Origin of the sequence: Siminovitchia terrae (assembly GCF_003605405.2) — a bacterium.
Classification (GTDB): Bacteria; Bacillota; Bacilli; order Bacillales; family Bacillaceae_C; genus Siminovitchia; species Siminovitchia terrae.
The window spans coordinates 1-57,671 of the sequence record NZ_QYTW02000026.1 but is presented as its reverse complement, the minus strand read 5'-3'; the positions used below and the strand labels follow the sequence as shown (position 1 = coordinate 57,671).

The window sequence follows — 57,671 nt, the reverse complement described above, 5'->3', positions numbered from 1 at the left end:
CTAACTCTGTTCGGTTTAGGTTTAGCAGCCGGGGTTCCCCTTGCTGTGGCACAGACATCAGCTTTCGCTGCATTAGTTGCAGGTCAGCTCATGCAGACTTTCTCCTGGAGACAGGAAGGATCAGAAGAAACTGTTCATGATTGGGCGAAAGACCGGTTTTTCGTCTCAGCATTAGGAGTTTCCTGGCTAGCCTTATTATCAGCTATATATTTTCCCCCATTAGCTCGGGTATTCCATACCGTTCCATTAACATTTACACAATGGATACCTGTCATATTTATAGCAGGAATTGTGTCTAGACTTTCAAAGTCTGTAATTCAATTATTTTCACATAAGACCGTCGATTCAGTACATCCAGTAATTAATGAATATGAACTATTAAAAACAGCATAAAGGAGTATGAATAAAATGATTCGTAGACTCATTATAGGCTCTGCTGTAGCAGCAGCTTCCGTCACTTTATTGCCCGTAGTTACTCATACACTACGTCCCCTCATTAAGAAAGGGGTAAGATGCGGTATATCTGCCATGGAAACAATCAAGGAGGAAGCGGAAGATATCATTGCTGAGGCTAAACTGGAAAGAATGCAGCAAGAAATGGAGAAAGAACTAATCGAAAACGATGAAGAGTTGGACGAAGGGGGAGGAAAGAGTTCAACTTTCTCATTCATTCCAGCAGCAAAAGATACATTTCTTCCAATTGTTGAGTCAGGTGTAAAAAGTGTTAAAACAACCATCGGAACAATTAAAGAAGAGATCGAAGACCTTATTGTTGAAGCGAAACTGGAAAGAGCGAAACAAGGAGCTGACAGCGAACTTTTCAATGAAATAAACAGTCAGGAGTTTTCCGATGAATTGGAAACAACGCTTGAAAAGGAGATTAACACCAAGGAGTAAAGGAGTGAGTCCCAAGATGGGTGAAAACAATACTGAAAAAAATATCGACTATCATTTGATAAAAGCCCTGGAACATTTCGAGCAGGCATTGGATCACAGCATCATAATGGTTTCAGAAGAACATATGACTCAAAAGGAAGTGTCCAAAAAGTGGGGCGTTTTCACGAGTGAGTTATTTAGTTTGATTCGAAATAAGGGAAGGGCCAATCGAATGAATGTAATGAAATGGTTTTCTCTAAGTAAATAAAACAAGAAAAGCGCTGGCCGCCTCAGGGCGCCACTTCCTGTGGCTTCGGCAGGCTCAGAACGCGACATCCTGTCGCTTCGCTTGCACTAGTACTTCCTGTACGTCGGTGGCATTAGGCCATCCTGGCCGTCGGAGCTAGACAGGGAAAAATTATCCACAGTTATAGAATTTTATATTACGCTCAATATAAAATATGTAAACTAGGGAGTGATTAAGAGTGTGGACTGCATGGATGATGATCATAGCACTTACAATTTCTTCAAGTATTGATAATCTCGGTGTAGGTATTTCATATGGGATACGCGGTATCCGCATAAGTCACTTATCCAATTTACTCATATCGGTCATTTGTTTTCTATTTAGTGTGGTAGGAGTTTACTTCGGCCTAATCCTAGCTAAGATTCTGCCAGGGGTACTGCCTATTGTGATTGGATCATTTTTATTGGTCGTCATTGGTCTTCGAATCATTTTATTGGCGGTTCCTCGGAAAAATCAAGCTTCCGTAGAAGGTGCCGAAATGGAAGTTGCTGCATCAGATGTAAAGGGCAAAATCAAAAATCCAATGGCTCTTGCAACATCTGGAAGAATTGGATTTGTTGAATCCATATTATTAGGTATTGGCCTTTCCGCAAATGCACTTACAAATGGAATCGGGGCAGGCTTGCTTGGCTTGAATCCCATCATAATATGTATAGCGGCTTCTGTCGGTAGTTTCGTAACAGTTTGGGGAGGAGTAGCTTTAGGAGCTAAAGTGGCAAATGTTCGAATAGGCAAGTTTACTGTAGGGCAGTTCGGTACACTGATAAGTGGTGCTTTACTATTAATCATCGCATTTGCCGCATTTCTGGATTAAGTTTCCTTTTTCAAACACATAAGTATTGATGTGTAAATAGAAAAATCCAATCAAACAAATTTTTGGTATATTTATTTACCAACTTTCGTACCTGAAAAATAAGTACTAATCGTTGGCTAGACTGAATCTTGAAGCTATCAATGTTGCTTGAAACCCTTGGTAAAGAAAATAAAAAAATACCCTCGTTCTTTGGTATAATAAGAGTGGTGGCATTTGGAAAATAGATAAAGAAAATTGCCGTTAGGTGTTACTTCGATGATTATGGAGAAGTATAACAATAAACCAAAGGTCCAAAAAGCATGTCAAACAATTGCAAGGCAGTTGTTTGACATGCTTTTTTTGTTGGGAATAAAGCGGCTTTCGAGGATCTTTCAGTTTTAGAGAATATCATACGATTGTGTTGCAACTTACTCAACACTTTTTAAAGGTTGAAATCCTAAGATTATACACTCCCATTTAACTTCATTCAGCAGAAGTCTCCCACTTCTGTAAGTGGTGAGATGAATGCGTATTGGTATTCCATTCAGTGGGGGTTCAAACCCCGGCTGAATAAAGTTAAGCCTCCGGCGGATGCCACAGATTTTCAGAGGAAATTTATCGAGCTTAAGCTCGATAAAATCTGGGCACAAATACGCCAAGGCGCATTTGATAGTTTATTCATTTTCTTCTTTTATAAAAATAATTCAAATGTTGTCTTTTTAAGTCTTTTATTATTCGGGGTGTATTTGAATCATATAAAGGATATATCTCCAACCTTTATACAGGAACAGACAAAACCTGTTTCATTTCCCTTATCTCCTTCCTGTGTTCCTCTTGGTTGTATTTCTTGCAGGTTTCTACGGTGCGCCTAATAAAATCGTTGACAAATTGACAACACGTTTGTATATTTCATATTAACATCTAATTCTAATAAATAGTTCTAGCTCAGGAAAGTGGAAAGGGCAGATTGTGCTCTCCAAACGTGGAAGATCCAGATTAAGACGCTTTCTTTACTTAGCCACAATGAGCCTAGTAATGAATAATCCTGAGTTTAAAGCCATCCATTCCCATAATGTGAAGGTAAAGAAGATGAAGAAAATGAAATCAATCATGAAACTGATAGGGAAGCTAGCAAGGATATTTGTAGGAATAGCACGACGAAACGAATCATACTGTCCAAGTAAAGTTCAAAAATCCATTCCCTTAACTGCATAAACCGAAGGTTCAAAGTTGAAGGTGTATCTTATAAACTAGTTAACTTTATTTTGAATGTTGTCATATTCGTAGGATTTCAAATATGTACGGAGTACCAGGTTTATTGAACAAAAGGGCATGATGACCCATCGTTTTAGCATAACTGGCCTTCACCCCTTGGATAGGCATGACGAAGGAATGAGAGGGCAATGGACCCGTTGAGACATGGGAGGGAAAGCCTCCAGGGGCTGCGTGGAGATGTACATAATATGGTAAAATATGGAGTGGTAGCTGACTCCTTTATTTCACTATGCCTTCACGGTTCCAAACAATCTGATCTCACATCCATTGCCCCAAAATCTTATTACTAGGGGTATGAAATCCTGCGAATAAGTGAGCATTTGAGAGATATTCGTATCAAACTGAGGGAGTTCAATAGTATTGCTAAAGTTATTATTAGATTATATGCAGGGAATATTTAGTATATTTTGAAAGGAAAATAAACATATGAAAAAAATATTATACACCAGTATTGCAGTTTCCGTAATGTTATTACTTATAACAGTTGGATATTTTTACAATCAATACAAGCTTGTTGAGAAAACAGTAGGTGAAATGCAGATTTCTTTTGATAAAGATAACAATAGTATTCGAGAAAAGGTCAAGAAGAGCGAATCTGTATTATTTTTATTATTAGGTATTGGTGATCGTCCTGGTGACCCTGGGAGAGCAGATTCTATTATGTGCATTTCGGTTAATCAAACTGATAAATCAATTTTAATGTTTAATATTCCGCGAGATACTAGAACAGAGATAATCGGGAAAGGGATTCAAGATAAAATAAACCATTCTTACGCATATGGCAGAACAGAAATGACGAAAAATACAGTCGAACATTTTTTAGGCCAATCGATTGATTATGTAGTTCAAATCAATATGCAAGGCATGAGGCAACTAGTCGATACATTTGACGGTATTGAAGTAGAAAATGCATTTGCTTTTAGTCAAGGAGATGAACTTGGACAACAAACATATCATTTTGATAAAGGATTAATTCAGTTAGATGGAGAAAGAGCACTACATTACAGTAGGATGAGGAAAAAAGATCCAAGAGGAGACCTAGGACGAAATGAGCGACAAAGACAAGTTTTGCAAGCACTTGTACAAAAAGCAACAGCCTTCTCATCTGTCTTAAAAATAAAAGAAGTAGTTGGTGTTTTGGGGGAAAATATAAAAACGAATATATCGTTTGAAGAGATGAAATTTTTTTATTCCCAGTTCGCTAAGGAATGGAAAAATTACGATATAGAAACGATGGAGATTAAAGGAAATGATAAAACAATAGATGGAATATATTATTACACCGTCTCAGACGAAGAGAGGGAAAATATAGCCGACAGACTTGAAGAACATTTGAATTCTGGATTTGTCAAAAAATAAGTCCGTCATTTTGTATTTTGCCTTTCATTATAATAGCTGAAATTTACATTATTTTAACCAATGAAGGAGAATCTTCTAACCGGATTGCGTTTCCTTTGTCGGCTTCTTTCCACAGGCGGACAGGAATAGGATCGTGTTGTTTTTGCGGCGTTAGAGTTGAAAGTGCCTGAATGTGTAACCGACGTATTGTAGTTTTTTAACTTCATTCAGCAGAAATCTCCCACTTCTATAAGTAGTGAGATGAATGCCTATTGGTATTCTATTTAGTGGGGTTAAAACCCCGGCTGAATAAAGTTAAAGTCTCTGGCGGATGCCATAGATTTTCAGAGGAGATTTATCGAGCGGAGCTCGGTAAAATCTGGGCGCAAATACGCCAAGGCGCAAATACGCCAAGGCGCATTTGATATTATAATATTTTTCTTAGTGGACCTCAAAAAGCGGTGATGATGGGCAAACGAGAATTAAATGTGTTGAATTTTTCACAACGTTTTTTTGATTAAACAAACAATTCTTTCAACACTTCTGCATAAGATACTCCAACAACAGTCCTCAAGTATGAGAATGAAGAAATTTTTAAAAATTAACGTATGGCATAGAAAATAATCGAAATCTTTTAGGGTGTTATTAGAACAATTAAGGAAGTGAAAGTACATGTTTTATTGTATTGTTTGTTCCAAACCTCACGATGAAATGATTGTCGAAAGTAAGGTGTTTGAGAAGGGATTTTATATAGATCCATTTTGGGGAGAAAAAATGCATTTAGGTATGTGTGGCAAGGACAATAATATGGAAATTATAAAAGATAAAATTACGCAAAATACAATACAGGAAAGTTTTCCTGAATTGGAAAAACTGGAGACACGACTCAATGTCTAACCGGTGCTAAAAAACCGAAGGGGTCTTTATTTAATGCGCCTAGAACACCTGTGACTTATAGTCGAGGGTGTTCTGGACGCACTCTGTCGCAAACGTGTGTTCACTTTATGAAAAAGAAGTGAAGAAGAAAAATAAGTCATAAAATTGAAAAAAGGGAATATCTGGCCTTAAATTATACAAGGTATCCGCTGCCTGACAAACCGGCAGGTTTGTTTGTTAAGGAGATGAAACAACGTTTTAACTTCATTCAGTTGAAATCTCCCACTTCTATAAGTGTGAGATGAATGCCTATTGGTATTCTATTTAGTGGGGTTAAAACCCCGGCTGAATAAAGTTAAAGTCTCTGGCGGATGCCATAGATTTTCAGAGGAGATTTTTTGAATAAAACCACTCACTACATTGTCAAGCGGTAAAATCGTTGTCGGCCACAACAAGGGGTGGAAAAACATTAGCAATATGGGCAAGGGCTTAAATAAGATCTTTGTGAAAATCCTTCTCTTAAAGGGAACCGAGTCTAGAGAGAGTTGTACAGCAATTTCCAATACATATTTGTTAATGCTGACCTGAATGCCGAAGTAAATACATTAAGAAAATATAACCACACACGCTCTTGAGATTGATTTTCATGCCATTGAGTAAACTTTGGAGTTGCAAACATAGACCGATCGTTAGTATCATCAAATGTTAAGGCAGGAACGTTATTCATAAAATCTGTATGATGCATTTTTATCATTTCAAGGCGGTCTATTTTTAAAATAAACAAATGAACTGCGTCTATTTATGCATTCCAATTTTCTTGAAATCAAAAAAGTCAATTTTCATGGTATGTATTAATTTTTACGTTTTATTGCTGTTTTGATTTGTCAATCTTCCAGCTAGTAACACACCTCCCACAATGAAAATTACAAGTCCCCAGTATAAGAAAAGATTGAGAAAGTAATCTTTTAAAAGTGGTTCCTTTACGATCATCCTTACCGCGGTCCAGGCAATTACGCCTCCTCCAATGTAGATAAAAATAACGATACGATCAACAAATGCTATAAACAGTCTACTTCCCCAAATCACAATAGGGATACTAATCATTAATCCTAAACACACCAATAAAAAACTTCCGTGTGAGGCGCCTGCTACGGCTAATACATTGTCAATACTTAAAACCATATCTGCCATGATAATTGATCGAATTGCTGCCCAAAAAGTATTCTTTACGATTATATTTTCTTCTTCTTGATGTTCCGTTAATGTTAAAAGTTTATAAGCAATCCAAATTAGTAATAAACCTCCAACTAGCAAAAGTCCGGGAATTTCAAGGAGCCAAACCGCTATTAAAGTAGCCAAAGTACGAATGGATACAGCCCCAATAGTCCCCCAAAAAATGGCTTTTTTCTGTTGCTTTTTTGGTAATGTCCTTGCAATTAGAGCAATTACAATGGCGTTATCTCCTGCCATAACTAAATCAATGATGACAATGGATACCAAGGCTGTAAAAAATTCAACTGAAAATAGTTCCAATGATTTCACCCCATCTTACCCTCATCTTATTTACAAAATATTTGAAACCTCCCTATATACACTCAATATAAGTCCATAATTCTGCCATCACCATAGGAAGGCCTTATAAATTAATGCTACGATATATTCTTATGCCTTGTTGACAAGCTATAACACCATAATTCTTTTGGATGTGTGTGTTAGCGCGTTATTCCTTGCCATCATTGACAAAACATCTAAAAATATTAAATATTCGAGTAATAAACAGCAACGAAACGAGGGAAGTGTTTCATTTTCCTCAACAAAATTTTAGGAGCAATACACTCTCAATATATTGGAATAAATAATTAACAACCGAGGGATTTAACTTCATTCAGCAGAAACCTCCCACTTCTGTAAATGGTGAGATGAAATGCCTATTGGTGTTCCATTCAGTGGGGGTTCAAACCCCGGCTGAATAAAGTCAAAGCCTCCAGCGGATGCCACAGATTTTCAGGGGAAATTTATCGAGCGGAGCTCGATAAAATCTGGGCGCAAATACACCAAGGCGCATTTGATTTTTTCATTGAGAAGGACATTGGATCGATGGAATCGGAGTGGATTAACAAAATTAAGAAGGAGTTTATATATGAGTCTACTTCGGAATGTGGATATCAGATTTAATACGCGGAATCCTTCCTGTTGTACTTGATGCTCTTATATTACTCTTTATTGGCCATCGATTCATTTTGTTGGCTGTTCCACATAATAATTAAACGTCAACTAAAATGAATAAATCGAAACGTGGAAGTATAATAAATGTCATGAATGATCCTACAAGTGCTGATAGATATTTCTAAAGTCTTTGGTTCTTGGCAATAAATAATGTAACGAATGGAATTGTAGCAGCCTACGATTGAAACGGCAGTTAAAAGGTTGAATTACTGCCACACTGCTTTGACCACGCTTCTCTAAAAATGCGTTTTTACAAAGGATTTTGCATGCTGATTTTGGGATGCTCTGATGGCTGCATATTTATGCTCAGCGATTTTTCATTAACGAAATCTCTTCGGAGATTGACAAACGCACCTGCGGCTACAGGCACTGGGAAAATGCCCTGAAATCAGGACCTGAACAAATCCTTGACTTTGATAAGATGTGTCTGGCTAAAACAGAAACAAAAAAATGAATGGCTTGCTATCTCAGTACCGACTGCAGCCTTATCGAGCGCTCGGATCTATGGCATGCGCTGGGATACTGAAATCTTCTTTAAGACGGTCAAATTCCTCTTGAACTCAAGAAAAGAGTTTCAAAGTCGGCATATGATGTGTTTATTAGTCATACAACCATTGTTATTGCTCGTCTTATAGTTTTCGCGTGACAAGTCAATGTACTTGATTGGGCTGTTGCTTTGCAGCAGTTAATCGAGCTTCTTCAGTTACCTTGAAACATAAGAACAAGAGAAGCAAAAATTTCATTTAAAGTCAATTTGAGCAGAGGGTCAACAGCCTTCCCAGCTATTTTAAGGCTTATTTGCCGATTTCATTTTGCGGAAGTCGAGTAAAGATGATGATGTCACTTTGATATTTTTGAATCGTAATGTTGACAAATAACCAACAAAAATGTACCTTAATAAATGTAACCTGTTCCGGATAAACAAGCTCAACCTAATAAAGCTAATAATCTGAAATAGGGTGAATTTTGATGAAAGGGTATAAACCTAAAAATAAGCGAAGAACGGTTAAGGTTATTTTTGCTTTAAATTGAAGGTAAAGGAGCATGGTCGACGGCATTTGGTATTACATTGTCTCCGAAGAAGACCAATTAAAAATTCAGACGCGATTAAAAGAACATTTGGAATGTAAGCTGGTGTTTATCTAACTTTGAACTGAAACAATAATCATAAAATAAATTGGGAAGGAGAAGGGAAATGTCCAAGGAAGGAAAAGATAATAAACTTGGTCTGTTGTTAAGGCGGTTATTGAAAGAGCGTTTATTATCGATGCGGAAATTTAGCGAAATGACCGGGATTGATACGGCGACAATATCACGGATTATTAACGGGAAACGTAAAGCAAATCTGCAACACTTGGAGAAATTTGCTGATTGCCTGGAAATTCCGATGGCTGAGCTATTTGAAGCGGCGGGTTATCCGGTCGAGCAAAAGCCAGAAGAAACCCATTCAGATATTCATAGGTCTGTTGAAGTAATTCAAGATTTTCTTAAGTCCTCTGATTTATATGATCAGAAGTTTACGATTGATCAGGTTGATCAAAAAATAACTAATTATGGTCATTACTCGCAAACAGAAGAAGGGCAGGAAACTATTCTTAATGGTTTTGAGGAGAAGCTACAAAAAGTTGGTAGCATTGGTCCTTTTATCAACCATCTGAAGGAATTATTTGAGAGATTTCGGAAAAGGCAGGGTACTCATTATGAACTCGCCTTAATTGGTGGTGCCTTGTTATATTTTATTATACCAGTGGATGTTATTCCGGATTATATCTTTCCGATCGGCTACTTAGATGACGCTATTGCTGTACAAATAGTTTTAAATTTACTTATAAAAGGATAGACAGCTTAAAAGTTAGTGGAGCTGTATGGTCAGGTGGTGCTTTTTATGAGGAGAAATAGAGAGAAAAAGAATTCTAAACGAACATGGATAAGAAATATTTTGCTGTTTTTTACATTTTTACTATTAATAGTTGGCGCATATAGTATTATTCAATATAATAAAGGGCTTTCTGTTGCAAAGGACGGCCCTTATAAAGATGATGGTTCAACCTTTGATCCTTTTAATGGACCGGAACCGCAATTTGGAGAGATTAATATTCTATTAATTGGCAGTGACACCAGAGGGGAGGACCGAGGGAATTCGGACACCCTTATGATCGCCCATTATGATCAGAAAAGCCATGATATCAAGCTTGCTTCTATTATGCGAGATACCTATGTAGATATTCCCGACCACGGAATGCAAAAAATAAATGCGGCATTCGCTTTTGGCGGTCCAGAATTATTGAGGCAAACGATTAAGCAGAATTTTGATATTGATATTCATTATTATGCAGTCGTTGGTTTTGAGGGGTTCTCGAAAATAGTAGATGTCCTTGCTCCCAACGGGATAGAAGTTGATATTCCATACGAAATGTCATATGGGATTGGCATAACCTTACAGCCGGGTAAACATATCTTGCATGGAGAGGAGCTCCTAGGCTATGTTCGCTTTCGCCATGATCGATTGAGTGATTTTGGGAGAGTGGATCGTCAGCAGGAAGTTATGTCCAAGTTGAAAGACGAAGCTGTCAGCATCCATAGTTTAGTAAATTTGCCTAAGATGCTTGGGATTGCAGATCCATATATTGATACGAATGTGGATAATAATACAATTCTATCGATTGGAAAAGGCTTAATTGCAGGAAAGTCCAAACAGATGGAGACAATAAGAATACCAGTCCAAGATTCCTTTGTGAATGAGCAGGCGGATGTTGGAGCAGTTCTTAGTATTGATTTTGATAAAAATAAACAAGCCTTAAAAGAGTTTTTAACAAGTTCCAAAAATGATAAAGTTGCAGTTGAATAATCATCATTCACATTAGAATTCCATTCAGATTGTTGCTTTAATGTCAATTAAATAATAAAGTGTTGACAATATTTGTTTTCATGCTAGTATTGGATTTGCGTTCAAAAAACAATTAAACATACCTCGTTAGGTGAGGCTCCTATATGGAGACACGCTGCTGCCCAGAAACGTCGAAAGACACCAATGGGTCAACAGAAACCATCGACATAAGGTGGTTTTTAACGTAGCTGGATGGACATTTCATCCTATGCCATATAGTGCTAAAGCTCAACGAATAGAGGCTTATTCAGGCATGTATTTTATTTCCATGTGTTTAAAACACCCTCTTTCGTTGAGGGTGTTTTTTGCGTCTTATGGAGGTGATGGGAATGGATAGTTCTCCTGAATCGGAATCGATGGAGCGAAAAACAGGAATAAAACGACATAGAGAGTTCACTTTCCTTCATCAAGGGCAGAAGTGGACTTCATAAGGAGGTCCAACAACATGGAAAAGAACCAAAATAATATGTTTAAAGGAAAAACTTGGAAAGTTAATGAGTGAAGAATTATGTACGGTCGATGAAGCCCTTTTTTATGTAAGGAAAAACGTTAGAAATAAAAGGAATACATTATTTGTATATTATTAATCAATTTTATCATTTTAAAAGGGCCCTTTCTATTCGGGAGTTGCTCAGCGCTGCCGGCAATGAACTGATTAGGGATATTAAGGTGTCAGATGTAACTTCACTTTCAACGGGGGTGGATCAGGAAAAAGCCGCAAATATATTTAGAGATTCTGACTTGGTTACTATTCCGGCTGTAAATCAACAGAATCAGCTTGTAGGCGTTGTTCACGTTGAAGACATTTTAGATGTCATGCAAAAAGAAGCAACTGAAGATTTCCATAAAATGGCGCCTGTGACTTCATTGGAAACTAGCTTAAAAGATGCGAGCATATTTACACTATATCGCAAACGGATCGCTTGGCCGGTCGTCCTTGTTTTTATGAATATTTTTTTCGGTGCAGGTATTGCACACTTTGAAGATGTTATCGAGTCTACGATCGCTTTAGTCTTCTTTCTGCCATTGTTAGTCGACAGTGGCGGTAATGCGGGTTCCAGGCGTCCACCCTCATGATCAGAGCAATGGCGGTAGGTGATATAAAATTAAAAGACTGGTTAGCTTTTTACAAAAGAAATCTCAGTATCTTTGTGTCTAGGATTGACAATTGGGATAGCTGTTTCTATAATCGGCATTTTCAGAGCGGATTTGATATCGCAGTCGTTATTTCGCTGACAATGGTTTTAATCGTTATGGTTGGCAGCCTAATTGGCATGTCATTACCGTTTATTTTTAGAAAAATGAGGCTCGACCCTGCAACTGCAAGTGCACCGCTAATTACATCCGTTGCAGATATTGTCGGGGTATTGATTTACTTCTCAATTGCATCCTGGTATTTAGATCTTTAATACTTTTTTTCTCGTGAAAGCACTGTGTAGAGTGTCTTTCTCAAAGAAGGTGACAAAAATGACACATATAGAATTAATCTTGAAACTTTCATTAGCATTATTGTTCGGACTATTGATCGGTGTTGACCGTCAACTCAAACACAAACCGCTTGGATTAAAAACTTGTATGATCATCTGCGTTGCCAGCTGCCTCGTAACGATAGTATCCATCGAGTCCTTTCATCGCTTTGCAACGCCTGTTTTTCGAAACATGGATCCGATGAGACTATCAGCTCAGATCGTCAGCGGAGTGGGCTTTTTGGGAGCTGGTGTGATATTAAGAAGGAAAAACGATGTGATTTCAGGTTTAACTAGCGCAGCGTTAATTTGGGCGGCTTCGGGTCTTGGAATTGCAGTCGGTGTGGGACTTTACATGGAAGCATTTTATGCTGTTGTTTTATTTATTCTATCCATCAACCTATTTCCGACTATAATAAAAAAAATTGGACCAAAGCGATTGAGGCTACGGGATGTCTCAGTACAAGTGGTCATGAGCCCGAATTCAAAAATGACCGAACTGTTAAAAACGATCGAAGGTAAATCAAAAGTGTTTACACAAAATAAGATACGTCAATTGATTGTACGGAATGTCAAAATTAAAGATGTCGAGAACGGAAACCAACAAATAAAGTTATTGCTGTCTGCCCCAGAGGGACAATATACAACGGAAATTTATTATCTATTAAAAAAAATTGATCATGTAATAAGTGTGGAGGTTGAACATTTATGAACACTTGTTAGCAAAGTAGGTGAAAATCATGTTAACGATAAAAAAATGGGAAGAATATACTTACTACTTATTCTTATATTTAAAAAACGGAGACAATCAGCGGTTTCGTTCCGATTTTTTTAAGTTGCACACCAATAATCAAATAGATTTTTTCAACATGCTGAATGAGCCAAATCGTCAATTGTTTTATCATTTAGTCCGTCCAGAAGAATTCGCACCTATTTTTTCAAAACTGGAAGCATCTGAACAAAAATTGATCATAGAAGAGCTGGAAGAAAAATATGCTCTGAAAACCATTGAATTTTTACCTACAGATGAAGTTGTAGATTTTCTTAGTGAGTTGCCCAAAGAAATGAGTGACTATTATCTAGAGTGCATGGATGTCAGAGAGTCAGAAAGAATCATAGTACATCTTAAATACAAACAGGGTACAGCAGGGGCGATCATGACAACCGAATATGTAACCGTAAATCCGGATGAAACGGTTGGTGAGGTTTTTAGACGGTTAAAAATACAAGGTAAAGATGCTGAAACGATTTATTATGTGTACGTTGTTGAAGGAGATAATCGACTGGTCGGAGTCATCTCGTTACGTGAACTGGTTGTGAACGATACAGACATTACAATGCAATCAGTGATGAAAGACCAGATTATTTCGGTAAGGACGTATACACAACAGGAGGTCGTGATTAAAATTATTAAGGATTACGACTTGCTAGCTTTACCGGTTGTGACCTTAGAAAATCAACTCCTTGGAATCATTACAATCGATGATATTATAGATGCTTATAATGAAGAAACAGATGAAGACTTTGGAAAAATGGCAGCCATAAGCGGAGCGATTGATTTGAATGTTTCTGCCCATTCCGTCATAAAAATTCGTCTACGGCCGTTAATCTTTCTATTCGTATTAGGATTGATTCCTGCTGTTATTATCTTGAGCATGCCAAAGTTCCTGGAACAAATCGCCTTAACAGCAATTTTCATCCCGCTTATTACGGGAATGGCCGGGAATACAGGTACGCAATCTTTAGCTGTCATTTTAAGGGGATTATCGAAAGGGAAAATAAACAAAGAAAGCTTCGTTAAGCTGCTGAAAAGGGAGTTATTAACCGCAGCTTCTGTAGCTGTAATATGCGGGGCGGTATCAGCTATCATAGGATATGCATTAGCTGAGAAAAATATCTTGATGGGAATGATTGTCGGATCGTCAACAGCTATAAGCCTCTTCATATGTACAATGGCTGGTTTGTTCATCCCTTATGCAGCATATAAAATGAAGATGAATCTGGCAATCATTTCCGGTCCGTTCATTGCGGCAATAAGCGATATTATTGCCGTCATTATTTATATTGCTTTCATATGCATTTTATTGTAATACTCATGTCTCTCTTATCACAAGACGATACTTCTTTTGATAATAGTCTTGTGTCACTCTGTCGGGCGACAAGTCATGAAATGTCTAAGACTGAAGTATTATAAACAGCTTTGATTATTATTATCAATCCCTGATATTATCCGCTAGGAGATTGCCGAAAGAGTACCGGGAAAAAATTAACACCTTAATGACTTGAGTATTCAATCAGAACTGCCAGCAGTCTTATGAGCTGCACCTCCAACTATTAGACTTGTATCTACAATTGAGGTGCAACTCATCTATAATAAAAAACTACCTGTTCCCATACCGCTTTTGCGATAGAGAACAGGCTTTTTAGTTTTTGAGCATACGCAGTCCATTCAAAATAACGATTAATGTACTGCCTTCGTGTCCAATCACACTTAGTGGCAGATTGACAATCTGCAGGAAATTTGAAGCAATCAATACCAAGATCACAGCAATCGAAAGTACGATGTTCTGTTTAATGATCCGGTTCATCTTTTGTGAGCGCGCAATCGCTTCAGGGATCCGTTTCAAATCATTCTTCATTAACACAACATCTGCCGTTTCAAGCGCTATGTCTGTTCCACCACCCATTGCAATACCGATATCAGCAGTAGCAAGAGCTGGAGCATCATTGATGCCATCTCCCGTCATTGCGACAGGACCATAAGCATCTCTTAATTTCTTGATTTCAACCAGCTTTTCTTCAGGTAGTGTATTTGCCAGGAAGAAATCCAACTCTGCCTCTTTGGCAATGGCACTCGCAGCACCTACACCATCCCCGGTAATCATGATGGTATGAAGGCCAAGCTCTTTTATTTTTTTGACAGTTTCTTTCGCTTCATCCCTTATAACATCTTTGAAAGTGATAATCCCAGCAAATTGATTATCGTACCCTGCAAAAATAATAGATTTTCCTTCTTTTTCAAGCTGGGCAGCTTTTTCTGCAAAAAAAGAATCCTGATTTCCTGTAACGAATGAAGCTTTACCAAGTTTCCATTTCTTTCCGTTAACAAAAGCAGATACTCCTTGTCCGGGGAAATCATCAAGGTTTTCAACGGGAAGTATTGAGATATTTTTATTTTCAGAATAACGGACAATGGCAGATGCAAGCGGATGGGTCGACAGCCGTTCGATGGAGGCTGCTGCTTGTAAGAAGTGTCCCTCATCCATATCTTCCCTGACGATGACATCAGCGACTTCATGTTTCCCTTTAGTGAGCGTACCCGTCTTGTCAAAAGCAATCGCTTTTAATCCTGCTAACATCTCCAGGTGGTTCCCGCCTTTAACCAATATGCCTTTTTTTGCCGATGAGGCAATGGCGGACAAGGTGGCAGGCATAATAGAAGCGACTAACGCACAAGGGGAAGCTACAACGAGTAGGACCAAGGCACGGTATAGTGTCTCTCTCCAATCCCAGCCAAATATGTAATGGGGAAGAAATAGCATCAGGACAAAAACAATTAAAACAATTCTCACGTAGGTCCCTTCAAATTTTTCAATGAACTGCTGAGTGGGGGACTTTTCATTTTTTGCGGCTTCAACTAGTTCGATGATCCTTTGGAAGAGCGTATCTTTTTGTTCCTTTGCCACTTTAACAGTCAGAGCTCCATTTACATTTACAGTTCCCGCAAAAACCATATCTCCCCTTTGTTTTCCAATTGGAACCGACTCACCTGAAATGGCCGCTTCATCAACAGATGAATGCCCTTCTTCAATCATTCCATCAACAGGTATCCTCTCCCCGGGTCGCACGGATATTATATCGCCAATCCTCAAATCTGCTACGGGTACAATTCTCTCTCCGTCATCGGTCACTAATACGGCCACATTTGGCTGCAATTTCACAAGTGAAGATAATTCCTTTTGGCTTTTGTTCATGGCATATGTCTCCAAGGCCCCGCTCAATGCAAATATAAAGATCAAAATGGCGCCTTCAGCCCAAAAGCCGATGATCACAGATCCGACAGCTGCCATAATCATTAAAATTTCCACGCTCAGTTTTTTGTTTTGAACTAGTTCCGTCAATCCTTCTTTGGCTTTATAAAATCCCCCGATCAAAAAAGCCGGTATAAAAAAGAACGTGGATAAGGATGGTATTAAAAAGCCGGCTGCTATGAGGATGCCGCTAATTACAGCAGCAATCAATTCGCCATGTTTTGCAAAAAAAGCGGTGTCTTTTTCAGTCTTTGTGTAATTTGGCATTCATTCAGCTCCTTTCTGAAAAAAGATTTTACTTATTTATATTAATTATAACTTATTTAAAGAGTAACAACACGAAAAGACCATGATTGGCTTTCATTCGAAATTATTTGATGAAATGAATAAGATGTCAGTATATAACATTTGATAATAATTATCATTAACAAATAGAGGGTAATACTAATAATCTAATTAATACAGGGATAATACCAATAATCATTCTCAATTAGATTAAAATATTCTCATTTAAGTGTTGACTTCGTGGAACTTTTTTAATATGATATCTATATAATAATTATTATAAATTGGGTGGTGTAAACTACCTTATTTCCAGGAGGTGCAAATGTATGAGTCTTGAAATTCAAACAGTCGAAAGTCAACATGATTTTCAAAAAATAGATTTTTTCGAAAAAGTGAAAGTTAATGGAGAACTGATTGCAGCCATTGTCAGTGGATTTTTCATTTTATTTGGATGGATTCTTGAAAAAAGCGGAATGGACATCGCTTCCGTTGTTTTTTATTTGCTAGCATTTGGAATCGGTGGTTTCGCTAAAGCAAAAGAAGGATTGGAAGAAACAATTAAACATAAAAAGTTGAATGTAGAATTATTGATGATTCTTGCAGCGATTGGATCAGCCATTATTGGTTATTGGACTGAGGGGGCCATCTTGATTTTTATTTTTGCATTGAGTGGAGCATTGGAAACATATACGATGAATAAAAGCCATCGGGAGATCTCTTCATTAATGGAGATTCAGCCAGAAGAGGCATGGCTTTGGACGAATGGTGAAATAGAACGAGTTCATGTTTCGGAACTGGATGTTGGGGACTTGATTCTGATCAAGCCAGGTGAAAGAGTTCCTTCAGACGGTCAAATCGTCCGAGGCAACACTAGCCTGGATGAAGCTGCTATTACAGGAGAATCTTTGCCCGTTTCAAAGGGGGCTGAGGACGAAGTCTACGCTGGAACTCTGAACATCAATGGTTCCATTACAGTTCGGGTGACAAAACATAATGAGGACACCTTATTTCAAAAAATTATCCAACTTGTTCAGTCGGCTCAAAGTGAAAAGTCTCCTTCGCAGCTTTTTATAGAGCGCTTTGAAAGTAAATATGTCAATGTTGTTTTGATTGTCGTTTTTCTCATGTTGTTTGTGCCGCACTTTGCTCTTGGGTGGAGCTGGAACGAAACGTTTTACAGAGCGATGATCTTGTTGGTGGTTGCGTCTCCCTGTGCCCTTGTAGCGTCCATTATGCCGGCAACTCTATCTGCTATTTCAAATGGGGCAAGGAAAGGCGTTCTGTATAAAGGTGGAGTCCATTTGGAGCAATTGAGTGATATCAAGGCGATTGCCTTTGATAAAACTGGCACTTTGACAAAAGGAAAACCTGAAGTTGCAAATGTTATCACACGTGAAGGCGAAAACAGTGACCAAGTCCTATTAACTGTAGCTTCCATAGAAAAACATTCCAACCATCCCCTTGCAAATGCGATTGTTAAATATGCACAAAATAAATTAACCGATCCATTTATTAATCTAGAATCGGTAGAAGATGTTGCAGGCAGGGGAGTAAAGGCTGTAATGAACAATGAAAGCTGGAGAATTGGAAAAGAAGAATTTATTAAAATCAAGGCGTCAGATCAGGTTTTAGTAAACAGTGCAAAAGAGCTAGCCAATGAAGGTAAGACCGTAGTCTATGTCCAAAAAAACGATGAATTAGTTGCAGTTATTGCATTAAAAGATATGGTGAGACAAGAATCGATGAAAGCTGTCGACGAATTGAAAAAACAAGGGCTTTTCACGGTGATGGTGACGGGCGATAATGAAAAAACCGCGCAAGTAATTGCTTCGGAAAGTCATGTACAGGATTTTATAGCGGATTGTTTGCCCGAAAACAAAGTTGCCCATCTGAAAGAATTGCAGGAGAAATATGGATCGGTTGCGATGGTGGGTGATGGAATCAACGATGCCCCTGCATTAGCGACGTCAAATGTAGGTATTTCAGTAGGAGACGGTACGGATGTCGCACTTGAAACAGCAGATATGATCCTAATGAAAAATGATTTACTGCGTATACCGGAAGCGATACGTTTATCGAGAAGAATGAATAGAATCATCAAGCAAAACATTTTCTTTTCAATAAGTATCATTGCTTTGCTGATTTTATCAAACTTCTCCCAAGTTATTGATTTGCCTCTAGGGGTGATTGGACATGAAGGAAGTACAATTCTTGTTATTTTAAATAGCTTGAGACTTTTAAAATAAGGTGTTGAGCTTGGACAAATACTAATTGATATTAATACAAATCGTGAAAATAAAACCGCATGAAATCAAGGTTAATACATTTGATTTCATGCGGATTATTATTTTTATAGGGTTTTTGCCCCAGACTTTTTTCAACTTGAGAGTGAATGATTGAAACTATTTAGGGGGCTATTCGTATACATGATAAATCATAAATGAGGATGAGTCAGATATGACCGAATATGAGAAAATTGTAATGGAAGAAATTCAAAAATGGAGGAGAAAAATAAACAAACGTTCAAGCCTTATGAACAGGATTTCTAAAAAGGCGCAAACGAAGGTAAATGAGTTCATCCCGGAAAAGTTCCATAAGATCATGACAGAAAGTATAAAAAACATGGTGAAAGCAACGCTTGTCGGTTCTGACTTTCTTACTAAAAAAAATCAGGCATCAGACATGAGGTTATTTGAACGGGACGAACTTGTTAAAAGAAAGCTGGATGGTTATCGGAAAACCGCGGTCATCGAAGGTGCGGGGACTGGAGCGGGCGGAATATTGCTTGGATTAGCGGATTTCCCATTACTCCTATCCATTGAAATGAAATTTCTATTTGAGGCGGCAGCTATTTATGGATTTGACACAAATGATTACTCTGAGAGACTGTTTATTCTTCATGTATTCCTGCTTGCTTTTTCCAGTGATGATACCCGTAAGAAAACGTTCAATATTATAGCAAATTGGGAAGAGGAAAAGGACCAGCTAGCTGATATGGATTGGCGCGAATTTCAACAAGAATATAGGGACTATATTGATTTAGTGAAAATGTTCCAACTAATACCAGGTTTTGGGGCCATTGTTGGTGCGTATGCCAATTATAACTTGCTAGATCATTTAGGTGAAACAGCCATGAATGCTTTTCGGTTTCGGTTATTAAATGAAAATTTAACTTCCTTCTGAAAGAAGTCTCCAACTTCTAAACGTGAAGGTGCAAAAGCACGAGTAAAAGTGGGAGATGAATTTAGGAGCAGCCTACTGTCTCTATTTTGTGCTATGAGTTATGATTGAGTAGCTCCATATTTGGCTTTTGTTGAAAGTGACGGTAAATAGTGTTTCGAACGCTTTCAATTGTTCAGGAGACTAGGGCTGCTCTGAAAGTCCTTCGGATCAAAGGTTGTTACACCAAAAAATAAAACGTCAGAACCGAAATAACTAACGCTTTGCGTTTTATTGGTTAAAAGGAAAGCTCTTCTAATGAAAACCTATTTTCATCGTAAAATATAGCCCCCATCGGGAAACAATGTGCTGCCCGTCGTATACGTGTTTGTCATCAAATAGATGACGGTATGGGCCGCCTCATCGGCTGTACCGACTCTGCCGGTCAGATTGACTCGAGCATATTCCTCGTAGGACTGCTCCCGCACTTCCTGCTCGGCTCCTTCCCAGTTAAACGACGTCCGAATCGTTCCTGGAGAAATCACATTAACCCGAACTGGGGCAAGCTCAACTGCCAGTGCTTTGCCGAGACTCTCGATTGCTCCGTTGCATGCAGCATAGGAGGCACCGTCCGCCGGAGGCCGCTGGCCAAACGCTCCTGACATTAAAACGATAGAACCGGTCGGTTTGATAAACGGCGCTGCATATTTCACGGAGTTATACTGCGGCCAGAATTTGGCGTCAAAACAGCTATGCGCCACTTCAGCGCTGGATGTGATCGGTCCTCTGACATACGAAGCGCCCGGTGTGAACAAATGCTCAAAGCTTCCGACCTGTTCAAAAAAATCTTGCAGTTGCTCTTCATCTCGGTTATTTAGTGGAAAGATATCGGCATGGGCCGGTCCGATTTCCCGCTTTGCATGTTCCAACTTTTCCAGTGAACGTCCAGCCAGAACAACCGAAGCCCCTAACTCAACGGCCTGCCGGGCCGTTGCCAGACCAATGCCCGAACTGCCACCGACGATGACGACGCGCTGATTTTCCAGAGAATATATAGACATATTTTCATTTACCACCTTTCTGCGAATAGATCATTTCCTTCGCTATTCTACTATTATTGGCCCAAAAAAAGCCGCTGCCAAGACGTCACTTTAATCGGACCAAGTACGAAAATTCGTACCTTTGTTTGCTGAGGGGGCTTTGCCACCACGATTCTTGGCAAAATAATCTTGGCAGGGTATGATAATAGCGAGGTGACAACATGATCAGAGATTTGAAGGAGCCGCGTCTTCAAGGGGTACTCACGACCCTAGAGATAATCGGTGGTAAATGGAAAACGCTTATTTTGTTCATTTTGTTGATCGACGGTACCCAGCGTTTCGGAGAGCTCATGCGCCTGATTCCGGATGTATCCCGGGGCACCTTGGCCAAGCAGCTTCGGGAACTGGAAGAAGCTAGGTTGATTGACCGCATCCTTTATCCTGAGGTTCCTCCGCGGGTTGAGTATCGGCTGTCCGATCATGGTCAAAGCATCGTTTCGGTGTTAGACGCAATGTGCGGCTGGGGACGACAGCACGATGCATATATTCGATCCCTGAAGAAGGTGAGTGGTCTTGCTGTATCCCCCCAAGCTGATCATATCGAGAGCTGTGATAACACAGACCGATTGCAGCCATAAATACAGGATTGGCCCATAGAAGAAGGACGACAGCTCTGTAAAGCTTCGCCCTTTTTTAGCGATGCCGAGTATTATCTCTTGAAAATTCCCACCAGAAATGGCTCGACTTTCAGATGCAGTTCCTTGTGAATTTTTCGAAAATTCCCTCCATCGTTTAAGTACCCCTCATGAAGTTCAATGCTGGTCATTTGTTAAAAATAAGGCAACTCAAATGTAAAGGGAAGTACTAATAAAAGTAAAGCAATTGGAAACCGTCGTGTCCCTTCTGACACACAGGACGTCATCGAACGGATCAAGCGCGCGGAAGCATCAAGCTGAAGTGCCTTTGCGGCACAACTAGTATAATGCTTCACTCGTCACAGAACACCTGAAGCATACAAAGAGGTACACTACATGATATGATTAAAGTCACCTTGGGGGCTGACAGCTTCCACATCAAAATTTGTTTTGGACTTGTCGCCTAGCATTGCGAGCCTTGTTCTTTTCTATAACTCTCAACTATTTGATTGACTCTTTTAAAACAGGTGCTATAATTAACTTAAGCAATAGTGATAATGATTATCATTCGCCGCTTAAATACATAGAAGATGTTTGGTGGGTGATCCGTGAAATTAAAAGTTTTGATACCAATATTATTGGTTTTATGCATTCTATCTTTATTTATAGGGGTCAGCGATATCACGCCTTTTGATCTGTTGGATCTTCAATCGGAGGAAACGCAGGTATTTCTAATCAGCCGCCTGCCAAGACTGTTGGCAATTATATTGGCAGGTGCAGGTATGAGCATTGCTGGTCTTATCATGCAGCAGTTGAGCCGCAATAAATTTGTTTCGCCGACCACAGCAGGTACGCTGGATGCCACGAGGTTGGGAATTCTTGTTTCGATGCTGTTGTTTGCCAATGCGACGATGCTGGAGAAAATGGCCGTATCCTTTGTCTTTGCGCTTGCAGGATCGCTTTTGTTCATGCAGATTCTTGACCGTATCAAATTTAAGGATGCGATCTTTATTCCACTGGTCGGTCTTATGTTTGGGAATATACTTTCATCGGTTACGACGTTTTTTGCATACCGAGCAAACGTAATACAAAATATGTCTGCCTGGTTGCAGGGGGACTTCTCCATGATTATGAAAGGACGATACGAGCTATTGTATGTAAGTATCCCCGTCCTTTTACTCGCATACCTCTATGCCAACCGGTTTACTGTTGCGGGCATGGGAGAAGATTTTGCAAAAAACCTTGGATTATCCTATAAACGCATTGTTAATATCGGATTAATCTTAGTTGCCTTAATTACAGCGACAGTTGTTTTAACAGTGGGTATGATTCCATTTCTTGGCTTGATCATTCCGAATATCGTATCGATTTTTAAAGGCGACCATCTTCAAAAAACTTTACCGCATACGGCTTTGCTTGGCTCCATATTCCTGCTCATATGTGACATATTGGGGCGTGTCCTCATTTATCCTTACGAGATATCGATTAGTTTAATGGTGGGAATTATCGGCAGCGCCATTTTCTTATATTTGCTGTTTAGGAGGAAGGCCTATGCGTAATTCAGTAAAGATGGGCATACTCTTCCTTGTCGCCTTGGGTCTTTGCCTGCTCTATTTGTTTCATGATTTGAATGGAAGCTTTGATTATGCATTACCTCGGCGGGTAATTAAAGTGCTTGCGATGGTAATAACAGGTGCAGCTATTGCATATGCAACGGTTATTTTTCAAACAATTACACATAATCGTATATTGACTCCAAGTATAATGGGTTTGGATTCTCTATATTTGCTCATTCAAACATTTTTCATTTTCTTTTTAGGCTCTGAACATATAACAGTTGTGAATAAACAGGTGAACTTTCTGTTATCAGTAGCGGCGATGATTATCTTTGCGCTACTACTTTATCGGTTTTTATTTAAAAAAGGGCAGCAGTCGATCTATTTCCTTCTTTTAATAGGAATTATCGTTGGTACATTTTTTCAAAGCATCAGTACCTTTTTGCAAGTATTGATCGATCCAAATGAATTTTTAATTGTCCAAGACCGTATGTTTGCAAGCTTTAACAATGTAAACAGCGATCTTGTATGGCTGTCGCTTCTGTTCATCGTGGGTGTTTTTGCGGTCGGATGGCGATCCGTCAGCAGCCTGGATGTAATGTCACTTGGCCGTGACACTGCTATAAATCTGGGGATTTCCTATGATAAAACAGCTAGGCAGATGCTTATACTGACTGCCATTCTGATTTCAGTTTCAACGGCGCTCGTCGGCCCGATCACTTTTTTCGGACTAATCGTCGCCAATCTGGCTTACCAGTTTTTCCACACGTACAAGCACCGCATTTTAATAAGCGGAGCCATCCTTTTGAGTGTTATCGCCCTCGTTGGAGGACAGTGGGCTGTGGAACGGGTGTTCACTTTTTCTACAACGTTAAGTGTTATTATTAATTTCGTTGGTGGCGTTTATTTTCTTTACCTATTGCTTAAGGAGAGTCGATCATCATGATTGAAGTCTTAGGATTGTCCAAATTTTACGGCAAAAATAAAGTGGTCGAAGATGTATCGGTTAAAATTCACAGTGGTCAGATTACGTCTTTTATAGGTCCAAATGGTGCAGGGAAATCAACCCTCTTATCAATGGTCAGCAGACTGCTGGATGCAGATACAGGCGATGTTCTGCTTGATCAGACTAATATGAGTAAAATGAAATCCAATGATCTATCCAAAAGGGTTTCCATTTTAAAACAATCAAACTTTGTGAATGTCAAACTGACAATTAGGGAGCTTGTGTCATTCGGGAGATACCCGTATTCAAAAGGCCGGTTGACAAAAGATGATCAACTTATGGTGGATCAGGCTCTTGAATATATGGAATTAATGGATATCCAAGATTCCTATCTGGATGAATTGTCAGGAGGCCAGCGTCAGAGAGCTTTCATTGCAATGGTTATCGCTCAGGATACAGATTACATCCTGCTGGATGAGCCACTTAACAACTTGGACATGAAACATTCAGTTCAAATTATGAAAATTTTACGGAGGCTTGTAGACGAGCTGGGTAAAACGGTTGTGATTGTCCTGCATGATATCAACTTTGCCTCTGTTTATTCCGATAGGATCGTAGCGATGAAAAACGGTAAAGTGGTAAAAGACGGTCCGACTGAAGAGATTATTCAGTCCGAAGCACTAAAAGAAATATACGATATGGATATTCCAATTAAAGACTTAAACAATTGCAGGATATGTGTGTATTTTAATTCGTAGACGAAGGAGTTTCTTGTAAAGTGAAAAAGTGGACATTATTTTTCATGCTTTTAATAGCGGCTGTTGTTTTTACAGCATGCGGAACAAAAGAAGAAAGCAAATCCGGCGAAAAAGACTCAAGTGGTGCGAAAGAACAAGCGGAAGAAATTACGATTAAACATGAATATGGCGAGGCAAATATTAAGGAAAACCCCAAAAATGTCGTTGTATTTGATTTCGGTGTACTTGACACCTTGGATGAATTAGGGGTTGAAGTGACAGGTGTGCCGCAAACTGCTATACCTTCTTATCTTGAAAAATATGCAGGAAAAGAATATACAAATGTAGGAAGCTTGAAGGAACCTGATTTTGAAGCTGTTCATGAACTAAATCCGGACGTCATCTTTATATCTGGCCGCCAGGCAGAGTTATATGATCAATTTGCCGAAATTGCACCTACAGTATATTTGGGAGTCGATTACGCCAAATACATGGAATCCTTTGAGGGTAATATGAACACCATCGGAGAAATTTTTGGTAAAGAAGACCAAGTCAAATCCGAGCTCGAAGATATTAACAAACAGATTTCTACTGTAAAAGAAAAAACGGAATCACTTGATAAAAAAGCCTTAATTGTTTTGGCAAATGAGGGTAAAGTGAGTGCTTATGGATCGAAGTCAAGATTTGGCTTGATTCACGATGTTGTTGGTTTTAAACAAGCTGATGAGAATATTGAAGTTTCCACACATGGTCAAGGTATTTCGTTTGAGTATATTTTAGAAAAAAATCCGGACATCCTTTTCGTCATTGACCGGAATGCAGCAATAGAAGAAAACGCTGAGCCTGCCAAAAAAACGATCGAAAATGATTTAGTGAAAAAGACAACCGCATATAAGGATGGAAAAATCATTTACTTGGATGCAGACTACTGGTATCTTTCCGGTGGAGGACTGAAATCCATGAAAGAAATGGTTAAAAGTGTAGAACAAGCTTACTAATGGAGAAAGCCGTTGCAATGGATGCAGCGGCTTTTAAAGTATTTGAAAGTGCAGCTAACAAGGTATTCGGCAATGTTGAGAGGTTATTTTCTTGGTAATCATAATCAGTTCAACGTACAAAAAGGCAGTCCTAAGATAAAAATCATAACCGTTTTTTTGTTTTGGCATCTCAGACTGCATTTTACAACCTCGGATTAATTCCTGCCCAGCTCAGAATATATTCTTAAATTTTGGATCAGGTAGCGTCTGGCTCAAACTGTATTTTAACAACTTAGGGCAGAAGTCCCCTTCCTCAACGCAAAGCGTAGGTGGGGGATGAATGCTTGCCTTTGTTGGAATTTCTTAGGAACATTTGTTCCTTTTTTGTGTTATAATGAGACATATGTATCCTCATTATTCACGAGTGGAGGAAACGAAATGCTCCGTTGCATGAAAACTCTGTTTCGTGCAAGCAAGGAAACCATTGACCGACTGTTCGAGTGCAACCGCGTATCAGGCGAAGTGTGGAACTTCTGTCTCTCCCTTGCCAAAGAACNATGAAAACTCTGTTTCGCGCAAGCAAGGAAACCATTGACCGACTGTTCGAGTGCAACCGCGTATCAGGCGAAGTGTGGAACTTCTGTCTCGCCCTTGCCAAAGAAACCCATTTGAAAACAGGAAAATGGATAACAAAAAGCGAGTTGCAAAAAAGGTCAAAAGGAATCTTCCCTATTCATTCTCAATCCGTGCAGGCGGTTTGTCATAAGTATTTGTTCGCACGGGATGCGGCACTAAAAGCAAAAAAAGCGGGCCATAAAACAAAATACCAGTATAAAAAGAAAACGTACTTCAATACAAAGTGGGCGAACAACGGCTTCAAAGTATTTGAGAACGGAAAAATCGAGTTATCCATGGGCATTTTTGAAGGGAGAAGGCAAAAACCTCTGAATATTTGGGTGAAAGAATTGCCAAAAGGGAAAGCAATACGACACAACCATGTCCTTGTTGTGCGAAGAAAAGTTGTACTTGCGGTTATACCAATCACCGTGATATTCACGGGGTATCGAATTTCTTCGCAAAAACGTTTACGGGGAAATCAGGGAACTTGATTTTCTCCTAAACCATACAACGTATCTACGGATTGCCTAAGGTCAGGAAGTAGTAGAAGGTCAGTTCCGACCCAGTTTATCTAAGGATAGGCTGTTGCCTAATGTCGTTGGCAAAATGAATTCCTGCGGCTTACCGCAAAAGATGGGTGTCACCCGCCTGTCTTGTTGGAAGCTTTTTGTCGATTGGTTAGGAAACCTCCACTTCAAAAATGGGTGCTTTAAATGGTGGGAGGTTCATGCCGGGCAAAATGGGAATCGGTCCGGAAGTAATCATAACTGTTTCTATATTTTGTGCAGAAACAACGGAGCAATCTCGCAATATCGCACGCAGCTCGATCATTTGGGGGATCCAAAAAGAAAAGGGTGAAGGAAAGAATGGCATCCCTTCTATTAAAGAAGCAGCAGAGGATCCATTATCAATACAAGAAAAAGAGTTAGTTGCAAAGATGGAAAAAAGAATGATCATTGGAAATCCAAAAGAAGTTAGGGAAAAAATACTTGAGTAACGGGAGAAATACAAGGCGGGAGAAGTCATGATCAATACGAATCCCTTCTCCATTGATGACAGAATTAAATCTTATCAGTTGATTTCCAAAGAACTACTCTTTCCATAAGGAATAATTTTCGCTACCTGTTACATGATAAAAGAAAAATGTCAGGAAGTGATTAAAAGTGGACTTAAATCGGGTTAAGCAAATTTTATCTTCATCAGCGGATATTGATGTGAAATATAATGGTGTCTCTGTGTGGATTGATCATATTAATGAAGATGGCAAAACAGCAACTGTCCATTTGCGGGGACCGAACAAATTTGAAGAAAGGTCTTATGCTGAAATATCGCAATTGGAAGAGGAATAATGAATTGCCGTCCGGTCGGGCGGCAAATTTTTATTCGTTGATGGATCAAAAGTTCTATATAATTATGTTAACATTTAACTTCATTCAGCAGAAGTCTCCCACTTCTGTAAGTGGTGAGATGAATGCCTATTGGTATTCCATTCAGTGGGGGTTCAAACCCCGGCTGAATAAAGTCAAAGCCTCCGACGGATGCCACAGATTTTATCGAGCGAAGCTCGATAAAATCTGGGCGCAAATACGCCAAGGCGAATTTGATAATATCTATAATTACCTCTACATTATCTGCTCCGTGAGGGCCTCTTTTCGAAAAAATCTATTGGAAAGCGGCTTCTATCATTCCCAAGAATGACGGATGACTGAGGCGCTGATAATCCTAAAAACGCTCCGGATAAAGCAATTTCCTGCAGGTTTGTTTTCTCATCAACAAAAGTGACTCTGAATAATGGACTTCATTGTCAATTTCATGTCTTGGAAGCTGAAGAAATTATTCCTTATTTTTTTAGTATCTGGCTGATGTGCTAATCATAAATAGTGGAATGGATGGGGGAATGGCCTTGGATTTTACCGTAGAACAAATTGTTTTTATATTATCAATTTTGCTGATAGTTGGCATGTTGACAGCAAGTTTTCCTCACGTCTTGGAGTACCGTCGCTGGTCTGATTTATTCTAATAGGAATGGGATTGAATCGTTTCTTTTATTTTGACAACGTCGAATTGACCATTTTGGTAGGAACGATTGCATTGGTCCTTATTTTATTTGATGGCGGGATCAATACGAAATGGAAAGACATGAAGAGGGTTATCGTTCCAGCGGGTTCGCTTGTGACTCTTGGTGTTGGTTCTTACTACCGTTATTATGGGGACTTTTGCAAAATACATTTTAGGCTTTAGTTGGCTCGAAGGCCTTCTGGTAGGAGCCATTGTAGGTTCAACTGATACCGCTGCTGCCTTTTGCGCTTTGGGTGAAAGGAACATTCGATTTAAGTTGAAGACTACATCGGAAGCGGAGTCTGCCTCCAATGACCCGATGGCAATCTTTTTGACCGTTTCTTTGATTGAATTGATTCAAACACCAGGATCTTCCTATTTTCAACTTTTGCCAAACTTCTTCTGGCAAATGGGATTAGGACTCGTTTTGGGCTTGCTCTTTGGCAAGGCTTCGGTTTGGGTCATTAATCAGATCAACCTTGATTCTTCAGGACTCTATCCTGTACTTGCATTGTCATTTGCAGCGTTGGCATACGACGTAACAAGTTTACTTCATGCCAGCGGTTTATTGGCTGGATATGTGATGGCAATCATCGTTGGAAATTCTGACTTGACCTATCGTCATTCTATTGTCCGTTTTCATGAAGGATCTGCATGGATGATGCAAATTACCATGTTCATATTGCTTGGCCTTTTTGTTTTCCCGTCAGTGCTTTTAAAAGTTACATGGCAGGGGCTGCTGCTTTCGTTCCTTTTTATGCTTGTGGCAAGGCCGTAGTGTTTTTATTACGATGTTGTTTATGAAATACACGTTTGGAGAAAAGCTGCTTATTTCATGGGCAGGGTTTCGTGGTGCTGTTCCTGTTGTTTTGGCTACCTATCATTAGTCGCCGGCATTGAAAACAGTATGCTGATGTTTAACGTTGTATTCTTTGTCGTTTTGACGTCTTTTACAGGGAGCAACAATCACGCCACTTGCAAGAGCATTGGGTTTATCGGAGGGGAACAAAGTGTCGATACCACACAGTATTGAATTGGTTTCAATCGGTAAAGCCAAAAATGAAATGATGGAAATTATTCTTGAAGATCATGCTTTATTGGCAGGAAAAAAATAAAAGAAATAGAGCTTCCGGAGGAATCGCTTATTTCCGTCATCATCAGAGGAGACAAGCTCGTTACTCCAAGAGGGGATACAACGCTGCAAGGGAACGACATATTGTATATTCATGTTGCGAAGAAAAAACGTGAAAAAATAAAAGCAATATTCCAGAAAGTCATCCCGGAATTCATGCCTGATCCTGAATCCAAGGAAGATGCCACCTAATAAGTAAGAAACGCTGCCGCAGCAGCGTTTTATTCAAGCGCCGGATTTGTTCTCGGTGCTTTTTTTTCTTTTTCTGGCTTGATGGCCATAAACGCTAGAATTGCCGAAACAGCACTTAATCCAGCCAATAGGAGGATCATACTTTTACTTCCTTGAACCATCATGATCGCAATGACAGGAGGTCCTGCTGCAACTCCCGCAAATCTCATGGAACTAAATATTGAAGTGATTGTTCCGCGCATTTCTTTTTCAATACTTTGGGTCAAAATAGCGTCAAGGCAGGGAAGAGCAGCTCCGATTCCAATTCCACACAGCGAAAAAATAGTAATTAAAAAAATGAATTTTTTCGACAACAACACAGCGATAATCATACCTCCCATTAAAACCATTCCGAAAAAAGAAGTCCATTTCATTCGTGACAGACTGTCTTTAATCCATTTGCCGGCAGTAAAAGAGGCAATACAAAGTGAGGCAAGAGGAATTGCAAGCAAAAGTCCCTTTTTGATGCCATCAAATCCATAGTCATCTTCCAAAATGGAAGATAAGTAAAAAAGCATGCCAAAAAGCACGAACATAAGAATGGCCCCAATGATGAACACGGCAGTAAGCCAACGCCAGTGTTCCTTAAAAATAATTTTTATATTCTTAAGGAATCTTCCAAATGAGAGTTTATGCTGATCTCCTTTTGGCTTCTTTACCAAGATCATGATTAATAAAACGGAAATAAGCGAAAACACAGGTATGGACAAAAATGGAAGGAACCAAAAGATTCCGGCAAGGAAAGAGCCTAGAATGGGACTCATTACTTTTCCAAAGGTGTTGGATGTTTCCACTACGCCTAGGGTAGCACTTACGTCCTTATCCCTTTTGAACATATCACCTATGAGAGGAAGTACGATAGGGAAGGCTCCTGCTGCTCCCACCCCCTGTAAAATTCTTCCGGACAGAATCATGAAATAAGGTGAATCCATTTTCCATGCTGCCCATCCTGAAATAAGTCCCCCGATTCCTGTAATGATCAAGGACGGGATGATGATGACTTTTCTGCCAAATTTATCTGATAAAAATCCAGCTATAGGAATTAAAAAGATAGCCACTATTGAATAGACAGTGATGATAAGACTAGATTGCAGCTTTGTGATATCAAGCTTTTTTTCCATTAAGGGCAATACCGGAATAAGCATGGAGTTGCCCAATGTCATAATAAGAGGAATAGATGCGATGGATACAATGGCCCACTTTTTTTCTGCCAGCTCACTATCTGAACGGCCAAATTCCAACTTGTCAAATGTTGTCATGCTTTTTCCTTTCAGAGTATGGTATCAGTATTAATATGGCTTGACTTTTACTTTTTATCACAACATTTTTCAGGAAAACGGCTCTATAATTTTTCAGAGATATCCACCTCAGTATATTGCATGTCGACGTTTTTGGGGATTTGCACTTCAAGAATAAGGTCTTTCACCAATGCTGTGGCACCTTTCCTTTTGACGAGGCATGGCAGAGTGATCGTATGTCGATCTCCCATTTCATGAAAATTTTCAATGATGGCTTGATTGGATGTATGGAAAAATTTCAGTTGTTTTTGCTGTTCTTCGCTTTGTAACTTTATTCGTATGAACACATAATCAAATGTTTCAAAAACATCCACATCTGGCTTGGCTTGTTGGCCCTGATTAGTGGTTGAGGCATTAAAGGGGTTTGCTGTTTCTGTTTCAGCTGAGTTTTCCCACTGGGAGGGGATATACTTTTTGATCATTTCATTGACATACGACTGGATATCGTTTGGCTTCATTTGCTCAGTCATCTTTTTTAAATCCTCATTAAATGGAAATTTTCCCCACGGAAACACTCAACCACCCCCCTGAATAAATCATAATAGTATATGCGTAACGCGGATGCGTGTAACAATCGAGACTAAAGGTAAAAAATTAGAGCCATTATATTTGAATTTTTCTCGAAGAGTAGTAAGATTGTATATGGAAAAATTGACACAAAAATGTAACAGGTTCATGATGAAACTTTGTTAAAAGGTGAGCATAGACCAGGCTACATGCAGAATATGACCGAATTTGTCTAAAAGATGACATTTATCTTTTACTAAATTGTTTGCAGTGATAAAATGGAATTGCACTTGAGATTTGATTAGATTGACCTACGTTTTTTTGACCGGAATTAAAAAAATAACCGGTTTAAAAATAAATTAAGAGCTTCATGATGGAGGTTTTTAACAAATGAGCAGACAAGCGTCTTATCAAGATTCGCCTTGGGCACAGTTTTCAGGACCGAATCTTGGTTATGTAATGGAGTTGTATGAACAATACCTCAAAGATCCTGACAATGTCGATCCTGAAATGAGGGCGGCTTTTGATCAATGGGGGGCGCCGGCTACAGCGAAGCAGGTTGAAACAACTGAAGGGCAGGCTGATGTCTCATTCCAAATGCCTGCGACACACAACCGATTGAGCAAACTTGTTGCCGCGGTCAAATTTGCGGATAATATTCGTACCTATGGCCACCTGATAGCGGACATCAATCCGATCCGCCGAAAGGAAAAGAATACGAGAAGGCTTGAACTTTCTGAATATAATTTGACCGAACAAGATTTAAAACAAATTCCGGCATCATTTATTTCTCCTAATGCTCCATCTAATTTAAAAGACGGGCTTGATGCAATCAATCATTTAAAAGAAGTATATACAAAAAAACTTGCGTTTGAATATAATCATGTCCATGAATTGGACGAAAGGAACTGGCTGCAGCAAAAAATCGAAGAAAGCGGTTATTATGCAGGGCTAAGTAAAGAAAGAAAAATCAATTTATTTACGCGCCTTGCTGAAGTAGAGGGTTTTGAAAAATTCATTCATCGTACATTTGTAGGTCAAAAACGATTTTCTGTGGAAGGATTGGAGACGCTGATTCCTTTAATGGATGAAGTCATCAGTCTAGCTGTGGAAACCGGTACCAGGACTGTAAATATCGGAATGGCGCACAGAGGCCGTCTAAATGTTTTGGCCCATGTACTTCAAAAACCATATAAATTGATTTTCTCTGAATTTCAACAAGCACCCAATAAAGAACTCATTCCTTCTGAAGGTTCAATTGGCATCACATATGGATGGACTGGAGACGTGAAATACCACCTTGGTGCTGACAGAAAGTTGAAGCGCGGTACGACTGCAACGACCAGAATCACGCTTGCCAATAACCCAAGTCATCTAGAAGTTATCAACCCTATCGTGGACGGGTTTACACGTGCGGCTCAGGAAGACCGCAATGTACAGGGCTATCCAAAACAAGACTTGGACAACTGTCTTGCGATCGTTGTTCACGGTGATGCAGCTTTCCCCGGTGAGGGAATCGTTCAGGAGACTCTGAATATGGGGCGCTTGAAGGGCTACAATACAGGCGGCTCCATACATATTATTGCTAATAACATGATTGGATTTACAACCGAAAGCAGCGACTCGCGCTCGACTTTGTATGCATCAGACGTCGCAAAAGGTTTTGAAATCCCGATTGTTCACGTAAATGCGGACGATCCAGAGGCAGTACTGGCTGCATCCGTCTTAGCACATGAATACCGCCAGGCTTTCCACAAGGACTTTATTATCGATTTGGTCGGCTACCGTCGCTTTGGTCATAATGAAATGGATGAGCCGATGGTTACCAATCCGCTTATGTACAATATCATTAAGAACCATCCTACCTCTAAAGAAGTCTATGCGGAAAAATTGGTCCAAGAGGGACTTCTGACAAAAGAAGAAATTGACAAGGTTGATAAGGAAGTACAATCAAACCTGCAAAAGGCATATGATAATCTTCCTAAAGTGAATGGCAATCCGGATATAGTCATGAACCCTCCAAAAAATGTTGTGAAAAAGCTTCCAAAAATCAATACTTCAGTTAATATTGATGATTTGGAAACGATCAACAGGGAACTGATTACATGGCCGGAAGATTTCAATGTTTTTCCTAGGCTTGAGCGGATATTGAAGAGAAGATCGGATGTAATTACTGAAAAAGGAAGAATAGATTGGGCGCATGCTGAGGCTCTTGCTTTCGGATCCATCCTGAAGGATGGTACCCCATTAAGAATGACAGGGCAAGATTCACAGCGGGGTACCTTCGCACAAAGGAATCTTGTGTTACATGATATAAAAACCGGCGAAGAATATATTCCAATGCATCACTTATCCGGTGCGAATTCATCATTTGCCTTATATAATAGTTCATTGACCGAAGGCGGGGTAGTTGGATTTGAATACGGCTATAATGTCTTTGCTCCAGAAACCCTGGTTATTTGGGAAGCTCAGTTCGGTGACTTCGCCAATATGGCACAAGTATATTTTGACCAATTCATCGCTTCCGGCAGGGCTAAGTGGGGACAGAAATCAGGGTTAATCATGCTCTTGCCGCACGGTTATGAAGGCCAGGGACCGGAACACTCAAGCGGTCGAGTGGAGAGATTCCTGCAGAGTGCTGCAGAAAACAACTGGATTGTTGCCAACTTATCTAATGCTGCTCAATACTTCCATATCTTAAGAAGACAAGCAGCGATCTTGAACAAAGAAGAAGTTAAGCCGCTTGTCATCATGACGCCGAAGAGCTTACTCCGTCATCCGCTGGCTTCTGTGGAAGTTAAGGAATTAACGGAAGGATCGTTCAAGTCCGTCATAGAACAGCCTGGCTTGGGAGAAAGCTATGATGCGGTTGAGAGGATTGCGCTTTGCAGTGGTAAAATAGCGATTGATTTGGAAGAGCAGTTGAAAGATGAAAAAGATGTGGATTGGCTTCATATTTTAAGGGTCGAGGAGCTCTATCCGTTCCCGAAAAAAGAAATTGCAGATATTATATCAAGATACCCGAATCTGAAGGAAATTGTTTGGGTGCAGGAGGAGCCGAAAAATATGGGCGGCTGGCTTCACGTTATTTCTTATATAAGAGAAATCAGGCCTGAAGGTGTTGATATAAAATACGAAGGACGCCGGAGACGGTCAAGCCCAGCAGAGGGTGATCCAACTGCTCATAGAAAAGCCCAGAGCCGTATTGTGCAGTCCGTGTTTACAAAATCAGAGTGATTCTTTGAAGATAGAAAAACATTAGGAAACTGGATTAATTAATGAAATAGATGGTATGTCTAGCTGCAGGCGCCATCGGCTCGAGGTCACAAGTCAAATTGCTGTGGTGGCTAAGGAACTGCCTCCTCGCAATTCGCCTTGTGCTTGTCGCCTAAGGCTGCGCGCCTTTCGCTTTTCTTATATCATCCGCAAACATTAGAGGAGGAAATAAAGTGGCCGAAATCAAAGTACCTGAACTTGCAGAATCTATTATGGAAGGGACAATCGCCCAATGGTTGAAAAAGCCAGGCGATTATGTTGAAAAAGGAGAATATATTGTAGAGCTTGAAACTGATAAGGTAAATGTTGAGATCATTTCTGAAGAAGCTGGAGTTCTTAAAGAGCTAAAAGCGGAGGAAGGCGAAACAGTTAACGTCGGAGATGTAATCGCAATTGTCGATGGAAGTGCCTCAGCGGGTGTTACTGCTTCGGAAGCTGCACCTGAGGTGCCAAAAGCTGAAAATGTTGAACCTGCTCAGCCTGCAGCTGCACAGCAAGAGGAAAAGCAGGAGACAGAATCAAAAGATCGCCCAATTGCTTCTCCGGCAGCTCGCAAATTAGCTCGAGAAAAAGGCATCGATTTAACAGAGGTCCCAACTGTCGATCCGCTTGGGAGGGTACGTAAACAAGATGTCGAAGGCTATTCAAATCAGCCTAAGCAGCCTGCTGCGGCTCCAGCTCCTCAAGCAAAGCCTGCTGCTGTTGTTCAGGAAGAGCCTGGGAAACCTGTTGAACGCGTAAAACTTTCTCGCCGCCGCCAAACAATTGCAAAGAGACTGGTTGAAGTTCAGCAAACGGCTGCAATGTTGACTACATTCAATGAAATCGATATGACAGCAGTTATGGAATTGCGTAAACGCAAGAAGGACAAGTTCTATGAAGAGCATGACGTAAAACTTGGCTTCATGTCATTTTTCACCAAAGCGGTTGTAGCAGCATTGAAAAAATATCCTGCGGTCAATGCGGAGCTGCAGGAAGACGAGCTTGTTTATAAGAAGTTTTATGATATCGGAGTAGCTGTTTCTACTGACGAAGGTCTTGTTGTACCAGTTATCCGGAACTGTGACCGCAAAAACTTCGCTGAAATTGAGGATGATATCCTTAAAGTAGCAAAAAAAGCGCGTGATAATAAATTGGCACTCAGCGATTTACAAGGTGGAACATTTACGATAACAAACGGTGGTGTGTTTGGTTCTTTATTATCTACCCCTATTTTGAACGGAAGCCAAGTGGGTATACTCGGCATGCATACTATTCAGACAAGACCTGTGGCTATTGATGCGGAAAGAATGGAAAATCGTCCGATGATGTATGTAGCGCTATCATATGACCACCGTGTCATTGATGGAAAAGAAGCGGTTGGATTCCTAGTCACAATTAAAAAGCTACTTGAAAATCCTGAAGACCTTCTTCTTGAAGGATAATCATACCAAAAAGACCACTCCGTGATGTGCACCCCAAAAGTTAGACTAATCAATTCTAACTTTTGGGGTGTTTTTGTGTTATAAAGCAATATTTCAGGATAATTCCAAGCATCAGAGGATACGGTTTTCATGTCCAAACTTTTCAATAGTGCTTCTAAGCATTTCATTCTTGGCTTCATCCCTAAAAATAATAAAATATCGGTTCTCAAAAATGAATAGTCTTATAGGGAAGAAGCAAAAAGGAGTGACAATATTGACTGTTACAGTACAGGAACTTAAGTTTGAGCATGAGTTTTGGCTGCAGGTACTTGGAGATCATTCAAGATTTATTTTGGAGTCATTAAGCTTTGTTGAAAGCAGAGATATTGATCAGGCAAAGGAGTTTAAAAGAATATTCGATGGATTGCTCCAGGAAGCGAGAAGGCAAAATGATTTGAAAGGTTTAGTGACATTGACTGAAAAAGCGGCAGGTCATGTTGCTCATTTTAAAAACTTTAAACTTTCCTTATTGAAAAGGAGCCTTGTAAAACAGATAAAGATTCATTTGTCTCCAACATTCATTAACCACATGATTAATGAATTGGAGGAGTATGAAAGGATTATCAGCTTTTTAAAAAAAGAGGAATCACCGCCGGTAGTGCATGAGATCCATCATCATTTGCTTTGGCTACAGGACGCATATGGTCATGCGGGGGCCATTAACGATAATATGGATTCTGTTGAAAAGAGGCTGAAAGAACAAAGTCAGTTATTTACCGAGCATTTCGAGGATTTTTATTTAAAAGCAGTTGAGTTAGCTGGGTATCTTCGGACAAAAATGTATGAATTTCCTGCGCTGGCGAGATTGAATAAGGATACTAAGCTGGAGATCGAAGCATTTCAAATGTTTTTAAATGAATTGCTGGAGCTTGAAATTTCTGCTAAAGCACTAGGGACCTTTCCTGCCTTAATGGCTGATCATATGTTTAGGGAAGAATGCTATTATTTATATAAACTGGCTGAATCTACTAAGGAAGGCACACCATCTTGCAATCCCGCCAAACCGCGGATTGAAAAGTGACAATCAAATGCGCCTTGGCGTATTTGCGCCCAGATTTTATCGAGCTCCGCTCGATAAATTTCCTCTGAAAATCTGTGGCATCCGCCGGAGACTTTGACTTTATTCAGCCGAGGTTTGAACTCCCACAGCATGGAATACCAATAGACATTCATCTCACCACTTACAGAAGTGGGAGACTTCTACTGAATGAAGTTAAATTTAATCCAATAACATGAAGATAATAAACTAAAAAGGCGTGCCATGTGGCACGCATCTTTTATATTCTTACGGATTTAATCCTCGTTTTTTTATTTCCATCTTCAATAAACGTATCCAATCGGCACCATGATCATTCTTTTTCGCATCTCGGTAGGCTGCAACTAACTGTTCATTGGTCATAATCTTCATGCTTGCAAAAACCTCCTCGGGAAATTGAATTTTCATTTTTTATTGTACCTGTTTTCGGGTAAATTTGAAAGCGTTTTATCGAATTTAATCTATCAAAATATGACAATTTACGAGATTTTTTTAATATAAAAAAAGGAGTCCCAGAGGGGGACCCCGTATAAGGTTTTATTTCATCGAAATCCAAACGCTTTTGACTTCAGTATAGTTATTCAGTGCATATGAACCCATTTCCCTGCCAAGTCCTGACTGCTTAAATCCGCCGAACGGAGAAGCTGCGTCAAAGGCGTTATAGCAGTTGACCCAAACAGTTCCGGCACGAAGACGGCTTGCCACGTAATGAGCATTTGCTACATCCCTTGTCCAAAGCCCGGCTGCCAGTCCATAGTCGGTTCTATTTGCACGCTCAATCAACTCGTCGAGATCTTCGAATGGCAATGCGGAAATGACTGGGCCAAAAATTTCTTCTTTGGCGATGGTCATCTCGTCATTAACATCCGCAAAAATGGTCGGCTCTACGAAATAACCTTGATCGTGCGGCTTTTGTCCGCCAGCAAGAAGTTCAGCACCTTCGCTTAGACCTTTTTCAATATAGTTCAATACCCGGTTTTGCTGCTCAGCTGAAACGAGTGGTCCCATTTCGGTATCCTGGTTTAAACCGGCACCTTGTTTAATGCTTTTCGCATGGGAGGCCATGTCGGCAACCACATTGTCAAAGTTTTTCTTTTGAATGAATACACGGGAACCAGCGGAGCATACTTGTCCTTGGTTGAACATGACACCGTTTAGCGCACCTGGAATCGCCTTGGTCAAATCCGCGTCAGGAAGGATGATATTAGGAGATTTTCCTCCAAGCTCCAAAGTAACGCGCTTAACTGTTTTGGCGCATTGTTCCATGATTTTCTTTCCAACTTCAGTGGACCCTGTAAACGCGATTTTGTTCACGTCAGGATGATTTACAAGTGTAGACCCTGCAGGCTCACCAAAGCCTGGTACAATATTAACAACACCCGGCGGGAATCCAGCTTCTTCAATGAGTTCAGCTAAGTATAAGGCGGAAAGCGGTGTTTGCTCCGCAGGCTTTAATACGACAGTGCATCCTGTGGCAAGAGCTGCCCCAAGCTTCCACATTGCCATCAACAAAGGGAAGTTCCAAGGAATGATCTGCCCAACGACACCTACAGCTTCGTGACGTGTGTAGTTAAAGAATGGCCCTGCTACAGGAATTGTTTGTCCTGTAATCTTTGTGGTCCACCCTGCATAGTAACGCAAATGTTCAATGGATAATGGAAGATCCGCATTCAGTGTTTCCCGGATCGGCTTTCCGTTATCAAGCGTCTCAAGCTGTGCGAGTTCCTCTTTGTTCTCTTCTAACAGGTCAGCAAGCTTATATATGAGTCTACCTCTTGCCGCAGCACTCATTTTGGACCATTTTCCTTCATCAAATGCTTTGCGTGCAGCTTTTACCGCACGATCTATATCTTCTGCGCCTGCTTCATATAAAGTAGCGAGTGTTTCTCCTGTCGCTGGGTTCGGAGTGTCAAAAGTTTTACCCTCCGCACTTTTAACAAACTCACCATTAATATAAAGATTCTTTGTCCCCTGTAAAAACTTTTCTACTTTCTCTTTTACATCCATTGTTACTTGGCTCATTGAATTCCTCCTTAAAGATAGTTTCCAAGGAAAAACAGGTAACCGCTTCCAATTATAAGTCTACTATGAATATATAGAATTTACAAATGAAATGGATAGAAAACTTATCTTCATAAAATGACAAGTTTCGAGAATAACAAAATTATTTGCCAATGATTATTATTTTTTTCTTACTATTTTCTTTTGAACATTCTATAATGAACATATTAAGAAAAAGATTGAAGGAGGGAATTTTATGTTTGATGAAAGAGCCGCGCTAAAGCTAAGATTGGAGCAAATGCAGGATGCGGAAGAGAGATTGCTAAGGGAGTTCCAAAAAGAAAGGGCTTTCATTTTTACGCGGTTGCGTGAACTTGATAGAGAGGAAGGTTTGGAAACATCCGCTAAGGAAGAGGAAACTCATTATCTGCCGCCCGTCAAAAACTATTTGGAAGCGCCGGATGATAATACTGAACAAAACTCCCCATCAAGAAGGGCCAGACCATCCCGGAGAAGCAAAACAACTAAAATGCGGGACACAGCTGTCTCAATTTTAAAAGTACAGTCTGCTCCCATCCGAGGCATTGAGTTAAAAAGGGCGATCGAAAAGCAGACGGGTCTTCAAATTGCCAACATGACAACATTTATGAATACGATTACAAAGGCAGATCCGAACATTATTAAAATAGGGCGTGGCCTATATACATACAGTCGGGAGCCGCAAGAATCGAAAACAATCTTTCTGGGTACTGACGAAATGAATGAAGCTACGAGCAGTGAACCATAAGCATGCTGAAACAGCACGCTTTTTTTCTTTGCCGCTTATTTGTTAAAATAGTGAAGAAGAAAATGAATTGCTAAAAAGGAAGGATTGTTCACGTTGAATCTTGTAGATCTGCCCAGTGATATTCAAAATATGATAGAAAAGAGAAAGCGGGCATTCTCTTATTACCATGAGGAATTGATTGGCGAACATAGATTTCTCTCAGAAGATCAGACGATTTTTCAGGATGCGGTCATAGCATTATCACTCGGAAAAAATATTTTATTAAAAGGTCCTACTGGGTCTGGTAAAACAAGGCTCGCGGAATCACTGTCGAGTTTCTTCGGTCAGCCTATGCATAGTGTCAATTGTTCCGTTGACACAGATATGGAAGCCCTTCTCGGCTTTAAAACAATTACGCAAAATGACGGAGCGAGCAGGATTGATTTTATTCAAGGACCTGTCATCAAAGCAATGGAGAAAGGCCACTTCCTTTATATAGATGAAATTAATATGGCAAAGCCTGAAACATTGCCTCTTTTAAACAGCATATTGGACTATAGAAGAATGCTGACGAACCCCTTGACAACCGACGTGATACAGGCAAAAGAAACATTCGGTGTGATAGCGGCAATCAATGAAGGCTATGTCGGGACTGTTCCAATGAATGAAGCGCTGAAAAATCGATTTATCGTAATCGATATCCCCTATGTGCAAGGAGAGATATTGAAGGATGTCATCAAACAAGAGAGCAAATTACATGATGAGAAAATGATTGAACAATTTGTCCGATTATCCTCTGATCTGCTGGTTCAGGTAAAGAGTGGAATCATTCCAGAGGAAGCAGCATCCATTAGAGCCCTGATTGACACTTGTGATCTTGCTGTTTATATGGATCCCCTCAGGGCCGTTCGCAGGGGAATCTCTGACAAATTGGAGGAAGAGCGGGAAAAGGCAGCTGTGGTGAATATTGCCTCAACGCTATTTAAATAGAGGTGGCAGGTATGCATCGTTTCATTGCTTTCAATGACGAAAAAGCTGATACGCTTCTGATGCTGGAGCTTACAGATTTAGCTAAGACCCTTACAAAATCTTCATTATATGAAGCTGAAATTCGTGCACATTCCTACTTAAGCAAAAGGGAGCGAAAAGTCTTTGTTAGTCATTTTTGGAATCATCGCCCTGATTGGGTAAAGAAGCCGGGAATGAAAAGTGACGTTTATTTGCGGGCGCTTGGGAACATTAATTTTACAGATTTCCAGGATGTTGATCAATTCAGAGACATCATATCTGCTTCGCCAATTCCCCGTTTTGCAGGGCATCTCTTTGTCCTTGCTGAAGATTTAAGAATTGAGGAGTTATGTAAAAAGGAAAGGCCGGGAATGGCATTTGAATTCAATGTTCGACGCAAAATATACACGGAATACTTCGAGTCCCAATTGATTGTCAATCTGGAAAAAAATCTTTTTATAGATGCTTTGTTCAACTTGGTTTATTTAATCTTGAATTCTGGAAGTCCTGTTCTAGCAATCCCCTCCTTCAATCCAGAAATTGATGAAGGCATTCCCTTGATTCGCAGTGAACTTGAAAATTTCTATGAAACACAATCTACCAGGTCTGTTGCAGATGTTTGCCTCAAAATCGTGGAAAGGGCTGCTCAAGTTGTCAAAACAGATATGATCAATGAATACTATCATCTACCTGGACAAGAGCAAAATTTGCTTGACGACATGTCATTTACAGATCTATTAAGAAAAGATCCTTTACAAAATGATGATACGGTAGAGGAAAAAACTGGCGGGGATGAAGAGCTGCATGAAGAAGAGATGGGGACATGGCACAGGGAGACAGAAAGTCCAGGAAAAAGCTTTATGCAATTCAATCTGGATCAGGGAACAAAGACAGATATTGCCGGCGGCAGTGAACGAGAGGGGGAAGAAGGGGATCAGGCGCTTGGGATTGTGCAAGGGCGGAGTAAGCCAACGGATAAAAAGGAATATAGCAGGATGGAATTGACCAGTATGGATGAACTTGAATCCCCCAATGGAAAAATTAAATATGGCACATCCAATAAAAATGCACGGTCCGTTTTTCTAAAAGCCGGAAGACCTGATAAAGAGGCAGTAGCTGAGTATGGAAAGCTGGAAAAAGAAGTAAAATTTTATCATAAAAAACTAAAAAATATCATTGAGCGCATAATGGAAAAGAAAGAGACTGACCATCGGAGCCATTTGCAAATGGGGCGCCTTGGCAAGAATCTTTTATCTTTCTTTACAGATGAAAATCCGAAACTATTCTATAAAAAATCAGAACCGGGCAAGGAAATTGATGCTTCGTTTATTCTTCTCATTGATTGCTCAGCATCTATGTTTGATAAAATAGAAGAGACAAGGCGTGGGATCATCTTATTTCATGAAGCTTTGAAATCTGTTGGTGTGCCACATGAAATCATTGGTTTTTGGGAGGATGCTAACGAATCGTCCGTGGACGAACAGCCAAATTACTTTTTTCAGGTTATTCCATTTTCCGTGTCCTTGCACCAGAAAACAGGTCCGGAAATCATGGAATTGGAAGCCATGGAGGATAATCGAGATGGATATGCCATTAGAATCGTTGCTGAAAGACTTCTTGAAAGAAAGGAAAAAGAAAAATTTTTAATTATTTTTTCCGATGGGGAGCCTGCGGCATTTGATTATAACAATGGAATAGTGGATACGCATGAAGCGGTCATGGAAGTCCGTAAAAAAGGGATAGAAATTTTTAATATTTTCCTTTCTACTTCCGGTTTGGAATTTGAACAGAAAAAAGTTTTTGAAAATATATATGGCAATCGCAGTATTATTGCTCCTTATGTGGAAGAACTGCCCGATGTACTGTTCCCTTTGCTGAAAAATATCCTGACTAAATCGATATATATGTAGGGGCTGTGTAAAAAGTACATTTTAACTTCATTCAGCAGAAGTCTCCCACTTCTGTAAGTGGTGAGATGAATGCCTATTGGTATTCCATTCAGTGGGGGTTCAATCCTCAGCTTAATAAAGCCAAAGCCTCCGGCGGATGCCACAGATTTTCGAAGGAAATTTATCGTGCGGAGCTCGATAAATTCTGGGCGCAAATACGCCAAGGCGCATTTGATTAAGATGCACAAAATTAAAAACCCAAGAATATTGATTTTACAGTATTCTTGGGTTTTACTATGATTAGTTTTCGGGCTGACTTCGCGCCTCTTCCTACAATAATTCAACAGCTCACCGTGTTGTCCAGCTGCGAGTGCCATCGCCGATAAGCAGGCACTATCCGCTTTTCTTTTCTTTTTCCTTTATCTCGTCGGAGTCACTCCAGTCTGTACGTCGATGAGCAGGTGCTTTCGCTTTTCTATTGTCTAGCTCCAGCGCTCAGCGACTAGCAGACTTCCTCATCCTTCCTATGATAAGTCAACATCGGCTCGCCTCTGGCTTCGCCGTGTTTCCTTTATCTCGTCAGGACACGTCCAGTCTGTACGTCGCTAAACGAGCGCTACCGCTTTTCTACTGTCCAGCTACAGCACCTATCGACTAGCAGACTTCGCGCCTCCTCCTACGATAAGTCAACATCGCTTCGCCTATGGCTCACCGTGTTTCCTTTATCTCGTCGGAGTCACTCCAGTCTGTACGTCGATGAGCAGGTGCTTTCGCTTTTCTAATCACCAACTCCTACTCGCTCCACCACCGCCTGATGAACCGCCACCTCCGGAACGCGGGCCTCCGAAGCCGCCTCCACCACCGCCACCTCTGTTTAAGATAGCAGCAAGCATTCTAAGAAGGGTCAGGGTAAAAGCTCCTCCGAGAAAGCGGAAATCCAGGAAGATGATTCCTGCAAATATCATGATGAATATAAGTATGGTCAATGGTGACAGACCTTCGGTTTGGTTGTATTCTACACCTTCAGCATTCGCCTGTTTGTCCAAGCTGTATTCTTTTGAAACTTCATTAAATAACTGTTTATAAGTGTTTGTGATAGCAAGATTAATCTCGTTTTCTTCCAAATAAGGTAAAGCATAGCTGTCTAGAATCCGTCCCACTTTTCCATCCGGTAAAGCGCCTTCCAGACCATAACCGACTTCTATCTTTATTTTGCGCTCTTTTAATGCCAACAAAAGCAAAACACCATTGTCCTTCTCAGCATTTCCAAGTCCATATTGCCGGAATGCCTGTAAGGCATATTCTTCAACCGATTCGTCTTCCAGTGAATTGACGGTCAATATAGCGATTTGTGCCTGTGTGTGGTCGTCTAAATATCTGCCAAGCTCTATCAACTCATTTTTCTCATTGTCTGAAAGGACATGGGCAAAGTCCTGGACATAAATATCTCCTGCTGGATCAGGGATATTGGCTGCTTCAACTTTGAAACCCGTTAAGGAAAAGAAAAAAAAGACGAGAATGGATAGGGAGAGCAGAGCCCGCCTCATCACTCTCCATTCCCTTCAAAATCAACGTCTGGAGCTTCTTCTGCCCCTGCTGCAGCTTTAAAATACTCTTTTTTCTCAAAGTCAAACACGGAAGCAACGATACGGCCAGGGAACTGTCTTACTTTTTTATTATAAATGGTTACTTGGTCATTGTAATCTTTCCTCGCAACAGCAATACGGTTCTCTGTTCCCGCTAGTTCGTCCATAAGCTGGGTGAATTGTTTGTCTGCCTTCAATTCTGGATAATTTTCGGAAATAACTAGTAATCTACTTAGAGCGTTGGACAGAGAGGCATCTGCGTCAGCCTGCTCCTGAACTGTGTTGGCGCCAATCAGCCTTGAACGGGCATCAGCGATATCTCCCAACACCTTATCTTCATGTTTCGCATAACCTTTGACGGTATTAACGAGGTTCGGAATCAGATCCGCCCTTCGCTGCAGTTGGTTTTCAATTTGGGAATATTTTTGTTCAACATCCTCTTCAGCATTTACAAAACCGTTGTAACTTCCTAACAACGGAACTAGTACAAGGGCTAGAATAACAAGTACCCCAATGATAGCTCCCAATCCTTTTCTCATTTTCTTCACTCCTCTTAAATAGTATAACGAATGTACCGAAAGAAAGTTTCAGCTTTCGCTCATTTATTTACCCAAATGATATAAAAAAATCTTCTACTTGTTATCATAAAGCATGAACGAACAAGGGAAAAGTGATACAATCTGTATAAACCTTGCATAAAGGGACGGATTGGAGCTGAGAGAAATGAGCATTATGAAAGATCGATTAAGCCGGCCTTTGCAAGACTTGAGGATTTCTATAACGGATAAGTGCAACTTTCGCTGTCAATATTGCATGCCTGCTGATATTTTTGGTCCCGATTTTAAATTTTTGCCTAAAAATGACATATTATCGTTTGAAGAAATAGAACGCCTTGCTGCTGCTTTCAGCAAATTAGGGGTTTCAAAATTAAGGATTACCGGCGGTGAGCCGCTGTTAAGAAAGGATGTCGCAAGTTTAATTAGCAGGCTACATCAGATACCTGGCATTAAAGATATTGGTCTAACAACCAACGGTGTGCTTCTGCCGAGATTGGCGATAGATCTTGTAAATGCTGGCCTTCATCGGGTAAATGTCAGCCTTGATGCATTAAACGATGACATTTTCAAGAAAATCAACGGTAGGGGTGTCAGTTCCAAAGTTGTCCTGAAGGGGATCAAGGCCGCACGGGATGCAGGCCTTGGCGTGAAAGTGAATATGGTTGTTCAAAAAGGTGTTAATGAAAGCGAAATCATACCGATGGCCCGTCATTTTAAAGATATGGGAGTAGCTCTTCGCTATATTGAATTTATGGATGTTGGCAATTCGAATGGCTGGGATTTCAGTAAAGTGGTGACAAAAAAGGAAATATTTGCCATGCTATCAGATCATTTTGATCTTGAACCTATGGATCCGAATTATTTTGGAGAAGTGGCTAAACGTTATCGATATAAAAATAAGGATACAGAAGTTGGTTTTATTACTTCAGTTTCAGAGTCGTTTTGTTCAAGCTGTACTAGGGCACGTATTTCCGCAGACGGAAAATTTTACACTTGCTTGTTTGCTTCAAAAGGCTATGATTTGCGTGGATTGGTTCGCGCCTGTAAGGAAGAAGAGCCTTTGATCAATGAAATCAGTTCCATTTGGAATCAACGAAAGGATCGCTATTCTGATGAGCGGACAGAGGAAAGTGCTAAGTCTAAAGAAAAAATAGAAATGTCCTATATTGGCGGATAATATTGGGAAGGAGCCTGATGAATCAGTGGTGGAGAGAAGAAAGCCGATTTGGATCAAGGAAGCGGTTGAAAAGGTAATGGAATATAAAAAAAGAGGAGAAGGGGAAACGGTATCTATACATGACTGCGATGCCCGCTATCTTTATGCCCCATTGATAGCAGATCATGACGTCCCGCCGTTTGACCGCTCTCCTTATGATGGCTTTGCTTTAAGAGCGAAGGATACGGAGAATGCATCCCGGGAGAATCCGTTATTGTTTGAAGTTATTGATGAAATTGGAGCGGGACAGGTCAGCTTGCAGAAGGTTGGTCAACTGGAAGCAGTCCGCATTATGACTGGGGCTCAAATTCCAGATGGGGCAGATTGTGTGATCATGCTCGAATTGGTTAAAGAACTCACTGAAGGCGGTAAAAAATACATAGAAGTAAAAAGAACTCTTCACGAAGGCGATAATGTATCCTATCAAGGAGAGGACGCTCAAAAAGGGAGTTCGCTGATAGATAAAGGGGAGCGAGTCACCCCCGGAATCAAAGCTCTACTCGCGACATTTGGATACAGTAAAGTGAAAGTGTCCCAAAAGCCAACTGTTGGAATCATCGCAACTGGAAGTGAACTGCTTCGCCCGGAAGATGATCTTGTACCGGGGAAAATAAGAGACAGCAACGGCTATATGATTGAATCCCAAGTCCTTCGAACCGGTGGCATCTATAAAAAATATGATAATTGTGCGGATGATTTGGAAGCACTGTACAAGGCGATGGTAGCAGCTCTTGAAGAATGTGATATCGTCATTACAACCGGTGGCGTATCCGTAGGGGATTTTGACTACCTGCCTGAAATCTATAATAGACTTGGAGCAAAACTTTTATTCAATAAAATAGCCATGCGTCCGGGGAGCGTGACAAGCTGTGCTGAAATAGATGGGCGTTTGCTTTTTGGGTTGTCCGGCAACCCATCGGCTTGTTTTGTTGGGTTTGAATTGTTTGTCAAGCCTTATTTACGTTATTGGATGCATTCTAACAGACCATATACTTGTTTCATTACTGGTGAGCTGTACTCTGATTTTCCGAAACCAAATCCATTTAGCAGATTTGTACGAGGCAAGCTAAGCTATAAAGATGGAAGGGTATATGCTGAACCTGTGGGATTGGATAAATCAGGGGTAGTAACATCAATTGCTTGGGCAGATTGTCTCATTGTACTGCCGGGAGGTACAAGAGGTTATCAGGCTGGAGATCAAGTGGATTTAATCCTTCTTGAAGATCAACAAGGAAGCGGAGTGCCATGGCAGGAAAGAAAATTATCCAAATTGTAGGATTTCAGAACAGCGGTAAAACGACTTTGATCGAGAGATTAATCACTGCATGCAAAGAAAAAAAACTAGCTGTGGGGACGATTAAGCATCACGGTCATGGCAATGCACCTGATCGTATCATTTTAAATAAAGACTCGGAGAAACATCAGCAAGCTGGCGCAATTGTTACGACAGTTGAAGGGGCGGGTTCGTTACATTTAGAAGCCAAGAAAGAGCATTGGGAGCTGCAGGATATCATCCGGATGTATGAGCAGCTCCCTGTTGATATTATCTTGGTTGAAGGTTATAAAAGAATGAACTACCCAAAAGTGGTTCTTGTGCGTAATCCACAAGATGAATTTCTTATAGAAGAGCTGACAAATATTATTGCAGTCATTTCAAATAAGCCTTTAACCTGTACACCGCATTCCTCCATTTTTAGAAAAGATGAGATGGATCGATTTATTAGTTGGTTTATGAATCAAATAAATGCGGCTGAGGACTAAAAACTGTCTTCAGTCGCATTTATTTTAGTGTAGTTTTTCTTCTACTTTTTGGCAAATCTCGTCCGCAGAAAGACCGTGTGCTTCAATTATAGGAACTTGGGTGCTTGTTGTTTCGATTCCCATGAAATTGGAATCCATTCCAGTGACGATACAACAGTCTATATTGTTCAAATTTGAAGAGGTAGAAAGGGAAACAACTTGGTAGCCCTTTTCCTCAAGCGCTTGTGAAACATTGGTTAAACCTTCTTCGACACCGATTTTCATTCACAACACCTCCTTGTTCTTCACTTATTTAGGATGTTCAAAAAGTTATCAAAAAATAAGCGGCAAATCTCTTCGTTGCTAGTTTTTTTGCTCCTCATGTATCAAAAAGCATACATTCCGCTGTGTAAATCAAGCTGCCTCGACCTTTCTGCTTCTCATTTTCCTTTTTGAACACGCACTTATAATTCCATTTTGAAACTTTTTTAAACGGTCATATAAGCATTTTATTTGGAAACCCTCGGATCGGAAATGTATAATATTATTCATGTTTGAAATGTTCAAGTAATTCGGGTGCAGAGTTTCTGTAACTATATAAGTTTGGAGGAAAAAACATGGTTCAACAATGGGAAGTGATCTTAATGAAAGGCGAAAGTGAACCGTGGTGGTTTTTTCCAGAGTGGAGAAACGATATCATTGAAATGTATACTTACTCAGATTCAAAGGCTGCCATCCAACAGTATGTGTCCCTTTTTCAGCACTTAAAAGAGGAATTTCAATGTGTTAAAGTAAAGAAAACATCCTTGGCTGCTTTTTGGAACAAGGAGGATATCTCATACTGCGAGCAGTGTGACGATGATCTTCAATTGTATTATGGGCTGCTAATTTTAGCAGATGGAGAGCCCTATCAATTTCCGGAAGATCTAGAAAAGCCGGACATGAAGAGAAGAGAGATAAAATGAGTGCAACTACCAAAATAAAAACCGCATCAGCGCCGGACAAAATGCCGACAGTTTACGGAATACTTTTTGCAATGAGTGCCAGTCATCTTCTAAATGATTCCATTCAGTCTGTTGTGCCTGCAATGAATCCGATTTTTGAACAGACGCTGAATCTATCGTTTGCGCAAATTGGATGGATTGCTTTCGTTCTGAATATGACGGCTTCTGTCATGCAACCGGTTTTCGGGTACTTTGCAGATAAAAGGCCTACTCCGTTTATGCTGCCGATCGGAATGTTTATGAGTATGCTTGGATTAATTGGCTTTGCCCTGTCTCCCAACTTTTATGTCATCCTTCTGTCTGTCTTTTTTATAGGCATTGGTTCGGCTGTCTTTCATCCGGAAGGCTCTCGCGTTGCTTATATGGCGGCAGGTCCAAAGCGTGGGTTAGCCCAATCCATTTACCAGGTTGGCGGAAACTTTGGGCAATCTCTTGCGCCGGTTTTTACTGCATTTATTTTTGTTTCGCTAGGTCAAAAGGGTGCGCTCCTGTTTACGCTGGTAACAGTAACTGGAATCATTATACTGTTATATGTCTCAAAATGGTATAAAGGGCAGATACAGGATGGAATGATGTTCAGTCAAAAAAACAGGGCAAAGGCCCAGCAGTCTGTTGTTCCTGTTCATAAAAAAATCAAAATTGCAATGGGGCTGCTCATATTTCTTGTATTCGCAAGGTCATTCTATGTTGCCGGTATTAATAACTTTTATCAATTTTATTTAATAGAAGATTACGGCTTGACTGTCAAGCACGCGCAATTATATGTATTTATTTTCATGTTTGCAGGAGTATTAGGAACATTTTTTGGAGGCCCGCTGGCCGACCGTTTTGGTCGCAGGAACTTGATTTTTCTATCCATGGCGGGCGCTGCTCCACTCACGATCATTTTGCCTTTTGTTCCACTTTCTTGGATCATCCCTATATTTTTTGTTATTGGTTTCATTATTTTATCCAGTTTCAGTGTGGTTGTTGTATATGCACAGGAACTGTTGCCATCAAAAGTGGGTATGGTCTCTGGTCTGATTGTCGGCCTTGCCTTTGGCATGGGCGCAGTAGGTGCCGTGTTATTGGGAACATTGGCGGATATGTATAGCATGCGCTTTGTCATGATATTATGTGGGCTACTGCCACTTGTAGGTATTCTAACATGGCTGCTGCCAAGCGATGAAAAAGTCCGCGAGTTGACATCTGCTAAGTAAACACGCAATTACATCGCCCCGGTCATCCCGGGGTTTTTTTCATGGTAGTAAAATTAGATTAAAGAGTTTATGTGGGCTCTCCATCAGGCACTGCCCTAGACCGAACTTTAGTGTTTACAATGGAGAAAGGAGGACACCGATGCTTCAGATTTTATCGTGCCTCGCTCGATAAATTTCCTTTGAAAATTGTGGCATCCGCCGGAGGCTTTGACTTTATTCAGCCGGGGTTTAAACCCCCACTGAATGGAATACCAATAGGCATTCATCTCACCACTTACAGAAGTGGGAGATTTCTGCTGAATGAAGTTAAATCCTCGCCTGAAAAGAGAGGCGCAGAAGAAGTTAATTGTTCAGTGAAGGGATATACTAATTAGCATCAAGAGTCTTTTCAAATAAAGCTGCTCAGGAATGTCAGTGTTTATAGCATATTTATCTCTATTTCCATTTTAGCAGCATGCCCTTTCGAAATAAAAAATGTAAAAACGCGTTTGCCAAGCATCATAAACGGTAGTATAATCTTATCGCAACCTACTTTTGTATCTTGCAAATATAAAATCTTAGGTGGTAGTTAAAATGACAACAAGTAAAGAGTACAGAGTGTTATTGTATTATCATTATGTAACGATTGAGGATCCGGAGGAGTTTGCGAAGCAGCATTTGAAATTTTGCAAAGAGGCCGGACTAAAAGGAAGAATTCTCGTAGCGAATGAAGGGATTAACGGAACCGTTTCGGGAACTGTTGAGCAGACAGACAAATATATTGAAATGATGAAAGCTGATCCGCGCTTTGCGGATATGGTTTTTAAAATAGACGAATCGGATGAGCATGCATTTAAAAAAATGCACGTCCGTCCACGGAAAGAATTGGTCACCCTTCGTTTGGAAGATGACATCGACCCTCGAGAAATGACAGGAAATTATTTGAGTCCGAAGGAATTTTTTGAAGCGATGCAGGAAGAGGATACAGTCATCCTTGATGCGCGCAATGATTATGAATTTGATCTCGGGCATTTCAAGGGTGCTATCCGTCCTGACATCAAGACATTTAGGGAGCTCCCTGATTGGATCCGAGAAAATAAAGACAAATTTGAAGGAAAGAAAGTTCTTACGTATTGTACGGGTGGCATCCGCTGTGAGAAGTTCTCAGGCTGGCTCGTCAGGGAAGGTTTCAAAGATGTCGGTCAGCTTCACGGAGGCATCGTCACTTATGGTAAAGACCCTGAGGTGCAAGGGGAGCTTTGGGATGGACAATGCTATGTATTTGACGGAAGGATTTCTGTTCCAGTTAATCGCAAGGAGCATGTCATTGTAGGCAAGGACTATTTTGATGGCGAGCCTTGTGAAAGATACGTGAACTGTGCAAACCCAGAGTGCAACAGGCAATTCCTTTGCTCCGAGGAAAATGAGCATAAATTTATGCGCAGTTGTACTGATGAGTGTCGAGTACATCCTCGCAATCTTTATGTGAAAGAACACAATTTGAGCGAAGATGAGATTAATGACCGTATTAAAAAAATTGAAGACGAAAAGGCATTGAATGTTTAACTTCATTCAGCTCTGTAAGTGGTGAGATGAATGCCTATTGGTATGCCATTCAATGGGGGTTCAAATCCCGGCTGAATAAAGTCAAAGCCTCCGGCGGATGCCACAGATTTTCAGAAGAAATTTATCGAGCGGGGCTCGATAAAATCTGGGGTGCAAATATGCTAAGGCGCATTTGATCAAAGGGACCCGTTCATCTATATATGATGACGGGTTCTTCTTTTCATTAGTGTTTTTTGATGGGGATATGCGATAATGTACATATCGCTACATAGAGAGAAACGAGGGAGTTTATGGTAAAAGAGAAATGGTTCAGGATTGGAATTGGCATCATAATGGCTTTTTTGATCATTTTTCTGGGCACAAAGGTGAGCTTTATCTTTACCCCGTTAGTGATCATTATACAAACTTTGTTGCCACCTATTGTCATCAGCGGCATTCTTTACTATCTGCTGCGGCCCATTGTTAACTTACTGGAAAAGAAAATGCCTCGCACCTTGGCAATTATTATTGTTTTTGTTGGAATTGCAGGTGTGATGACAGCGGCTGTTTTCATAATAGGCCCGGAACTGCAAAGACAGTATAATCTTTTTATGAAAAACCTGCCTGCTTATTCAAAATATATACAGGAGTGGGTTCTTTCCATGATGGATAAGGACTGGTTCCAGCGATTCCAAGAGAATGAATATCTGTCTGTGGAAAAAATTACGACCTATTTGCAAAATAATGCAAATAGCATGCTTCAGGACGCCGGAATGAAAATTGCTAGTACTGTTGGCTTTGTTGCCAATATTCTAATGATTCTTGTGCTGGTCCCGTTTGTTTTATTTTTTATCCTCAAGGATGGAAGGCAAGCGCCGACTTTTTTATTGAAAATCCTGCCTAAAAAACATCAAAATGAAGGGATAAATATTTTAAAGGACATGGACGAAGCTTTGAGTGCATATATACAGGGACAACTTATTGTGAGTTTCTGTGTGGGATTGACCGCTTATATTGGCTATTTGATTATCGGTCTTGACTATGCCCTTGTTCTTGGTTTTGTTGCTATGATTACGAACGTGATTCCGTTCATCGGTCCATGGATTGGAACATTTCCTGCGGTGATTGTTGGACTGTTGGATTCCCCTTTCCATGCGCTTCTCGTTGTCATAGTGGTCGTTGTTGTCCAGCAACTTGACAGCAATATCACTTCACCGCTTGTTATGGGGAAAAAGCTGAATATTCATCCGTTGACCATTATTTTTGTTCTATTGGTGGCTGGAAAATTTGGAGGACTGCTTGGTTTGATTTTTGCCGTCCCTGTATATGCGCTTTTAAAAGTCATTGTCACCCATTTGTACCGATACGTTAAACTTGATTAAACCCGCGAAATGCGGGTTTTTGTTATTTTTTTCATCTAATAAATGAGCGATTTACTCATAAAATAGAAACGTTCTTAGGAACAATGAATGATGGAGGGATCTCAAATGACGGTTATTAATAACGTGAAGCAGACTCTAACAGGGTTGAAAAGTGCTCAGGCGAGCTTGGAAGGTTTTGCGCTTCAGACAGATAATGAACAAGCTAAGCAATTGTATAAGATGACTGCACAGCAAACGCAGGCCGTCATTGATGCGCTTGAACCGAGAGTTCAGGAAATCATGCAGGAAGAGCCGCAATATAACGAATAACTTTTCTTCAAAAAAGGGACAGAACAAAGTTGCTTCTGTTCCTTTTTCAAAATAAAGGAGGTCATGATTTGACTGTCATTTCTGATGTAAAAACAACTCTTGCGACAATGAAAGGCATACAAGCTTCTTTTAGTAAATTGGCTATGACAAGTGCGGGACAGGAAGCAAAGAAGATATTTCACGAGTGCATGATGGAAACAGAGCCGATTATCTCTGATTTGCAAAAGCAGGTTGAATTTATGATGGCTGAAGAATTGCAATATAAAAATTCCTAAGAAGGAGGCTAAAATTTGGATATTCCCCAATGGCTGAATATTATTATACGATCAGTTCTTTTGGTGATGGTATTATTTTTACTTACAAAATGGCTGGGAAAGAAGCAGCTATCACAATTATCGTTCTTTGAGTATATAGCCGGCATCACAATTGGCAGTATTGCAGCAGAAATTTCAACAGGGCTGGAAACAAATTTCTTCCATGGCTTATATAGCATGCTTGTATGGACAGCAATCCCATTCTTTGCAGGTTTGCTGGCCATCAAAAGTAAAAAGGCAAGGGACTTTATTGAAGGCCGTGAGACAGTTGTGATAAAAGACGGAAAAATTCAAGAGGAAAATTTAACAAAGCAAAAGTACACTGTGGATGAATTACTTCATCTTTTAAGAAAAAAGAACGCTTTTCAAGTTTCCGATGTAGAGTTTGCAGTTCTCGAAGCAAACGGTGATTTGAATGTATTGCTTAAAAAAGAAAAACAGCCGGTGACACCTCAGGATCTGGATCTGGAGACTGCACCTGTAAAAGTCCCCGAAACAGTCATATTGGAAGGACAAGTTGTAGATTCTGGTCTCGCAGCATGCGGATTAACAAGAGAATGGCTTGATGTAGAGCTGCAAAAACTAGGGATCGTACTCGATAACGTATATATTGGACAAGTGGATTCCTATGGCGAACTAACGGCCGATTTATATGACGATAAAATCAAGCTTCCAAAGCCGCAAGAAAAGCCGATGTTGTTAAGCGCTTTAAAAAAATGTCATGCAGATCTTGAAAGTTTTGCGTTGGCTACAGAAAATGAAGCGGCTAAACAGATGTACAAAGAAAACTCGGAAAAGCTGGCGGAAATTATTAAGAATTCTGAATATCTACTTGTAAATTAAGAAGGGGTCATCCGCTATTCGGACGCCCCTTTGATTTTTAAACATACATTTTTTCAATTTGCTTTTGTAGTTGTTCGCTTTCCAAATATTCATTGTAAGTCATGTACTTATCAACAATCCCCGAAGGTGTCAACTCGATAATTCGATTGGCGATTGTTTCGATAAACTGATGATCATGTGAAGTGAATACCAGGGAACCTTTGAAATTCATCAAACCGTTATTCAACGCAGTAATGGATTCCAGATCTAGGTGGTTTGTCGGCTCATCCAGTAGAAGTACATTGGCGCCGCTCAGCATCATTTTTGACAGCATACAGCGTACTTTTTCTCCTCCAGAAAGTACCGAAGCTTTTTTCATTGCCTCTTCTCCAGAGAAGAGCATTCTTCCAAGAAAACCACGTAAGAAGCTTTCAGTTTCATCCTGTGGCGAATATTGTCTCAGCCATTCAATAAGACTTAACTCGACGCCTTCAAAGAATTCCGAGTTGTCTTTTGGGAAGTAGGATTGGGAAGTAGTGACTCCCCATTTATAACTGCCGCTGTCGGGCTGAATTTCTCCAGCAAGGATTTGCAGCAAAGTTGTTTTGGCTATCTCATTTTTTCCAATAAGTGCTACCTTATCATCTTTGTTCAAGGTAAAGCTGATATTGTCCAGAACTTTTACACCATCAACTGTTTTCGTAAGATTGCTCACAGTAAGTAAATCGTTCCCGATTTCTCTTTCTGGTGTAAATGCCACATAAGGATAGCGTCTGGAAGATGGTTTTATATCATCAAGGGTAATCTTATCCAGAAGCTTTTTCCTTGACGTCGCTTGTTTGGACTTGGAAGCATTCGCGCTGAATCGAGCAATAAATGTCTGCAACTCTTTGATTTTTTCTTCTTTCTTTTTATTGGCATCCTGAGCCATTTTTTGAGCTAACTGGCTCGACTCATACCAGAAGTCGTAGTTTCCGACATATATTTGGATATTGCTGAAATCCAGGTCCGCTATATGAGTACAAACTTTGTTAAGGAAGTGCCGGTCATGGGATACAACGATGACAGTATTCTCGAAGTTGATCAAGAACTCTTCCAGCCATTGAATAGCTTTGATATCCAGATGGTTTGTCGGCTCGTCAAGCAGTAAAATATCCGGCTTTCCAAATAGAGCCTGCGCAAGGAGAACTTTGACTTTTTCGCTCCCAGACAGTTCAGCCATCTTCTTGTTATGAAGGTCTTCACTAATTCCAAGGCCTTTTAGTAGAATGGCTGCTTCCGATTCTGCTTCCCAACCATTGAGTTCTGCAAACTCACCTTCCAGTTCTGCTGCACGCATTCCGTCTTCTTCTGTAAAATCCGCTTTCATATAGATGGCGTCTTTTTCCTGCATGATTTCATAAAGGCGAGTATGTCCCATAATAACAACCTGCAGGACTTCAATTTCTTCATATTGAAAGTGATCCTGTTTTAAGACGGCAAGCCGGTCATTGGGAGAAATGGATACAGTGCCGGTTTGCGCTTCGATTTCCCCAGCAAGAATCTTAAGAAACGTCGATTTCCCAGCTCCGTTTGCACCAATTAAGCCGTAGCAGTTACCAGGCGTGAACTTGATGTTTATATTTTCAAACAGTTTCCGGTCTCCGAAACGAAGACCAACATTATTTACGGTAATCAAATTTATCATAACCTCCACAAGAAATTCCTGTTTATTATAACACTTTTCTGCACTGCTGGGGAAATGGCTGCCACATCTTTTTTGTATATTGGCTCTTACCGCATATAATAGATGTATATATTGTTCAAAAATCGGCGGATTGTACTATTATCTTGTTGAAGTGGAACGAGATAAAGAAAAAGAGGCAACAGTTCAAATCAATGCGATTACGGGGGAGGTCCTGTCTATTACTTGGGATGATGAATCAATAATGTATTTTTTTCTCATTGTTTTCTCATTTTCCTATAAGGATGTCCTCATTAGAAGGTTAACATGATATTAAGACCAATAAGGGAGGAACAAAACAATGATGCAAAAAAACTGTTGATTGGAAGTATTGCGGGGCTACTCGTAGTAGGCGGTGCAATTGGAGCTGGAGCAGCTTCCAAAAATCAGGACGTTAGTAGTAAAGGAGAACCTACTGATTTGATTTCAACAGGGGAAGCCGAGGAAATTGCGATTAAAGAAAGCGGCGGCAAAGTGAAAAGGTATAGAGCTTGAGAAAGAAGACGGGCACTTTGTTTATGCTATTGAATTGATGCAAGTAAACAATCATGACATCGATTTGGAAATCAATGCTGCATCCGGAAAAATTATTAAGATTGACAGATATGACGATCATGATGATGACTATAGTCGCTCAAACCAAAGTAAAGAGGTAACAATCTCACTTGATGATGCTATTTCGGCAGCTACCAAAGATACACCAGGAAAAGTAAAAGAAGCAGAATTTGACGATGATGGTTACTATGAAATTGAATTAGTAGTTGGGCAAAACGATGTTGAAATGAAAATAGATGCAAATAGCGGAAAAATCATCGAAAAAGAAACCGATATTGATAATGATTAAATTCATTCAACATAAGTCTCCCACTTCTGTAAGTGGTGAGATGAATGCATGTTTGTATTCCATTGGTGGGGATTCAAACCCCGGCTGAATAAAGTTAAAGCCCCCGGCGGATGCCACAGATTTTCAGAGGAAATTTATCGAGCGGAGCTCGATAAATTCTGGGCGCAAATACGCCAAGGCGCATTTGATTCAGGATCTGATACATGTCAAAGCGAAACGACACAGGTTTCGCTTTGACTTTTTTTAAAACAAAAACGGCAATGCCATAAAGTTAAGTACCGGGTATGTCGAGACTCCCCGAACAATCACTTTCACCGTTCATTTTTTTTATTCCATAAATGGGGTATAATAGAAAGGATAACAAGAAAGGGGATCTTAATTCATGGCTTATAGAAGAGGGCCTCAGGAGCCTGTTCCTGAAGAGGAAACAATCGTTTGGTCATGTACGAATGAACAATGTTCTTGTTGGATGAGGGATGCCTTTTCTACAGAAAATAAAACAATCTGCCCGATTTGCAAATCGGAAATGGCACAGGAAACTAGAGTTTTGCCAGTTATCTCGTAATTATTCAATGCAGCCGTTCCGCGGACACGCCGGAGCGGCCTTTTTAACTGTATAGCGTACAATGTCAAATACTTTTTTCAAGTTTTTGGGTAACCCAAACACACTTACCAGGGATTTACTTTTTTTACCAGCAACAATTAACCAAGTTTTTATGAAACAGTCGCCATTTTCTTGATCCAGAAATGGTATTCAC

At 40.2% G+C, this 57,671-nt stretch carries 59 protein-coding genes, 4 pseudogenes and 1 riboswitch (1 of these 64 running past the window's edge); of the genes and pseudogenes, 50 read left to right on the top strand and 13 right to left on the bottom strand.

From position 1 onward, the window contains the following. The 9 genes and pseudogenes from D5F11_RS20195 to D5F11_RS20160 form a co-directional block, all read left to right on the top strand. Nucleotides 1–393 carry the 3' end of a cation-translocating P-type ATPase gene (locus tag D5F11_RS20195; RefSeq protein ID WP_120119248.1) on the top strand. It extends 4,314 nt beyond the left edge of the window, so only the last 393 of its 4,707 coding nucleotides appear in the window; its start codon lies off the left edge, out of view; the stop codon is at nt 391–393. Between the two features lie 15 nt (nt 394–408). After that, nucleotides 409–897: a hypothetical protein gene (locus D5F11_RS20190; protein WP_120119249.1), complete on the top strand. Its 489-nt coding sequence runs from the start codon at nt 409–411 to the stop codon at nt 895–897. Nucleotides 898–913: 16 nt separating this feature from the next. Continuing rightward, a complete protein-coding gene (locus D5F11_RS20185; RefSeq protein ID WP_120119250.1) occupies nt 914–1,144 on the top strand; it encodes a hypothetical protein in 231 nt (76 codons plus the stop codon). A 235-nt stretch (nt 1,145–1,379) separates the two neighbouring features. Further along, a complete protein-coding gene (gene ytaF / locus D5F11_RS20180; protein ID WP_120119254.1) occupies nt 1,380–1,997 on the top strand; it encodes a sporulation membrane protein YtaF in 618 nt (205 codons plus the stop codon). Nucleotides 1,998–2,497: 500 nt separating this feature from the next. Next, nucleotides 2,498–2,848: a hypothetical protein gene (locus D5F11_RS20175; RefSeq protein ID WP_120119251.1), complete on the top strand. Its 351-nt coding sequence runs from the start codon at nt 2,498–2,500 to the stop codon at nt 2,846–2,848. 67 nt (nt 2,849–2,915) lie between these two features. After that, nucleotides 2,916–3,191: pseudogene (locus tag D5F11_RS20170) on the top strand (transposase); the annotation flags it as partial. Between the two features lie 486 nt (nt 3,192–3,677). Then, entirely contained in the window at nt 3,678–4,610 is a 933-nt protein-coding gene (locus D5F11_RS20165; RefSeq protein ID WP_120119252.1) for an LCP family glycopolymer transferase, read from the top strand. A 251-nt stretch (nt 4,611–4,861) separates the two neighbouring features. Beyond that, the gene (locus D5F11_RS26800) at nt 4,862–5,014 is read left to right on the top strand and encodes a hypothetical protein (RefSeq protein WP_185830812.1); all 153 of its coding nucleotides are present in this window, start codon (nt 4,862–4,864) and stop codon (nt 5,012–5,014) included. 247 nt (nt 5,015–5,261) lie between these two features. After that, complete coding sequence (locus D5F11_RS20160; RefSeq protein ID WP_120119635.1) at nt 5,262–5,486, top strand: DUF3973 domain-containing protein; 225 nt, start codon at nt 5,262–5,264, stop codon at nt 5,484–5,486. 837 nt (nt 5,487–6,323) lie between these two features. On the opposite strand, the gene D5F11_RS20155 is transcribed toward D5F11_RS20160, so the two are convergent. Then, nucleotides 6,324–6,998 (bottom strand): TerC family protein, encoded by a 675-nt coding sequence (locus tag D5F11_RS20155; RefSeq protein WP_120118640.1) that lies wholly within the window; start codon nt 6,996–6,998, stop codon nt 6,324–6,326. Between the two features lie 890 nt (nt 6,999–7,888). Here D5F11_RS20155 and D5F11_RS28225 point away from each other — a divergent pair. The 7 genes and pseudogenes from D5F11_RS28225 to mgtE all read left to right on the top strand — a co-directional run. Next, nucleotides 7,889–8,540, top strand: a pseudogene (locus tag D5F11_RS28225) (hypothetical protein); the annotation flags it as partial. A 346-nt stretch (nt 8,541–8,886) separates the two neighbouring features. Then, on the top strand, nt 8,887–9,531 hold the full coding sequence (locus tag D5F11_RS20150) for a DUF1232 domain-containing protein (protein WP_120118639.1): 645 nt from the start codon (nt 8,887–8,889) through the stop codon (nt 9,529–9,531). Nucleotides 9,532–9,576: 45 nt separating this feature from the next. Beyond that, nucleotides 9,577–10,539 carry an LCP family protein gene (locus D5F11_RS20145; RefSeq protein WP_120118638.1) on the top strand — a complete coding sequence of 321 codons (963 nt, stop codon included), beginning with the start codon at nt 9,577–9,579 and terminating at the stop codon, nt 10,537–10,539. A 115-nt stretch (nt 10,540–10,654) separates the two neighbouring features. Beyond that, nucleotides 10,655–10,826: riboswitch (M-box (ykoK) riboswitch) on the top strand. Nucleotides 10,827–11,151: 325 nt separating this feature from the next. Next, nucleotides 11,152–11,655 (top strand): CBS domain-containing protein, encoded by a 504-nt coding sequence (locus D5F11_RS20140; RefSeq protein ID WP_120118637.1) that lies wholly within the window; start codon nt 11,152–11,154, stop codon nt 11,653–11,655. Continuing rightward, nucleotides 11,652–11,987, top strand: coding sequence for a magnesium transporter (locus tag D5F11_RS20135; RefSeq protein ID WP_120118636.1), 336 nt, complete (start codon nt 11,652–11,654; stop codon nt 11,985–11,987). The genes D5F11_RS20140 and D5F11_RS20135 overlap by 4 nt, the downstream gene beginning before the upstream one ends. Before the next feature lie 58 nt (nt 11,988–12,045). Continuing rightward, complete coding sequence (locus tag D5F11_RS20130) at nt 12,046–12,756, top strand: MgtC/SapB family protein (protein ID WP_120118635.1); 711 nt, start codon at nt 12,046–12,048, stop codon at nt 12,754–12,756. Nucleotides 12,757–12,784: 28 nt separating this feature from the next. Further along, nucleotides 12,785–14,134: a magnesium transporter gene (mgtE, locus tag D5F11_RS20125; RefSeq protein WP_120118634.1), complete on the top strand. Its 1,350-nt coding sequence runs from the start codon at nt 12,785–12,787 to the stop codon at nt 14,132–14,134. A 333-nt stretch (nt 14,135–14,467) separates the two neighbouring features. Here the strand turns inward: mgtE and D5F11_RS20120 are convergent, their stop codons facing one another. Beyond that, on the bottom strand, nt 14,468–16,342 hold the full coding sequence (locus D5F11_RS20120; protein WP_120118633.1) for a heavy metal translocating P-type ATPase: 1,875 nt from the start codon (nt 16,340–16,342) through the stop codon (nt 14,468–14,470). 344 nt (nt 16,343–16,686) lie between these two features. Here D5F11_RS20120 and D5F11_RS20115 point away from each other — a divergent pair, with 344 nt between their 5' ends. Beyond that, nucleotides 16,687–18,606, top strand: coding sequence for a heavy metal translocating P-type ATPase (locus D5F11_RS20115; protein WP_120118632.1), 1,920 nt, complete (start codon nt 16,687–16,689; stop codon nt 18,604–18,606). Nucleotides 18,607–18,817: 211 nt separating this feature from the next. Beyond that, nucleotides 18,818–19,543 (top strand): EcsC family protein, encoded by a 726-nt coding sequence (locus D5F11_RS20110; RefSeq protein WP_120118631.1) that lies wholly within the window; start codon nt 18,818–18,820, stop codon nt 19,541–19,543. Between the two features lie 308 nt (nt 19,544–19,851). Here D5F11_RS20110 and D5F11_RS20105 read toward each other — a convergent pair whose 3' ends face one another. After that, nucleotides 19,852–20,580, bottom strand: coding sequence for an SDR family oxidoreductase (locus tag D5F11_RS20105; RefSeq protein ID WP_120118630.1), 729 nt, complete (start codon nt 20,578–20,580; stop codon nt 19,852–19,854). 200 nt (nt 20,581–20,780) lie between these two features. Between D5F11_RS20105 and D5F11_RS20100 the strand changes: the two are divergent. From D5F11_RS20100 to D5F11_RS20055, 10 genes and pseudogenes are all read left to right on the top strand, one after another. Continuing rightward, a pseudogene (locus D5F11_RS20100) lies at nt 20,781–21,107 on the top strand (winged helix-turn-helix transcriptional regulator); the annotation flags it as partial. A gap of 695 nt (nt 21,108–21,802) precedes the next feature. After that, nucleotides 21,803–22,753, top strand: a complete 951-nt coding sequence (locus D5F11_RS20095; protein WP_120118628.1) for an ABC transporter permease — start codon at nt 21,803–21,805, stop codon at nt 22,751–22,753. After that, nucleotides 22,746–23,696 (top strand): iron chelate uptake ABC transporter family permease subunit, encoded by a 951-nt coding sequence (locus D5F11_RS20090; RefSeq protein WP_120118627.1) that lies wholly within the window; start codon nt 22,746–22,748, stop codon nt 23,694–23,696. Before D5F11_RS20095 ends, D5F11_RS20090 begins: the two co-directional genes overlap by 8 nt. Then, nucleotides 23,693–24,454, top strand: coding sequence for an iron ABC transporter ATP-binding protein (locus D5F11_RS20085; protein WP_120118626.1), 762 nt, complete (start codon nt 23,693–23,695; stop codon nt 24,452–24,454). Before D5F11_RS20090 ends, D5F11_RS20085 begins: the two co-directional genes overlap by 4 nt. Nucleotides 24,455–24,474: 20 nt before the next feature. Continuing rightward, the gene (locus D5F11_RS20080; protein WP_185830811.1) at nt 24,475–25,431 is read left to right on the top strand and encodes a siderophore ABC transporter substrate-binding protein; all 957 of its coding nucleotides are present in this window, start codon (nt 24,475–24,477) and stop codon (nt 25,429–25,431) included. A 536-nt stretch (nt 25,432–25,967) separates the two neighbouring features. After that, nucleotides 25,968–26,519, top strand: coding sequence for a hypothetical protein (locus D5F11_RS26795; protein WP_185830810.1), 552 nt, complete (start codon nt 25,968–25,970; stop codon nt 26,517–26,519). 236 nt (nt 26,520–26,755) lie between these two features. Continuing rightward, nucleotides 26,756–27,025, top strand: coding sequence for a hypothetical protein (locus D5F11_RS20070; protein ID WP_120118625.1), 270 nt, complete (start codon nt 26,756–26,758; stop codon nt 27,023–27,025). A gap of 166 nt (nt 27,026–27,191) precedes the next feature. Next, on the top strand, nt 27,192–27,377 hold the full coding sequence (locus D5F11_RS20065; protein ID WP_120118624.1) for an H-type small acid-soluble spore protein: 186 nt from the start codon (nt 27,192–27,194) through the stop codon (nt 27,375–27,377). 4 nt (nt 27,378–27,381) lie between these two features. Continuing rightward, entirely contained in the window at nt 27,382–27,726 is a 345-nt protein-coding gene (locus D5F11_RS20060; RefSeq protein ID WP_120118623.1) for a hypothetical protein, read from the top strand. A 199-nt stretch (nt 27,727–27,925) separates the two neighbouring features. Then, nucleotides 27,926–29,410, top strand: a pseudogene (locus tag D5F11_RS20055) (potassium/proton antiporter). Nucleotides 29,411–29,439: 29 nt separating this feature from the next. Here D5F11_RS20055 and D5F11_RS20050 read toward each other — a convergent pair. Beyond that, a complete protein-coding gene (locus tag D5F11_RS20050; RefSeq protein ID WP_120118622.1) occupies nt 29,440–30,708 on the bottom strand; it encodes an MFS transporter in 1,269 nt (422 codons plus the stop codon). 83 nt (nt 30,709–30,791) lie between these two features. Continuing rightward, nucleotides 30,792–31,262, bottom strand: coding sequence for an Hsp20/alpha crystallin family protein (locus D5F11_RS20045; RefSeq protein ID WP_120118621.1), 471 nt, complete (start codon nt 31,260–31,262; stop codon nt 30,792–30,794). 382 nt (nt 31,263–31,644) lie between these two features. Here D5F11_RS20045 and D5F11_RS20040 point away from each other — a divergent pair, with 382 nt between their 5' ends. The 3 genes from D5F11_RS20040 to D5F11_RS20030 all read left to right on the top strand — a co-directional run bounded on the left by D5F11_RS20040 (nt 31,645) and on the right by D5F11_RS20030 (nt 37,014). Beyond that, nucleotides 31,645–34,491 (top strand): 2-oxoglutarate dehydrogenase E1 component, encoded by a 2,847-nt coding sequence (locus tag D5F11_RS20040; protein WP_120118620.1) that lies wholly within the window; start codon nt 31,645–31,647, stop codon nt 34,489–34,491. A gap of 212 nt (nt 34,492–34,703) precedes the next feature. Next, on the top strand, nt 34,704–35,954 hold the full coding sequence (gene odhB / locus D5F11_RS20035) for a 2-oxoglutarate dehydrogenase complex dihydrolipoyllysine-residue succinyltransferase (protein WP_120118619.1): 1,251 nt from the start codon (nt 34,704–34,706) through the stop codon (nt 35,952–35,954). Nucleotides 35,955–36,207: 253 nt separating this feature from the next. Beyond that, a complete protein-coding gene (locus D5F11_RS20030; protein ID WP_244862215.1) occupies nt 36,208–37,014 on the top strand; it encodes a DUF2935 domain-containing protein in 807 nt (268 codons plus the stop codon). Here D5F11_RS20030 and D5F11_RS20025 read toward each other — a convergent pair. The 3 genes from D5F11_RS20025 to D5F11_RS20015 form a co-directional block, all read right to left on the bottom strand. Further along, nucleotides 36,936–37,166 (bottom strand): hypothetical protein, encoded by a 231-nt coding sequence (locus D5F11_RS20025; RefSeq protein WP_126646640.1) that lies wholly within the window; start codon nt 37,164–37,166, stop codon nt 36,936–36,938. The genes D5F11_RS20030 and D5F11_RS20025 overlap by 79 nt on opposite strands. Nucleotides 37,167–37,278: 112 nt before the next feature. Continuing rightward, entirely contained in the window at nt 37,279–37,401 is a 123-nt protein-coding gene (sda, locus tag D5F11_RS20020) for a sporulation histidine kinase inhibitor Sda (protein WP_120118618.1), read from the bottom strand. Nucleotides 37,402–37,566: 165 nt separating this feature from the next. Continuing rightward, nucleotides 37,567–39,051: an aldehyde dehydrogenase family protein gene (locus D5F11_RS20015; protein ID WP_120118617.1), complete on the bottom strand. Its 1,485-nt coding sequence runs from the start codon at nt 39,049–39,051 to the stop codon at nt 37,567–37,569. A gap of 235 nt (nt 39,052–39,286) precedes the next feature. On the opposite strand from D5F11_RS20015, the gene D5F11_RS20010 reads away from it, so the two are divergent. The 4 genes from D5F11_RS20010 to D5F11_RS26790 all read left to right on the top strand — a co-directional run bounded on the left by D5F11_RS20010 (nt 39,287) and on the right by D5F11_RS26790 (nt 42,932). Next, complete coding sequence (locus D5F11_RS20010; RefSeq protein WP_120118616.1) at nt 39,287–39,817, top strand: Rok-like winged helix domain-containing protein; 531 nt, start codon at nt 39,287–39,289, stop codon at nt 39,815–39,817. 129 nt (nt 39,818–39,946) lie between these two features. Further along, nucleotides 39,947–40,786, top strand: coding sequence for an ATP-binding protein (locus tag D5F11_RS20005; protein WP_120118643.1), 840 nt, complete (start codon nt 39,947–39,949; stop codon nt 40,784–40,786). An 11-nt stretch (nt 40,787–40,797) separates the two neighbouring features. Further along, nucleotides 40,798–42,714 carry a vWA domain-containing protein gene (locus D5F11_RS20000; protein ID WP_120118615.1) on the top strand — a complete coding sequence of 639 codons (1,917 nt, stop codon included), beginning with the start codon at nt 40,798–40,800 and terminating at the stop codon, nt 42,712–42,714. Nucleotides 42,715–42,779: 65 nt separating this feature from the next. After that, nucleotides 42,780–42,932, top strand: coding sequence for a hypothetical protein (locus D5F11_RS26790; protein ID WP_185830809.1), 153 nt, complete (start codon nt 42,780–42,782; stop codon nt 42,930–42,932). Nucleotides 42,933–43,475: 543 nt separating this feature from the next. On the opposite strand, the gene D5F11_RS19995 is transcribed toward D5F11_RS26790, so the two are convergent. Then, nucleotides 43,476–44,240, bottom strand: coding sequence for a TPM domain-containing protein (locus D5F11_RS19995; protein WP_120118614.1), 765 nt, complete (start codon nt 44,238–44,240; stop codon nt 43,476–43,478). Further along, nucleotides 44,240–44,818: a LemA family protein gene (locus tag D5F11_RS19990; RefSeq protein WP_120118613.1), complete on the bottom strand. Its 579-nt coding sequence runs from the start codon at nt 44,816–44,818 to the stop codon at nt 44,240–44,242. The genes D5F11_RS19995 and D5F11_RS19990 overlap by 1 nt, the downstream gene beginning before the upstream one ends. Before the next feature lie 184 nt (nt 44,819–45,002). On the opposite strand from D5F11_RS19990, the gene moaA reads away from it, so the two are divergent. Genes moaA through mobB form a run of 3 tightly spaced genes read left to right on the top strand, consistent with a single transcriptional unit; the run spans nt 45,003 to nt 47,813 of the window. Beyond that, nucleotides 45,003–46,013 carry a GTP 3',8-cyclase MoaA gene (gene moaA, locus D5F11_RS19985; protein ID WP_120118612.1) on the top strand — a complete coding sequence of 337 codons (1,011 nt, stop codon included), beginning with the start codon at nt 45,003–45,005 and terminating at the stop codon, nt 46,011–46,013. Nucleotides 46,014–46,038: 25 nt separating this feature from the next. Further along, nucleotides 46,039–47,328, top strand: coding sequence for a molybdopterin molybdotransferase MoeA (locus tag D5F11_RS19980; RefSeq protein WP_120118642.1), 1,290 nt, complete (start codon nt 46,039–46,041; stop codon nt 47,326–47,328). Then, entirely contained in the window at nt 47,298–47,813 is a 516-nt protein-coding gene (gene mobB / locus D5F11_RS19975; RefSeq protein ID WP_120118611.1) for a molybdopterin-guanine dinucleotide biosynthesis protein B, read from the top strand. Before D5F11_RS19980 ends, mobB begins: the two co-directional genes overlap by 31 nt. A gap of 24 nt (nt 47,814–47,837) precedes the next feature. Here mobB and D5F11_RS19970 read toward each other — a convergent pair whose 3' ends face one another. Next, on the bottom strand, nt 47,838–48,077 hold the full coding sequence (locus D5F11_RS19970; protein ID WP_120118610.1) for a YkuS family protein: 240 nt from the start codon (nt 48,075–48,077) through the stop codon (nt 47,838–47,840). 332 nt (nt 48,078–48,409) lie between these two features. Between D5F11_RS19970 and D5F11_RS19965 the strand changes: the two genes are divergently transcribed. Together D5F11_RS19965 and D5F11_RS19960 are read left to right on the top strand one after the other, a co-directional pair. Beyond that, nucleotides 48,410–48,757, top strand: a complete 348-nt coding sequence (locus D5F11_RS19965; RefSeq protein ID WP_120118609.1) for a DUF1033 family protein — start codon at nt 48,410–48,412, stop codon at nt 48,755–48,757. Next, the gene (locus D5F11_RS19960; protein WP_120118608.1) at nt 48,754–49,995 is read left to right on the top strand and encodes an MFS transporter; all 1,242 of its coding nucleotides are present in this window, start codon (nt 48,754–48,756) and stop codon (nt 49,993–49,995) included. The genes D5F11_RS19965 and D5F11_RS19960 overlap by 4 nt, the downstream gene beginning before the upstream one ends. A 107-nt stretch (nt 49,996–50,102) precedes the next feature. On the opposite strand, the gene D5F11_RS26785 is transcribed toward D5F11_RS19960, so the two are convergent. Continuing rightward, nucleotides 50,103–50,261: a hypothetical protein gene (locus tag D5F11_RS26785; RefSeq protein ID WP_185830808.1), complete on the bottom strand. Its 159-nt coding sequence runs from the start codon at nt 50,259–50,261 to the stop codon at nt 50,103–50,105. 307 nt (nt 50,262–50,568) lie between these two features. Between D5F11_RS26785 and trhO the strand changes: the two genes are divergently transcribed. The 6 genes from trhO to D5F11_RS19935 all read left to right on the top strand — a co-directional run bounded on the left by trhO (nt 50,569) and on the right by D5F11_RS19935 (nt 54,367). Then, nucleotides 50,569–51,540, top strand: coding sequence for an oxygen-dependent tRNA uridine(34) hydroxylase TrhO (gene trhO / locus D5F11_RS19955; protein WP_120118606.1), 972 nt, complete (start codon nt 50,569–50,571; stop codon nt 51,538–51,540). Between the two features lie 26 nt (nt 51,541–51,566). After that, a complete protein-coding gene (locus tag D5F11_RS26780; RefSeq protein ID WP_185830807.1) occupies nt 51,567–51,716 on the top strand; it encodes a hypothetical protein in 150 nt (49 codons plus the stop codon). A gap of 114 nt (nt 51,717–51,830) precedes the next feature. Next, nucleotides 51,831–52,901, top strand: coding sequence for an AI-2E family transporter (locus D5F11_RS19950; protein WP_120118605.1), 1,071 nt, complete (start codon nt 51,831–51,833; stop codon nt 52,899–52,901). A gap of 105 nt (nt 52,902–53,006) precedes the next feature. After that, complete coding sequence (locus D5F11_RS19945) at nt 53,007–53,210, top strand: DUF1657 domain-containing protein (RefSeq protein WP_120118604.1); 204 nt, start codon at nt 53,007–53,009, stop codon at nt 53,208–53,210. Nucleotides 53,211–53,278: 68 nt separating this feature from the next. Next, nucleotides 53,279–53,485 (top strand): DUF1657 domain-containing protein, encoded by a 207-nt coding sequence (locus D5F11_RS19940; RefSeq protein ID WP_120118603.1) that lies wholly within the window; start codon nt 53,279–53,281, stop codon nt 53,483–53,485. 66 nt (nt 53,486–53,551) lie between these two features. Continuing rightward, nucleotides 53,552–54,367 carry a DUF421 domain-containing protein gene (locus tag D5F11_RS19935; RefSeq protein WP_120118641.1) on the top strand — a complete coding sequence of 272 codons (816 nt, stop codon included), beginning with the start codon at nt 53,552–53,554 and terminating at the stop codon, nt 54,365–54,367. Nucleotides 54,368–54,404: 37 nt separating this feature from the next. On the opposite strand, the gene D5F11_RS19930 is transcribed toward D5F11_RS19935, so the two are convergent. After that, nucleotides 54,405–56,024 (bottom strand): ABC-F family ATP-binding cassette domain-containing protein, encoded by a 1,620-nt coding sequence (locus D5F11_RS19930; RefSeq protein WP_120118602.1) that lies wholly within the window; start codon nt 56,022–56,024, stop codon nt 54,405–54,407. A 312-nt stretch (nt 56,025–56,336) separates the two neighbouring features. Here D5F11_RS19930 and D5F11_RS19920 point away from each other — a divergent pair, with 312 nt between their 5' ends. From D5F11_RS19920 to D5F11_RS19905, 4 genes are all read left to right on the top strand, one after another. Next, nucleotides 56,337–56,564: a hypothetical protein gene (locus tag D5F11_RS19920; RefSeq protein ID WP_120118601.1), complete on the top strand. Its 228-nt coding sequence runs from the start codon at nt 56,337–56,339 to the stop codon at nt 56,562–56,564. 37 nt (nt 56,565–56,601) lie between these two features. Beyond that, nucleotides 56,602–56,913 carry a PepSY domain-containing protein gene (locus tag D5F11_RS19915; RefSeq protein ID WP_126646639.1) on the top strand — a complete coding sequence of 104 codons (312 nt, stop codon included), beginning with the start codon at nt 56,602–56,604 and terminating at the stop codon, nt 56,911–56,913. A 48-nt stretch (nt 56,914–56,961) separates the two neighbouring features. After that, the gene (locus D5F11_RS19910; protein WP_120118599.1) at nt 56,962–57,150 is read left to right on the top strand and encodes a hypothetical protein; all 189 of its coding nucleotides are present in this window, start codon (nt 56,962–56,964) and stop codon (nt 57,148–57,150) included. Nucleotides 57,151–57,295: 145 nt separating this feature from the next. After that, nucleotides 57,296–57,478 (top strand): cold-shock protein, encoded by a 183-nt coding sequence (locus tag D5F11_RS19905; protein WP_120118598.1) that lies wholly within the window; start codon nt 57,296–57,298, stop codon nt 57,476–57,478. Nucleotides 57,479–57,671: the final 193 nt, after the last annotated feature.

What these genes read in the sequence shown, in the direction of transcription:
- D5F11_RS20105 (WP_120118630.1), bottom strand. Translation starts at nt 20,580, where the DNA reads ATGTCTATATATTCTCTGGAAAATCAGCGCGTCGTCATCGTCGGTGGC.
- D5F11_RS20085 (WP_120118626.1), top strand. Translation starts at nt 23,693, where the DNA reads ATGATTGAAGTCTTAGGATTGTCCAAATTTTACGGCAAAAATAAAGTG.
- D5F11_RS20005 (WP_120118643.1), top strand. Translation starts at nt 39,947, where the DNA reads ATGATAGAAAAGAGAAAGCGGGCATTCTCTTATTACCATGAGGAATTG.
- D5F11_RS20145 (WP_120118638.1), top strand. Translation starts at nt 9,577, where the DNA reads ATGAGGAGAAATAGAGAGAAAAAGAATTCTAAACGAACATGGATAAGA.
- moaA (WP_120118612.1), top strand. Translation starts at nt 45,003, where the DNA reads ATGAGCATTATGAAAGATCGATTAAGCCGGCCTTTGCAAGACTTGAGG.
- D5F11_RS20000 (WP_120118615.1), top strand. Translation starts at nt 40,798, where the DNA reads ATGCATCGTTTCATTGCTTTCAATGACGAAAAAGCTGATACGCTTCTG.
- D5F11_RS19950 (WP_120118605.1), top strand. Translation starts at nt 51,831, where the DNA reads ATGGTAAAAGAGAAATGGTTCAGGATTGGAATTGGCATCATAATGGCT.
- D5F11_RS20015 (WP_120118617.1), bottom strand. Translation starts at nt 39,051, where the DNA reads ATGAGCCAAGTAACAATGGATGTAAAAGAGAAAGTAGAAAAGTTTTTA.
- D5F11_RS19935 (WP_120118641.1), top strand. Translation starts at nt 53,552, where the DNA reads ATGGTATTATTTTTACTTACAAAATGGCTGGGAAAGAAGCAGCTATCA.
- mgtE (WP_120118634.1), top strand. Translation starts at nt 12,785, where the DNA reads ATGTTAACGATAAAAAAATGGGAAGAATATACTTACTACTTATTCTTA.
- D5F11_RS26780 (WP_185830807.1), top strand. Translation starts at nt 51,567, where the DNA reads ATGAATGCCTATTGGTATGCCATTCAATGGGGGTTCAAATCCCGGCTG.
- D5F11_RS26790 (WP_185830809.1), top strand. Translation starts at nt 42,780, where the DNA reads ATGAATGCCTATTGGTATTCCATTCAGTGGGGGTTCAATCCTCAGCTT.
- D5F11_RS19970 (WP_120118610.1), bottom strand. Translation starts at nt 48,077, where the DNA reads ATGAAAATCGGTGTCGAAGAAGGTTTAACCAATGTTTCACAAGCGCTT.
- D5F11_RS19915 (WP_126646639.1), top strand. Translation starts at nt 56,602, where the DNA reads ATGCAAGTAAACAATCATGACATCGATTTGGAAATCAATGCTGCATCC.
- D5F11_RS20120 (WP_120118633.1), bottom strand. Translation starts at nt 16,342, where the DNA reads ATGCCAAATTACACAAAGACTGAAAAAGACACCGCTTTTTTTGCAAAA.
- sda (WP_120118618.1), bottom strand. Translation starts at nt 37,401, where the DNA reads ATGAAGATTATGACCAATGAACAGTTAGTTGCAGCCTACCGAGATGCG.
- D5F11_RS20160 (WP_120119635.1), top strand. Translation starts at nt 5,262, where the DNA reads ATGTTTTATTGTATTGTTTGTTCCAAACCTCACGATGAAATGATTGTC.
- D5F11_RS19960 (WP_120118608.1), top strand. Translation starts at nt 48,754, where the DNA reads ATGAGTGCAACTACCAAAATAAAAACCGCATCAGCGCCGGACAAAATG.
- D5F11_RS19910 (WP_120118599.1), top strand. Translation starts at nt 56,962, where the DNA reads ATGTTTGTATTCCATTGGTGGGGATTCAAACCCCGGCTGAATAAAGTT.
- D5F11_RS20040 (WP_120118620.1), top strand. Translation starts at nt 31,645, where the DNA reads ATGAGCAGACAAGCGTCTTATCAAGATTCGCCTTGGGCACAGTTTTCA.
- D5F11_RS20090 (WP_120118627.1), top strand. Translation starts at nt 22,746, where the DNA reads ATGCGTAATTCAGTAAAGATGGGCATACTCTTCCTTGTCGCCTTGGGT.
- D5F11_RS20050 (WP_120118622.1), bottom strand. Translation starts at nt 30,708, where the DNA reads ATGACAACATTTGACAAGTTGGAATTTGGCCGTTCAGATAGTGAGCTG.
- D5F11_RS20190 (WP_120119249.1), top strand. Translation starts at nt 409, where the DNA reads ATGATTCGTAGACTCATTATAGGCTCTGCTGTAGCAGCAGCTTCCGTC.
- D5F11_RS20110 (WP_120118631.1), top strand. Translation starts at nt 18,818, where the DNA reads ATGACCGAATATGAGAAAATTGTAATGGAAGAAATTCAAAAATGGAGG.
- D5F11_RS20150 (WP_120118639.1), top strand. Translation starts at nt 8,887, where the DNA reads ATGTCCAAGGAAGGAAAAGATAATAAACTTGGTCTGTTGTTAAGGCGG.
- D5F11_RS20165 (WP_120119252.1), top strand. Translation starts at nt 3,678, where the DNA reads ATGAAAAAAATATTATACACCAGTATTGCAGTTTCCGTAATGTTATTA.
- D5F11_RS20115 (WP_120118632.1), top strand. Translation starts at nt 16,687, where the DNA reads ATGAGTCTTGAAATTCAAACAGTCGAAAGTCAACATGATTTTCAAAAA.
- D5F11_RS19945 (WP_120118604.1), top strand. Translation starts at nt 53,007, where the DNA reads ATGACGGTTATTAATAACGTGAAGCAGACTCTAACAGGGTTGAAAAGT.
- mobB (WP_120118611.1), top strand. Translation starts at nt 47,298, where the DNA reads ATGGCAGGAAAGAAAATTATCCAAATTGTAGGATTTCAGAACAGCGGT.
- trhO (WP_120118606.1), top strand. Translation starts at nt 50,569, where the DNA reads ATGACAACAAGTAAAGAGTACAGAGTGTTATTGTATTATCATTATGTA.
- D5F11_RS20025 (WP_126646640.1), bottom strand. Translation starts at nt 37,166, where the DNA reads ATGAATGTCTATTGGTATTCCATGCTGTGGGAGTTCAAACCTCGGCTG.
- D5F11_RS19965 (WP_120118609.1), top strand. Translation starts at nt 48,410, where the DNA reads ATGGTTCAACAATGGGAAGTGATCTTAATGAAAGGCGAAAGTGAACCG.
- D5F11_RS20175 (WP_120119251.1), top strand. Translation starts at nt 2,498, where the DNA reads ATGAATGCGTATTGGTATTCCATTCAGTGGGGGTTCAAACCCCGGCTG.
- D5F11_RS20135 (WP_120118636.1), top strand. Translation starts at nt 11,652, where the DNA reads ATGATCAGAGCAATGGCGGTAGGTGATATAAAATTAAAAGACTGGTTA.
- D5F11_RS19920 (WP_120118601.1), top strand. Translation starts at nt 56,337, where the DNA reads ATGATATTAAGACCAATAAGGGAGGAACAAAACAATGATGCAAAAAAA.
- D5F11_RS20185 (WP_120119250.1), top strand. Translation starts at nt 914, where the DNA reads ATGGGTGAAAACAATACTGAAAAAAATATCGACTATCATTTGATAAAA.
- D5F11_RS26785 (WP_185830808.1), bottom strand. Translation starts at nt 50,261, where the DNA reads ATGAATGCCTATTGGTATTCCATTCAGTGGGGGTTTAAACCCCGGCTG.
- ytaF (WP_120119254.1), top strand. Translation starts at nt 1,380, where the DNA reads ATGATCATAGCACTTACAATTTCTTCAAGTATTGATAATCTCGGTGTA.
- D5F11_RS20070 (WP_120118625.1), top strand. Translation starts at nt 26,756, where the DNA reads ATGCCGGGCAAAATGGGAATCGGTCCGGAAGTAATCATAACTGTTTCT.
- D5F11_RS19905 (WP_120118598.1), top strand. Translation starts at nt 57,296, where the DNA reads ATGGCTTATAGAAGAGGGCCTCAGGAGCCTGTTCCTGAAGAGGAAACA.
- D5F11_RS20130 (WP_120118635.1), top strand. Translation starts at nt 12,046, where the DNA reads ATGACACATATAGAATTAATCTTGAAACTTTCATTAGCATTATTGTTC.
- D5F11_RS26795 (WP_185830810.1), top strand. Translation starts at nt 25,968, where the DNA reads ATGAAAACTCTGTTTCGCGCAAGCAAGGAAACCATTGACCGACTGTTC.
- D5F11_RS19990 (WP_120118613.1), bottom strand. Translation starts at nt 44,818, where the DNA reads ATGAGAAAAGGATTGGGAGCTATCATTGGGGTACTTGTTATTCTAGCC.
- D5F11_RS19995 (WP_120118614.1), bottom strand. Translation starts at nt 44,240, where the DNA reads ATGAGGCGGGCTCTGCTCTCCCTATCCATTCTCGTCTTTTTTTTCTTT.
- D5F11_RS20010 (WP_120118616.1), top strand. Translation starts at nt 39,287, where the DNA reads ATGTTTGATGAAAGAGCCGCGCTAAAGCTAAGATTGGAGCAAATGCAG.